Origin of the sequence: Pseudomonas kermanshahensis, from assembly GCF_014269205.2 — a bacterium.
Taxonomy (GTDB): domain Bacteria; phylum Pseudomonadota; class Gammaproteobacteria; order Pseudomonadales; family Pseudomonadaceae; genus Aquipseudomonas; species Aquipseudomonas kermanshahensis.
This window is the reverse complement of the sequence record NZ_JABWRY020000001.1, coordinates 4,450,001-4,506,048: the sequence shown is the minus strand read 5'-3', so window position 1 is coordinate 4,506,048 and position 56,048 is coordinate 4,450,001. Positions and strand designations below refer to the sequence as shown.

50 protein-coding genes and 1 rRNA gene (2 of these 51 running past the window's edge) are annotated in these 56,048 nt (G+C 63.0%); 24 read left to right on the top strand and 27 right to left on the bottom strand.

Annotated elements, in window-relative coordinates; genetic code table 11:
• Window positions 1-1,701 carry the 5' portion of a methionine--tRNA ligase gene (gene metG / locus HU764_RS20200; protein WP_186702567.1) on the bottom strand. The gene continues 339 nt to the left of window position 1, outside the view, so 1,701 of the gene's 2,040 nt are visible here — the first part of the coding sequence; its start codon is at window positions 1,699-1,701; the stop codon falls past the left edge of the window.
• A gap of 158 nt (window positions 1,702-1,859) precedes the next feature.
• On the opposite strand from metG, the gene apbC reads away from it, so the two are divergent.
• Window positions 1,860-2,954 carry an iron-sulfur cluster carrier protein ApbC gene (apbC, locus tag HU764_RS20195; protein WP_027594206.1) on the top strand — a complete coding sequence of 365 codons (1,095 nt, stop codon included), beginning with the start codon at window positions 1,860-1,862 and terminating at the stop codon, window positions 2,952-2,954.
• 142 nt (window positions 2,955-3,096) lie between these two features.
• Here apbC and HU764_RS20190 read toward each other — a convergent pair whose 3' ends face one another.
• Window positions 3,097-3,306 carry a cold-shock protein gene (locus HU764_RS20190; RefSeq protein WP_027594207.1) on the bottom strand — a complete coding sequence of 70 codons (210 nt, stop codon included), beginning with the start codon at window positions 3,304-3,306 and terminating at the stop codon, window positions 3,097-3,099.
• 340 nt (window positions 3,307-3,646) lie between these two features.
• Here HU764_RS20190 and dcd point away from each other — a divergent pair, with 340 nt between their 5' ends.
• Together dcd and HU764_RS20180 are read left to right on the top strand one after the other, a co-directional pair.
• The gene (gene dcd / locus HU764_RS20185) at window positions 3,647-4,213 is read left to right on the top strand and encodes a dCTP deaminase (protein ID WP_012313046.1); all 567 of its coding nucleotides are present in this window, start codon (window positions 3,647-3,649) and stop codon (window positions 4,211-4,213) included.
• Between the two features lie 95 nt (window positions 4,214-4,308).
• Window positions 4,309-4,536: a hypothetical protein gene (locus tag HU764_RS20180; RefSeq protein ID WP_099455137.1), complete on the top strand. Its 228-nt coding sequence runs from the start codon at window positions 4,309-4,311 to the stop codon at window positions 4,534-4,536.
• Between the two features lie 12 nt (window positions 4,537-4,548).
• Here the strand turns inward: HU764_RS20180 and pdeM are convergent, their stop codons facing one another.
• The 10 genes from pdeM to HU764_RS20130 form a co-directional block, all read right to left on the bottom strand.
• Window positions 4,549-5,202 (bottom strand): ligase-associated DNA damage response endonuclease PdeM, encoded by a 654-nt coding sequence (gene pdeM / locus HU764_RS20175; protein ID WP_186702568.1) that lies wholly within the window; start codon window positions 5,200-5,202, stop codon window positions 4,549-4,551.
• A complete protein-coding gene (locus tag HU764_RS20170; RefSeq protein ID WP_186682749.1) occupies window positions 5,199-7,652 on the bottom strand; it encodes a ligase-associated DNA damage response DEXH box helicase in 2,454 nt (817 codons plus the stop codon). Before HU764_RS20170 ends, pdeM begins: the two co-directional genes overlap by 4 nt.
• Before the next feature lie 67 nt (window positions 7,653-7,719).
• Window positions 7,720-8,835 carry a succinylglutamate desuccinylase/aspartoacylase family protein gene (locus HU764_RS20165; RefSeq protein ID WP_027594211.1) on the bottom strand — a complete coding sequence of 372 codons (1,116 nt, stop codon included), beginning with the start codon at window positions 8,833-8,835 and terminating at the stop codon, window positions 7,720-7,722.
• A gap of 98 nt (window positions 8,836-8,933) precedes the next feature.
• The gene (locus HU764_RS20160; RefSeq protein ID WP_186682747.1) at window positions 8,934-10,592 is read right to left on the bottom strand and encodes an ATP-dependent DNA ligase; all 1,659 of its coding nucleotides are present in this window, start codon (window positions 10,590-10,592) and stop codon (window positions 8,934-8,936) included.
• Window positions 10,589-11,605, bottom strand: a complete 1,017-nt coding sequence (locus tag HU764_RS20155; protein WP_027594213.1) for a ligase-associated DNA damage response exonuclease — start codon at window positions 11,603-11,605, stop codon at window positions 10,589-10,591. The genes HU764_RS20160 and HU764_RS20155 overlap by 4 nt, the downstream gene beginning before the upstream one ends.
• Window positions 11,606-11,779: 174 nt before the next feature.
• The gene (locus HU764_RS20150) at window positions 11,780-14,221 is read right to left on the bottom strand and encodes a penicillin acylase family protein (protein ID WP_186702569.1); all 2,442 of its coding nucleotides are present in this window, start codon (window positions 14,219-14,221) and stop codon (window positions 11,780-11,782) included.
• A 428-nt stretch (window positions 14,222-14,649) separates the two neighbouring features.
• A complete protein-coding gene (locus tag HU764_RS20145) occupies window positions 14,650-14,853 on the bottom strand; it encodes an SEC-C metal-binding domain-containing protein (protein ID WP_033694179.1) in 204 nt (67 codons plus the stop codon).
• 7 nt (window positions 14,854-14,860) lie between these two features.
• Window positions 14,861-15,337 carry an LEA/WHy family protein gene (locus HU764_RS20140; RefSeq protein ID WP_186682779.1) on the bottom strand — a complete coding sequence of 159 codons (477 nt, stop codon included), beginning with the start codon at window positions 15,335-15,337 and terminating at the stop codon, window positions 14,861-14,863.
• A gap of 2 nt (window positions 15,338-15,339) precedes the next feature.
• A complete protein-coding gene (locus HU764_RS20135) occupies window positions 15,340-15,816 on the bottom strand; it encodes a YchJ family protein (protein ID WP_099430254.1) in 477 nt (158 codons plus the stop codon).
• Between the two features lie 2 nt (window positions 15,817-15,818).
• The gene (locus HU764_RS20130; RefSeq protein WP_027594221.1) at window positions 15,819-16,313 is read right to left on the bottom strand and encodes a DUF6231 family protein; all 495 of its coding nucleotides are present in this window, start codon (window positions 16,311-16,313) and stop codon (window positions 15,819-15,821) included.
• Between the two features lie 159 nt (window positions 16,314-16,472).
• Here HU764_RS20130 and HU764_RS20125 point away from each other — a divergent pair, with 159 nt between their 5' ends.
• The 3 genes from HU764_RS20125 to HU764_RS20115 all read left to right on the top strand — a co-directional run bounded on the left by HU764_RS20125 (window position 16,473) and on the right by HU764_RS20115 (window position 18,373).
• Window positions 16,473-17,165 carry a PA1041 family peptidoglycan-binding anchor lipoprotein gene (locus tag HU764_RS20125; RefSeq protein ID WP_186702570.1) on the top strand — a complete coding sequence of 231 codons (693 nt, stop codon included), beginning with the start codon at window positions 16,473-16,475 and terminating at the stop codon, window positions 17,163-17,165.
• A 181-nt stretch (window positions 17,166-17,346) separates the two neighbouring features.
• Window positions 17,347-17,622: a DUF1145 domain-containing protein gene (locus HU764_RS20120; RefSeq protein ID WP_027594223.1), complete on the top strand. Its 276-nt coding sequence runs from the start codon at window positions 17,347-17,349 to the stop codon at window positions 17,620-17,622.
• The gene (locus HU764_RS20115) at window positions 17,615-18,373 is read left to right on the top strand and encodes a collagen-like protein (protein ID WP_186702571.1); all 759 of its coding nucleotides are present in this window, start codon (window positions 17,615-17,617) and stop codon (window positions 18,371-18,373) included. The genes HU764_RS20120 and HU764_RS20115 overlap by 8 nt, the downstream gene beginning before the upstream one ends.
• A gap of 34 nt (window positions 18,374-18,407) precedes the next feature.
• Here HU764_RS20115 and HU764_RS20110 read toward each other — a convergent pair whose 3' ends face one another.
• Window positions 18,408-18,872 (bottom strand): CopD family protein, encoded by a 465-nt coding sequence (locus HU764_RS20110; protein WP_186682740.1) that lies wholly within the window; start codon window positions 18,870-18,872, stop codon window positions 18,408-18,410.
• Between the two features lie 97 nt (window positions 18,873-18,969).
• On the opposite strand from HU764_RS20110, the gene dinG reads away from it, so the two are divergent.
• From dinG to pdxH, 5 genes are all read left to right on the top strand, one after another.
• Window positions 18,970-21,114 carry an ATP-dependent DNA helicase DinG gene (dinG, locus tag HU764_RS20105; protein ID WP_027594226.1) on the top strand — a complete coding sequence of 715 codons (2,145 nt, stop codon included), beginning with the start codon at window positions 18,970-18,972 and terminating at the stop codon, window positions 21,112-21,114.
• A gap of 81 nt (window positions 21,115-21,195) precedes the next feature.
• Entirely contained in the window at window positions 21,196-23,433 is a 2,238-nt protein-coding gene (locus tag HU764_RS20100; protein ID WP_186702572.1) for a beta-galactosidase, read from the top strand.
• Window positions 23,434-23,553: 120 nt separating this feature from the next.
• Window positions 23,554-24,699, top strand: coding sequence for a serine hydrolase domain-containing protein (locus HU764_RS20095; protein WP_099455127.1), 1,146 nt, complete (start codon window positions 23,554-23,556; stop codon window positions 24,697-24,699).
• A 99-nt stretch (window positions 24,700-24,798) separates the two neighbouring features.
• Window positions 24,799-25,785, top strand: a complete 987-nt coding sequence (locus HU764_RS20090; RefSeq protein WP_099455126.1) for an OmpA family protein — start codon at window positions 24,799-24,801, stop codon at window positions 25,783-25,785.
• A gap of 19 nt (window positions 25,786-25,804) precedes the next feature.
• Window positions 25,805-26,452, top strand: coding sequence for a pyridoxamine 5'-phosphate oxidase (gene pdxH / locus HU764_RS20085; protein WP_186702573.1), 648 nt, complete (start codon window positions 25,805-25,807; stop codon window positions 26,450-26,452).
• Window positions 26,453-26,483: 31 nt separating this feature from the next.
• Here pdxH and HU764_RS20080 read toward each other — a convergent pair whose 3' ends face one another.
• The gene (locus tag HU764_RS20080; protein ID WP_085273541.1) at window positions 26,484-26,726 is read right to left on the bottom strand and encodes a 30S ribosomal protein S3; all 243 of its coding nucleotides are present in this window, start codon (window positions 26,724-26,726) and stop codon (window positions 26,484-26,486) included.
• Window positions 26,727-26,877: 151 nt separating this feature from the next.
• Here HU764_RS20080 and HU764_RS20075 point away from each other — a divergent pair, with 151 nt between their 5' ends.
• On the top strand, window positions 26,878-27,342 hold the full coding sequence (locus tag HU764_RS20075; RefSeq protein ID WP_027594232.1) for an outer membrane lipoprotein: 465 nt from the start codon (window positions 26,878-26,880) through the stop codon (window positions 27,340-27,342).
• 78 nt (window positions 27,343-27,420) lie between these two features.
• Here HU764_RS20075 and nhaA read toward each other — a convergent pair whose 3' ends face one another.
• The 8 genes from nhaA to HU764_RS20035 form a co-directional block, all read right to left on the bottom strand.
• Window positions 27,421-28,596, bottom strand: a complete 1,176-nt coding sequence (nhaA, locus tag HU764_RS20070; protein ID WP_186702574.1) for a Na+/H+ antiporter NhaA — start codon at window positions 28,594-28,596, stop codon at window positions 27,421-27,423.
• Window positions 28,597-28,921: 325 nt separating this feature from the next.
• On the bottom strand, window positions 28,922-30,535 hold the full coding sequence (locus HU764_RS20065) for an NAD(P)/FAD-dependent oxidoreductase (RefSeq protein ID WP_186682734.1): 1,614 nt from the start codon (window positions 30,533-30,535) through the stop codon (window positions 28,922-28,924).
• Between the two features lie 103 nt (window positions 30,536-30,638).
• Window positions 30,639-31,313 (bottom strand): COG3650 family protein, encoded by a 675-nt coding sequence (locus HU764_RS20060; RefSeq protein WP_027594235.1) that lies wholly within the window; start codon window positions 31,311-31,313, stop codon window positions 30,639-30,641.
• 237 nt (window positions 31,314-31,550) lie between these two features.
• Window positions 31,551-32,252: an ABC transporter ATP-binding protein gene (locus HU764_RS20055; protein ID WP_085273538.1), complete on the bottom strand. Its 702-nt coding sequence runs from the start codon at window positions 32,250-32,252 to the stop codon at window positions 31,551-31,553.
• Window positions 32,253-33,020, bottom strand: a complete 768-nt coding sequence (livG, locus tag HU764_RS20050; protein ID WP_027594237.1) for a high-affinity branched-chain amino acid ABC transporter ATP-binding protein LivG — start codon at window positions 33,018-33,020, stop codon at window positions 32,253-32,255.
• Window positions 33,017-34,273: a high-affinity branched-chain amino acid ABC transporter permease LivM gene (locus HU764_RS20045; RefSeq protein ID WP_085273537.1), complete on the bottom strand. Its 1,257-nt coding sequence runs from the start codon at window positions 34,271-34,273 to the stop codon at window positions 33,017-33,019. Before HU764_RS20045 ends, livG begins: the two co-directional genes overlap by 4 nt.
• Window positions 34,270-35,193 carry a high-affinity branched-chain amino acid ABC transporter permease LivH gene (livH, locus tag HU764_RS20040; protein WP_008097482.1) on the bottom strand — a complete coding sequence of 308 codons (924 nt, stop codon included), beginning with the start codon at window positions 35,191-35,193 and terminating at the stop codon, window positions 34,270-34,272. Before livH ends, HU764_RS20045 begins: the two co-directional genes overlap by 4 nt.
• A gap of 187 nt (window positions 35,194-35,380) precedes the next feature.
• A complete protein-coding gene (locus tag HU764_RS20035) occupies window positions 35,381-36,496 on the bottom strand; it encodes a branched-chain amino acid ABC transporter substrate-binding protein (RefSeq protein ID WP_186682730.1) in 1,116 nt (371 codons plus the stop codon).
• A gap of 360 nt (window positions 36,497-36,856) precedes the next feature.
• Here HU764_RS20035 and HU764_RS20030 point away from each other — a divergent pair, with 360 nt between their 5' ends.
• Together HU764_RS20030 and HU764_RS20025 are read left to right on the top strand one after the other, a co-directional pair.
• On the top strand, window positions 36,857-37,168 hold the full coding sequence (locus tag HU764_RS20030) for a DUF2288 domain-containing protein (protein WP_027594241.1): 312 nt from the start codon (window positions 36,857-36,859) through the stop codon (window positions 37,166-37,168).
• 205 nt (window positions 37,169-37,373) lie between these two features.
• A complete protein-coding gene (locus HU764_RS20025) occupies window positions 37,374-38,261 on the top strand; it encodes an NAD(P)-dependent oxidoreductase (RefSeq protein WP_027594242.1) in 888 nt (295 codons plus the stop codon).
• Here HU764_RS20025 and HU764_RS20020 read toward each other — a convergent pair.
• Both HU764_RS20020 and rapA read right to left on the bottom strand, forming a co-directional pair.
• Complete coding sequence (locus tag HU764_RS20020; protein ID WP_186682728.1) at window positions 38,161-40,425, bottom strand: putative bifunctional diguanylate cyclase/phosphodiesterase; 2,265 nt, start codon at window positions 40,423-40,425, stop codon at window positions 38,161-38,163. The two genes, HU764_RS20025 and HU764_RS20020, sit on opposite strands and share 101 nt — an antisense overlap.
• Before the next feature lie 281 nt (window positions 40,426-40,706).
• Window positions 40,707-43,553, bottom strand: coding sequence for an RNA polymerase-associated protein RapA (rapA, locus tag HU764_RS20015; protein ID WP_186702575.1), 2,847 nt, complete (start codon window positions 43,551-43,553; stop codon window positions 40,707-40,709).
• 151 nt (window positions 43,554-43,704) lie between these two features.
• Here rapA and HU764_RS20010 point away from each other — a divergent pair, with 151 nt between their 5' ends.
• From HU764_RS20010 to HU764_RS19980, 8 genes are all read left to right on the top strand, one after another.
• Window positions 43,705-44,400, top strand: coding sequence for a M949_RS01915 family surface polysaccharide biosynthesis protein (locus HU764_RS20010; protein WP_186702576.1), 696 nt, complete (start codon window positions 43,705-43,707; stop codon window positions 44,398-44,400).
• Window positions 44,401-44,461: 61 nt separating this feature from the next.
• A complete protein-coding gene (locus HU764_RS20005; RefSeq protein WP_027594245.1) occupies window positions 44,462-44,791 on the top strand; it encodes a hypothetical protein in 330 nt (109 codons plus the stop codon).
• A 67-nt stretch (window positions 44,792-44,858) separates the two neighbouring features.
• Window positions 44,859-45,020, top strand: coding sequence for a hypothetical protein (locus HU764_RS20000; protein WP_077068735.1), 162 nt, complete (start codon window positions 44,859-44,861; stop codon window positions 45,018-45,020).
• A gap of 135 nt (window positions 45,021-45,155) precedes the next feature.
• Window positions 45,156-45,272: a cytochrome c oxidase subunit CcoM gene (gene ccoM / locus HU764_RS27905; protein ID WP_003254862.1), complete on the top strand. Its 117-nt coding sequence runs from the start codon at window positions 45,156-45,158 to the stop codon at window positions 45,270-45,272.
• 181 nt (window positions 45,273-45,453) lie between these two features.
• Window positions 45,454-47,442 (top strand): FUSC family protein, encoded by a 1,989-nt coding sequence (locus HU764_RS19995; RefSeq protein ID WP_186682726.1) that lies wholly within the window; start codon window positions 45,454-45,456, stop codon window positions 47,440-47,442.
• A complete protein-coding gene (locus tag HU764_RS19990) occupies window positions 47,429-47,635 on the top strand; it encodes a DUF1656 domain-containing protein (RefSeq protein ID WP_186682724.1) in 207 nt (68 codons plus the stop codon). The genes HU764_RS19995 and HU764_RS19990 overlap by 14 nt, the downstream gene beginning before the upstream one ends.
• Before the next feature lie 35 nt (window positions 47,636-47,670).
• On the top strand, window positions 47,671-48,540 hold the full coding sequence (locus tag HU764_RS19985) for an efflux RND transporter periplasmic adaptor subunit (RefSeq protein ID WP_027594248.1): 870 nt from the start codon (window positions 47,671-47,673) through the stop codon (window positions 48,538-48,540).
• A gap of 160 nt (window positions 48,541-48,700) precedes the next feature.
• Window positions 48,701-49,021: a DUF2025 family protein gene (locus HU764_RS19980; protein WP_186702577.1), complete on the top strand. Its 321-nt coding sequence runs from the start codon at window positions 48,701-48,703 to the stop codon at window positions 49,019-49,021.
• A 45-nt stretch (window positions 49,022-49,066) separates the two neighbouring features.
• Here the strand turns inward: HU764_RS19980 and HU764_RS19975 are convergent, their stop codons facing one another.
• Complete coding sequence (locus HU764_RS19975) at window positions 49,067-51,655, bottom strand: bifunctional diguanylate cyclase/phosphodiesterase (protein WP_186702578.1); 2,589 nt, start codon at window positions 51,653-51,655, stop codon at window positions 49,067-49,069.
• Between the two features lie 56 nt (window positions 51,656-51,711).
• Complete coding sequence (locus HU764_RS19970; RefSeq protein ID WP_186682777.1) at window positions 51,712-52,785, bottom strand: diguanylate cyclase; 1,074 nt, start codon at window positions 52,783-52,785, stop codon at window positions 51,712-51,714.
• Window positions 52,786-52,915: 130 nt separating this feature from the next.
• Here HU764_RS19970 and HU764_RS19965 point away from each other — a divergent pair, with 130 nt between their 5' ends.
• Window positions 52,916-54,010 (top strand): MBL fold metallo-hydrolase, encoded by a 1,095-nt coding sequence (locus HU764_RS19965; RefSeq protein WP_186682718.1) that lies wholly within the window; start codon window positions 52,916-52,918, stop codon window positions 54,008-54,010.
• Window positions 54,011-54,013: 3 nt separating this feature from the next.
• On the opposite strand, the gene HU764_RS19960 is transcribed toward HU764_RS19965, so the two are convergent.
• The gene (locus HU764_RS19960) at window positions 54,014-54,910 is read right to left on the bottom strand and encodes a formate/nitrite transporter family protein (RefSeq protein ID WP_186682716.1); all 897 of its coding nucleotides are present in this window, start codon (window positions 54,908-54,910) and stop codon (window positions 54,014-54,016) included.
• Between the two features lie 455 nt (window positions 54,911-55,365).
• Here HU764_RS19960 and HU764_RS19955 point away from each other — a divergent pair.
• Window positions 55,366-56,048: ribosomal RNA gene (locus HU764_RS19955) — 16S ribosomal RNA — on the top strand (it continues 854 nt past the right edge of the window).

Here is a 56,048-nt window from a genome sequence, read left to right as displayed (position 1 = left end):
GTCCTTGGCCAGTTCGCCATTGCCTGCCGGCGCCTGGGCTTCGGCGGCCAGCAGGTCTTCTTTGCTGGCAGCGACCATGGCTTCGACCTTGGCGGGTTCGATACGGCTCATCAGTGCCTTGAAGGCATTCAGGCTGTGGTTTTCCAGGCGCGACTGGTGGTCGTTCCAGGTCAGCGGCGCGACATTGAGGAAGGCCTCGGCGTCGGCAGCCAGCACCGGCAGTACCGGCTTGAGGAAGATCACCAACTGGCGGAACAGGTTGATGCCTTGGGCGCAAATGGCCTGGACTTCGTCCTGCTTGCCTTCCTGCTTGGCCAACGACCAGGGCGCTTTGTCGGCGATCCAGGCGTTGGCGCGGTCGGCCAGGGCCATGATTTCACGCATCGCGCGGGCGAAGTCACGGCTCTCATAGGCTTCGGCGATGGACGGCGCAGCTGCCAGGAAGGCTTCGGTCAGCTCGGGTGCGGCATCACCGGCTACCATCACGCCGTCGTTGCCTTTGTGAATGAAGCCTGCGCAACGGCTGGCGATGTTGACCACCTTGCCGACCAGGTCGGAGTTGACCTTCTGCACGAAGTCTTCCAGGTTCAGGTCCAGGTCATCGACGCCACGGCCCAGCTTGGCCGCGTAGTAGTAACGCAGGTATTCCGGCTGCAGGTGATCCAGGTAGGTACGGGCCTTGATGAAGGTGCCGCGCGACTTGGACATCTTGGCGCCGTTGACGGTCAGGTAGCCGTGCACGTTGACCGCAGTTGGCTTGCGGAAGCCCGCGCCTTCGAGCATGGCTGGCCAGAACAGGGCGTGGAAGTTGACGATGTCCTTGCCGATGAAGTGGTACAGCTCGGCGCTGGAGTCTTCCTTCCAGAAAGCATCGAAATCCAGCTCTGGGCGGCGCGCGCAGAGGTTCTTGAAGCTGGCCATGTAGCCGATTGGCGCGTCCAGCCAGACGTAGAAATATTTGCCCGGCTCGCCCGGGATCTCGAAGCCGAAATACGGCGCATCGCGGGAGATGTCCCACTCTTGCAGGCCCGAGTCCAGCCATTCGGCGAGCTTGTTGGCGACGGCATCCTGCAAGGTGCCGCTACGGGTCCACTGCTGCAGCATGGCCTGGAAATCAGGCAGCTTGAAGAAGAAGTGCTGGGAGTCACGCAGTACCGGGGTGGCGCCGGAGATGGCCGACTTGGGGTTCTTCAGCTCGGTCGGGGCGTAGGTTGCGCCGCACTTCTCGCAGTTGTCGCCGTACTGGTCTTCGGCCGCGCACTTGGGGCAGGTGCCCTTGATGAAGCGGTCGGCCAGGAACATGCCCTTTTCGGGGTCGAAGTACTGGGTCACCGAACGGGTGGCAATGTGGCCGGCGTCACGCAGGCGCGCGTAGATCAGGCTGGACAGCTCGCGGTTTTCTTCGCTGTGGGTCGAGTGGAAGTTGTCGAAATCCACCAGGAAGTCAGCAAAGTCGCCGCTGTGCTCGGCCTGGACATTGGCAATCAACTGCTCGGGGGTGATTCCTTCCTTCTCGGCGCGCAGCATGATGGCCGAACCGTGGGCGTCATCGGCGCAGACATAAATGCACTGGTTGCCGCGTAGTTTCTGGAAGCGGACCCACATGTCTGTCTGGATGTACTCGAGCATATGGCCAAGGTGGATCGATCCATTGGCATAGGGCAGGGCGCTGGTGACGAGAATCTGACGTGGCTCGGACATGGTGGCTCGGCTACTTATCTGGCTACGGGGTAAAAATGAGGGTGATCGGCCACTATAAAGGGCTGGCGAAGATATTTCACCCCACAGACGCACCTGCTGACGATTGACGGGTTAGGATAGGCGCCTGTTTTACATTCAGTTTGCCAATGGGAGTCTCCATGAGTGCCGTCACCCGTGCCGCCGTCGAAGGCGTGCTTCGCCAGTACACCGACCCCTACCTGAACCAGGATCCGGTCAGCGCCGGCTGCGTGCGCGCCGTGGATATACAGGGCGGGCAGGTCAGTGTGCAGTTGCAACTGGGGTATGCCGCTGGGTTGTTCAAGAACGGTTGGGCCCAGGTGCTGCAGACCGCGATCGGCAACCTTGACGGCGTCAGCAGCGCCCAGGTGTCGATCGACTGCGTGGTCGCAGCGCACAAGGCCCAGGCCCAGGTGCCGGCCATGGCCAACGTCAAGAACATCATCGCCGTGGCCTCGGGCAAGGGGGGCGTCGGCAAGTCGACCACTGCTGCCAACCTGGCTTTGGCCCTGGCCCGTGAAGGCGCCCGGGTCGGCATTCTCGACGCGGATATCTATGGCCCTAGCCAGGGCGTGATGTTCGGCATCGCAGAAGGCACCCGGCCACAGATTCGCGATCAGAAGTGGTTCGTGCCGATCAAGGCGCACGGTGTAGAAGTCATGTCCATGGCGTTTCTCACCGACGACAACACGCCAATGGTGTGGCGTGGCCCGATGGTGTCGGGTGCGCTGTTGCAGTTGGTGACCCAGACCGCCTGGGATGACCTTGATTACCTGGTCATCGACATGCCGCCAGGCACCGGCGACATTCAGCTGACCCTGGCGCAGAAAGTGCCGGTGGCGGGCTCGGTGATCGTCACCACCCCGCAGGACCTCGCCCTGCTGGACGCCAAGAAGGGCGTGGAGATGTTCCGCAAGGTCAATATCCCGGTGCTGGGCGTGGTCGAGAACATGGCCGTGCACATCTGCTCCAACTGCGGCCATGCCGAGCACCTGTTCGGCGAAGGCGGCGGTGAGAAGCTGGCAGCCCAGTACGGTGTCGACCTGCTGGCCTCGCTGCCGTTGTCGATGCTGATCCGCGAACAGGCCGACAGTGGCAAGCCGACGGCAATTGCCGAGCCGGAAAGCCAGATCGCCATGGTGTATCAGGAGCTGGCCCGCCAGGTCGGTGCGCGGATCGTGCTGCAGGAAGCCGCAGCGCCGGCGATGCCGAGCATCACCATCAGCGAGGATTGACCTGAGAAACCCCCTCCTACAGGTACACCTCAGGCCTGTAGGAGCGGGTTTCCCCGTGAAGAAGCCAGCACCGGTTTCAGCCAGGCATAAAAAAACCCGCCAGAAGGCGGGTTTTTTTGAAAGCTAGAAAGCTGAGATCGACTTAGGCGATCTGAACTTCTTCAGCCTGCATGCCTTTCTGGCCGCGGGTAGCGACGAAAGTAACAGCCTGGCCTTCTTTCAGGGTTTTGAAGCCGTCAGCTTGGATGGCTTTGAAGTGCACGAACAGGTCGTCACCCGACTGAGGGGTGATGAAGCCGTAGCCTTTCTCGTCGTTGAACCACTTAACAACACCGTTTTGGCGATTGGACATGTTTCTGTCTCCTTGGACAAAGTTGATTACGGTCAGGAAAAACCCTGCCCGGGACTGAGTGCAAAGAGAGCAGAAAATTCAGATATGGGCCGATCAGGATCGTGCGTCAAACTAGAGATTCTCGGTGTCACGTGCAGCACAGTGGCGTCACCTTAACCCACTTTCCGCAACCTGCCAATGGCCAGAGGCCGCTTTACTGAAATTCAGATCGGTGGCAGCTGTAGGCCCCGCCTGGCGGGGATTGTAGCAAGAATGCAGGATGGAACTTTGAAGAGGGCGCTGGGACCGGTAAGATGCGCCTCACGATTTTCACCTCGCAACTCTTCAGGACACCCCCGCCATGAGCATCAAATCGGACAAGTGGATTCGCCGCATGGCGCAGGAACACGGCATGATCGAACCGTTCGTCGAGCGCCAGGTGCGCGGCGAGCACGACAGCCGTGTCATCTCTTTCGGCGTCTCCAGCTACGGCTACGACGTACGTTGCGCCGACGAATTCAAGGTGTTCACCAACATCAACTCGGCCACCGTCGACCCGAAAAACTTCGACGCCGGCAGCTTCGTCGACGTCAAGAGCGACGTCTGCATCATCCCGCCAAACTCCTTCGCCCTGGCCCGCACCGTGGAGTATTTCCGCATTCCACGCAACGTGCTGACCATTTGCCTGGGCAAAAGCACCTATGCGCGCTGCGGCATCATCGTCAACGTCACCCCGCTTGAACCCGAGTGGGAAGGCCACGTGACCCTGGAATTCTCCAACACCACCACCTTGCCGGCAAAAATCTATGCCAACGAGGGTGTGGCGCAGATGCTTTTCCTCGAGTCCGACGAAGAGTGCGAAGTGTCCTACAAGGACCGAGGCGGCAAGTACCAGGGCCAGCGCGGCGTCACCCTGCCACGCACCTGAGCCGACGAGCGCGGGGAATTCCCCGCGCATTTGGTACTCCAACGAGTAACTTGCCGATGTGCACGATGCGTGTCGGCTCTCGTCAGGAGCTGCCAATGAAACTCCATCCCGCAATCAGTGCCAAGCTGGCTGGCCTGCAGCCTAACCAGGTCGGTATGTTGCCATGGTCACTGCTGGCGCATCCGCTGCCAATGCAGGCAGGCGGCGTGCCTCACCAGCCTGATCCCGATACCCCACAACCGCCGCAGCCGGGTGAAACGCAGCCCATGGAGCCCGGTGAGCCGACCTTGCCCGACGAACCACCTCCCGCGCCCGTCGCCTGAGTGGGCGCTGCTTTAGAGCGCCCATACCCGCCCGGCGCCGGCCAGAAACACGCGGTTTTCGGCGTCGGGTTGCACGCGCCAGCCACCGGTGAATTCACCGAAGGCCGGTAGCAAGCTGATCGCGTCACCCATCAGGAAGCAGGGCAGGCGCAGACGTTGTCTGGCCCGCCCTTGCAACACGAACACCGGGTGGACGTGGCCCGCCAGCACCGGGTGCTGAGGGTGAGCGACAGGCTCGTGCTGCAAGGCGAAAGGTGCCAATAGCCATGGTTCTTCGACCACCTCGATGCCCAGCGAATGCGGTGGGTCGCCCGCGTGGCGATCATGGTTGCCAAGCACCAGCACGATGCGCAGTCCGGCATGCCGTTCCCGCCATGTTTGCAGCTTGGCCAGCGTTGCCGGTGCGCGCGCGGTTTTGGCATGCAGGAAATCGCCCAAAATGATCAGCATCTGGCACTCATGGCTTGTCAGCAGTTGGTCTAGGCGCGCCAAGGTGGCCTCGGTTGTGCCCCGCGGCACGGGCTGATGCAGGGCGCGATAGCTGGCAGCTTTGCCAATATGCACATCCGCTACCAGCAGGGCCCGGCGGGCAGGCCAGTACAGCGCTTTGTCCGGCAGTAACCACAGGGTTTCGCCGCAGTGCTCGATGGCCAGGTGATCATTCATGCGTTGTTACCCGCCACTTTTTCCAGGTCTGCCACCATCCGCGCAATGCGGTCTGCGAGTTTTTCTGTGCTCAAGGTTTCGCGCATGCCTTCCACCAGCAGGGTAAAGGCCAGTGGCCCTGGGCGGCGTAATTCACGCAGGTCCAGCTGCAGTTGGCCCAGCTTCGCCAACTGCCGGTGCAACCGCTCGATTTCCAGTTCTTCGCGCAATACTTCGTCCCGTGCCTGGCCCAGCAGCAGGTTGTCGGCATCGTGCTTGCGAAACACCTCGTAGAACAGCCCGCTCGACGCCTGGATCTGCCGGGTGCTCTTTTGCGCCGCCGGGTAGCCGCCAAACACCAGGCCGGCGATCTGGGCGATCTCGCGAAAGCGCCTTAGCGCCATCTCGCCTGCATTCAGGCTGGCCAGTACATCCTCCAGCAGGTGCTCGGTCGAGAGCGCGCTGGGCAAATGCCTGGCCCAGTCCACGGCGCTTGGGCTGAGCAACTCAAAGCCATAGTCACTGACCGCAATTGAGACCGAAAGCGGTTGCACCTGGCTGACCCGCCAGGCAATCAGGTTGGCCAAGCCGAGGTTGGCCATGCGCCCGGCGAACGGGTACAGAAAAAGGTGCGAGCCTTGGCGAGATTTTAACGTTTCGGCCAGCAGCGTGCGGGTAGTCGGCAGTGCAGACCAGCTTGCCTGCAAGGCCAGCAATGGGCGCACGGCGCGCATTTCCGGGCCTTCGTAACGCTGGTGGGCGGCGGCATCGAGTTGTTCGACCAGGGCATCGGCCAGTTCGCTGGACAGCGGCATCCGCCCACCATTCCAGCGGGCCACGGCGGCCTTGCGCGAGGTGCTGCGGCGGACGTAGGCGGTCATGTTCTCGACGCGCACCAGTTCCAGCACGCGCCCTGCGAAGACCAGGCTATCACCGGGCCGCAGGCGGGCGATGAACGCTTCCTCGACACTGCCCAGCGACTTGCCACCGCCGCCTTTGCTCCAGTACTTGAGCTGCAGGCTGGCCTCGCTGACGATGGTGCCGATGCCCATGCGGTGGCGCCGTGCCAGGCGCTCGCTGGCAACCCGCCAGACCCCGTCGGCGTGGGGTTCGACACGTTGGTAGTCAGGGTAGGCGCTGAGCGAGTTGCCGCCGTGGCAGACGAAGTCCAGCGCCCACTGCCACTGGCTGTCGCGCAACGCGCGGAAGGCCCAGGTGCTGCGTACCTCGGCCAGCAACTGCTCGGGGCGAAAGCCACTGCCCAAGGCCATGCTGACCAGGTGTTGCACCAGCACATCCATACACAGCTGTGGTGAGCGCCGGGCCTCGATCTGCCCGGCGAGCAGGGCATGCCGGGCCGCAGCGGCCTCCACCAGTTCCAGGCTGTGGGTGGGCACCAAGGTAACCCGCGAGGGGCGCCCCGGTGCGTGCCCAGAGCGACCGGCGCGCTGCATCAGGCGGGCGATGCCTTTGGCCGAGCCGATCTGCAGCACCCGCTCCACGGGCAGGAAATCCACGCCCAGGTCCAGGCTGGAGGTGCAGATGACGGCTTTAAGCGTACCTTGCTTCAAGTTTCGTTCGACCCAGTCGCGGGTGTCGCGGGACAACGAAGCGTGGTGCAGGGCGATCAGGCCGGCCCAGTCGGGGCGTGCCTCGAGCAGCGCCTGGTACCACAGTTCGGCCTGGGCGCGGGTGTTGGTGAAGACCAGGCTGCTGGCGCTGCTGTCGAGCTCCCGGCTGACCTGATCGAGCATCTTCAAGCCCATGTGCCCTGCCCAGGGGAACCGCTCGATCGCGTCGGGCAGCAGGGTATCGACCTGCAGTTGCTTGTCTTGCCGGCCTTGCACCAGCAACCCATCGCCTGGCAACAGCACGTCGCGTGCGTGCTGCAGGTTGCCGAGGGTGGCCGAGAGGCCCCAGGTCAGCAGCGGCGGGTGCCAGTGGCGCAGGCGTGCCAGGGCCAGTTGCAATTGCACGCCACGCTTGTTGCCCAGCAGCTCATGCCATTCATCCACCACCACCAGGCGCAGGTTGGCGAAGTCGTCACGGGCCTGTGCCCGGGTCAGCAGCAGTGTCAGGCTCTCGGGGGTAGTAATCAACACGCTGGGCAGGCGCCGGGCCTGTCGCGCGCGTTCGGCGCTGCCAGTGTCGCCACTGCGCACGCCCACGCTCCAGTTCAGGCCCAGCTCATCGAGCGGCGCTTGCAAGGCACGCGCGGTGTCGGCGGCCAAGGCGCGCATGGGCGTCACCCACAGCACCTGCAAGGGGGCCGGCTGGCGGGCTGAGCTGGCAACGGCGAACGCGCGCAGGGCCGCCAGCCAGACGGCGTAGGTTTTGCCGGCGCCGGTACTGGCGTGCAACAGCCCGGACTCGCCGCGTTCGACGGCCGCCCAGACACGGCGCTGAAAGGCGAAGGGTTTCCAGCCGCGCAGGGCGAACCAGGCGTTGGCGAGGTCGGTGGAGGCTGCCATGGGGCGGGTGATCCTTCGAAGGCTGTGCTTCTACTGACCGCCCGCCAGGGGCATTGGTTTTACCGGATCAGTTCCCCAGCAGGTAGCCGCTGCGGCACACCTGCTCGCCCGCCACATGGGCGATGACCATGCCTGCCGTCGCCATGCGGCGCACGCTACGGGCGTACAGCAGGCCGGGTTGGCTGTTGCGCACCGCAGTCACCCGGTCGTTGAGCGGGTCGATGACTTCGGCGATCAACTGGTCGGCTTGCAGGTGCTGGCCTGGGCGCGCGTGGTACACCAGCAACCCGCCAAGCGGCGTCGACACGGGCTCTACGGCCGCCAGGGGCGTGGCCGCGCGGGGCAGTGGAGGAAGGGGGGCGCAGGTGCCTTCGATGACGCCGTTGTGGGTCAGGAAGTCGAGGATCGCCTGGCAGTCTTTGCCGGCCAGGTCATGGCTCACATCCGCCTGGCCGCGCAATTCGACAGTGACCGAGCAACAGCCCAGCGGAATCGGGAAGCGCTTGCCAAAGCGTTGCTGCAACTGCCACCAGACCAGGCTGAAGCATTCATCGAACGATTGGCCGCCTGAGTCAGTGGCCAGCAGGCTCGCCTGGGCGCCCAGGTAGCGGGCCAGTGGCTCGATCTGTGGCCAGGCATCGGGCGTCGTGTACAGGTGCTCGACGGCTTCGAAGTCGCAGTGCAGGTCGAGTATCAGGTCGGCGTCGCAAGCCAGGCGTTGCAAGATCAGGCGTTGGGCCTGGAGTGGGGTGCGTGCGGGGTGGGCGTCCAGCCCGCGGCGCAGGTATTCGCGGATCAAGGCGACGTTGTGTGCGGCGTCCTGGGTCAGGTGCTCTTCGATCTGATCGCCGATGGAATCGGACAGGTCGACGAAGTTGCGATTGAAATTCTCGCCACTCTGCAGTTCGAAGCGCCCCAACGGGGCGTCCAGCAGCACCTGTTCGAGACCGACCGGGTTAGCCACCGGCACCAGGATGATTTCCCGCTGCAGACGGCCCTGTTGTTCCAGCTCGGCCAGCCTGCGCTTGAGGTGCCAGGCCACCAGCATACCGGGCAGTTCGTCGGCATGCAGCGAGGCCTGGATGTACACCTTGCCGCCACCGCGTGGGCCAAAGTGAAAGCTGTGCAGTTGGCGTGAAATGCCCGGTACGGGAGAAAGCAGGTCGTGGGTCGAATGGTGCATGGTAGTCCTGGCTACGTGGCGAATACGGTCTGCGACACGGGTCGGCACAAAGATAGAAGCATAATTTTTGCGTCTGCGCCTGTGCGAATTAGGCACTGTCAGATCAGCAGCGCCTGCAGTGTCGCGAGGTCGTCGGCTTCTTCGACCGGTTTGTCCAGGCGCCAGCGCAGCATGCGTGGAAAGCGCACGGCGATGCCGCTTTTATGGCGTTTGGACAGGGCAATGCCTTCGAAACCCAGTTCGAACACCAAGGTCGGGGTCACGCTGCGCACCGGGCCGAACGTTTCCACTGTGGTTTTGCGGATGATCGCGTCAACCTTGCGCATCTCTTCGTCGCTCAGCCCTGAGTACGCCTTGGCGAAGGGCACCAATGCTCGCCCGGCCGTGCCGGGGGGCGCGTCCCAGACGGCGAAGGTGTAGTCGCTGTAGAGGCTGGCGCGGCGGCCGTGGCCACGCTGGGCGTAGATCAACACGGCATCGACGCTGAACGGGTCGATTTTCCACTTCCACCAGGTGCCCATGTCTTTGGTGCGACCCACGCCATACAAGGCCTCGCGCTGCTTGAGCATCAGGCCTTCCACGCCCAGGCTGCGCGACTGCTCGCGCTGTTCGGCCAGCTCGGCCCAGGTTTGCCCTTCGAGCAAGGGCGACAGCAGCACAGGCGCTAGCGGGTAATCTGCCACCAGGTGTTGCAACTGTTGACGACGTACGTGCTGCGCCTGGTTGCGCCAATCCTCGCCCTGCCATTCCAACAGGTCATAGGCCTGCAGCACCACGGGCGCGTCGGCCAGCAGCTTCTTGCCCAGGGTCTTGCGGCCCAGGCGTTGCTGCAACAGTGCGAAGGGTTGCACGGCCAGGGCATCGTCCGTTGCCCCTGGTTTCCACACCAGGATCTCGCCATCGAGCACGACGCCGTCCGGCAGTGTTTGCGCCAGGCTGTGCAGCTCGGGGAAGCGATCGGTGACGAGCTCTTCGCCACGCGACCAGACCCACAGCTGGCCGTCGCGCTTGACCACCTGTGCGCGGATGCCATCCCACTTCCATTCGATCTGCCAGTCGCTCGGCGGGCCGAGTTGCGCGTCAAACTGCTCGACGGGCGCCTGCAGCGGGTGGGCCAGAAAAAAAGGATAGGGCTGACCGCCACGCTGGCGGTGTTCATCCGCCGACTCGGCAGCGATCAACTGCTGGTAGCCGGCGGCGGTAGGGCGGTGGCTGATGTCGGTGTAGCCGACCAGGCGCTGGGCCACGCGCTTGGCGTCCAGGCCGGCCAGTTGCGCCAGGGCGCGGGTGACCAATAGCTTGGACACGCCGACGCGAAAGCTGCCGGTGATCAGCTTCAGGCACAGCATCAGGCTTGGCCGGTCGAGCTGCGCCCAGAGTGGGGGCAGGCGCTGGCGGATCACGTCGGGCGGCAGGCCTCGAAGGGGCAGCAGGTGTGTCTCGACCCAGTGGGCCAACCCCTCGTCGCTGCCATGGCTGTTCTCGGGCAGCAGCAACGAGATCGTTTCGGCCAGGTCGCCCACGGCTTGATAGCTCTCTTCGAACAGCCATTCAGGCAGTTCTGCCAGCTCAGTCGCCAGTTCGCGCAGCACACGGGTTGGCACCAGTTGCCGCGGGCGGCCGCCGGCGAGGAAGTACACGGCCCAGGCCGCATCCTCGGCAGGCGCCTGGGCAAAGTAGTCGCGCAAGGCGTCGAGCTTGGCGTTGCTGGAGGTGGTCGCGTCCAGGCGCAGGTACAGTGCGGCGAAGGCTTTCATGCCTCGGGCTCCGAGGTCGCGGGCTCGTCTTCGTCGCCGTATTCGGTGGCGAAGGCGCGAGCATCCAGGCCCTGTTCGTTCAAGTAGCGCACCAGCACGTTAACCGAGCCATGGGTGACCATCACGCGCTCAGCGCCGGTCTGGCCAATGGCCCACAGCAGGCCCGGCCAGTCGGCGTGGTCCGACAGCACGAAGCCGCGGTCGACGCCACGCCGCCGGCGTGTGCCGCGCAACAGCATCCAGCCGCTGGCGAAGGCATCGCTGTAATCGCCGAAACGCCGCATCCAGCTACTGCCCCCGGCAGAGGGCGGGGCCAGGACCAAGGCTTGGCGCATCAACGGGTCGTTGCGCGGGATGTCGCCGGCATAGCGGGTTTCCGGCAGGTGCACGCCAGCTTCGCGGTACACCCGGTTCAATGGCTCGACCGCGCCGTGTACCAGAATCGGCCCGATGCTCGCGTCCAGCCCGTGGAGAATGCGCTGCGCTTTGCCGAAGGCGTAGCAGAACAACACGCTGGCCTTGCCCTGTGCGCAATTGGCGCGCCACCAGGCGTTGATACCGGCGAACACCTGAGGCTGGCGGGGCCAGCGGTAGATAGGCAGGCCGAAGGTCGACTCGGTGATGAAGGTGTGGCAACGCACTGGCTCGAACGGGGCGCAGGTGCCATCGGGTTCGACTTTGTAGTCGCCCGAAGCGACCCAAACCTGGCCTTGGTATTCCAGGCGTACTTGCGCCGAGCCCAGCACATGGCCGGCGGGGTGCAAGCTTAGGGTGACACCGTGGTGGAGGATGCGCTCGCCGTAGGCCAAGGTTTGCAGGTTGATGTCCTGGCCCAGTCGGCTGCGCAGGATGCCCGCGCCGGGCGCGGCGGTCAGGTAGTGATTATTGCCGGTGCGGGCGTGGTCGCCGTGGCCGTGGGTGATGATGGCACGGTCCACCGGCCGCCAGGGGTCGATGTAGAAATCACCGGGCGGGCAGTACAGGCCTTCGGGGCGGGCGATAACGAGGTCCATGGCACGGGCGCCGGTGGTGGGTTACCAGTTAGGAGCGCGGTGGGCGATGGGAAGTTCGAGTGAGTTCGTCGTGGGGGTTGTGGCGCCTGTGAAATCGAGCGCCGCGCGTGCGGCGCTCGATCTCACAGGCGCTATAGGGAGGCGTCATGCACTCACGGCATCACACCATTCCCTTTACCGACCCGGCACCAAGGTCAGCCGCTGGCTCCCATAGGCCCGCCCAAAGTTCTGCGGTTGCAGCGGCAGGCTCATGAAACGCCCCTTGAACCAGGCATCCAACCCGTCGCTGTAGTGCGGGCTTGCCGCGTTGCCGGACTGGCCGCTGCTGGTCAGCACCTGCAACGGTTCGGCCTGGCCGAAATCGACGACCATGCGTGCCGACGCTGGCAGGCGGGTGTCGAAGTCCCTGCCCCAGGCGTAGGGGGTGAGGGCCAGGGTACTAAAGTCGCCGCCGGCAGCCAGCGGTGAACGGCTGAGGGCATCACCCAGGCCATGGTAGGCCGGTGCCGGCCAGCGGTACTGGTGCAGCTTGCCCCACTGCCAAGCGCGGCGGTCGGCGCCGAGTTGCGCAGTGCCGGCATCCACCGCAGCGGCCAGGCTGCGGGCGAGAATCACCGGTTTGTCTTCTTTCTGCGGGGTGCTGCGGTCATCCCAGAACGGGCTGTCCTCGCGGCCCAGCAGGTGATCGGCCTGTGCCGAGTAGGAGAGCCGCGCATTGCTGACGAAGGCCTGCCAGGCAGGGCTGGATTCTGGCCCGAGGTCGTCGAGGAAGGTTTCGCGGGCGAAGGCCTGAAGGAACAGCTCGTACAGCGCGGCATCTGCCGACACCGGGCTCAGCCGGCCATCGAATGCCTTGAGCCGGGCCAAGGCGTCGCGAGCCTTATCACGCTGTGCAGGTGGCAGGGCATCGATGGCTTGCTTGAGCGGTTGAGCCATACCCGGTGCGTCGAACATCTGCTTGAGCTTGTCGGCCAGCAGGGTGACTTGATCGTTTTGCAGGGCCATCAGGCTGCGGCTGTCGTGACGGCCGTTGCCTGCCAACTGAGCCAGGCGCTCGGCGCGCTCGGGGTAGTACCAGGTGTTGGATAACTGCATGCCGTAGCCGCGCGGCAGGCTGCGCTGGTTGGCGTGGCCGATCCAGCCAGCCGGCGGGTCCTGATCGTAAGGGTGCAGCATCGGGTCAGCGTAACCGTCCCAGTCGTAACGGCCGTCCCAGCCGGGCGAAGGCAGCAGGCCCTGGCCTTCGCGGCGGTTTGGGTAGCGCCCGCTGACTTGCCAGCCGATGTGCTCTGGCTCGGCGAAGACGAAGTTGAGCGCCGCGGCGGCGACTTCGCGGGTGCTGTCGAATGCCCGTTCGACGGTCTTGGCGCGGGTCAGGTCGAACAGCGCGTCGAGGCTGCGGTCGCCCTTGAAATGAGGCAGGTTCAGGGCCAGGCCCAGGCTGGCGCTTGCCGGCTGGGCAAGGAGGGTGCCGTGGCGCGTGTCGTACATGACCTCGCGCAGCGGGCGTTGGCCACGCACGAAGAAGGTTTCGCTGCGTGCCCGTGCTGGCAGCCATTTGCCGTCGGCCAGGTAGCTCAGCTGGTTGCCTTGGCGGCGCAGTTGCTCCAGGTACAGGTCCTGGTTGTCGGCCATCACGGCGCTGCTGCTCCAGGCGATCTTGCCGTTGTAGCCGGCCAGCACAATCGGCAGGCCCGGCAGCGACAGGCCGGCGACCTGGTACTTGCCAGTGTGGATCTGCACCGGGCTTAGCGCCCAGGCGGCCTGGCTGTCGCTGGCCAGCAGGCTCTTGCCGCTGCGGCTGCGTTGGCCTGCCAAGGCCAGGTTGGCCGAGCCTGGGCTGCCGAGCAGGTCGAGGTCGGCGAGCTTTTGGCTGGCTGCCGCCAGGGCGGGCAAGCCGGGTAGCTGGCTGGCGAGGTTGAGGCCCTTGAGCTTTTCCACTTCGCTGTCGGCCAACGGTTCGTCCGGTGCGCCGGGCAGCAGCCAGGCCAGCTTGTCGCTGCCGACCTTCTGCGCCAGGGTCAGGGCGCTGAGTTCTTCTTGCAGGTTCACCGATTGGCTGAAGGCGTACAGGCTGAAGATCAGCGCCGAGTCTTCTGGCTTCCAGTACTCAGGGCGATGGCCGCTGCTGGCCAGGCTGGCGGGCAGCTTGTCGCGGTAGCGGAACAGGTAGGCGTTGACGCCGCGGGCGTAGACCTCGAAGAAGCGCTTGAGCCGTGGCGAGGCGTCGGCGTATTGCTGGGCGGCGCTTTGCTTGAGGTTGGCGGCGCGCATCAGGCGGTCGATGTCGAGGGCATCGCTGCCGGCAAGTTCGGCGAGGCGGCCTTGGGCGAGCAGGCGCATGGCGACCATCTGCTCGATGCGATCCCCGGCGTGTACGTAACCGAGGCTGAACAGCGCGTCATGGAAGTTGCCGCTCTCGATCAACGGTGCGCCCATGGCATTGCGCCGGACCGAGACGTTTTGTGCCAGGCCTTTGAGCGGCTGTACGCCGGTGGTCGGTGGCACGCTGTCCTGGTAGCCGCCCATCTGGCAACCGGCGAGTCCGAGCATGCCGAGCAGCGTGGCAGCGGTCTTGAACCGCGGGCGGAAGGGAGGAAAGGCGGGGGCGGCCATGACAAGGCTCCTGCAAGGCGTGGCGGGGGTTTGGAAGGCGCTAAGGTAGTGAGCACGCAGGCGCGGTGCAAGGTGCTGAGGCGGTTTATTTACGAATGGTATGTGGGAGGGGCGTGCAGGTGTAGGGCTTTAGTGAAGTGGTGTTCTCGAGATCGAGCGCCGCCCGCGCGGCGCATCGCGAGCAACGCTCGCTCCTACGTTTGTTTCGGGCCAATTTTTCCTGTGGCATTGGCGCGCGGCCCCTTGGCGCCTGACACGATATCGAGTCGAACAAACAAGGCGGTCGCGCGCCTCTATCACAGGCTTTACTGGCCCGAAACAAACGTAGGAGCGAGCGTTGCTCGCGATGCGCCGCGCGGGCGGCGCTCGATCTTGAGAGCATCACATCACTCAAGCCCTACACCCAGGCCCTCAGCACAACGTGCCGATCAAGCGCCGTGGCACTTCTTGAACTTCTTCTCGCTGCCGCAAGGGCAAGGATCGTTGCGGCCAACGTCCTTCAGGGCGTTACGAACAGGTTCCTGATGGCCGTGGTTGCAGTGCGGGCCGTGCACATGGCCATGGTCGTGATCGTGGTGGTGATCATGATCGTGGTTGCAGTCAGGGCCATGAACATGAGGTTGCTGGGTCATTGCAAAGTTACTCCGGTATGAAATCACCGGGGATTATCTCACCACTGCGCGACAAGTGCAGGTCCCGGTGGAACAGCAACCCGGTGGCCAGCTCGCCCTGCAAGGTGTAATGCAGTGGTTGCTCGCTTTTAAGCAGCTTGGCCAGCGGCTTCAGGTGCTGCCACAGGTTGGTCCGCGCGGTGATCTTGAAGGTGCGCCGGGCATGGCCGCCGACGCTGCGCCACACACTGGTCTCATCCTGCACCAGCAACAGGTCGTTGAGCCGTATCGAATACGCCAGGCTGCGGATGAACAAGCGGCTGTCATTCGGGTTGTCGACGCGCAGGTGCAGCACGAACTCCTGCTCAAGTAGCCTGGCCTTGACCGTTTCGACCCTGACCAGGTGCACCTCAGGTTCGCGCCAGTCGTCGCCGCCCCAGCTGACGCAGCCCGCGAGCAGTGCCAGCAGGGCGCCGAGCAGCAGTACGCGGGCCTGGGCGATCATGCTCAGCTGGCCACGTAACTGGCACAGCATTTCTTGAACTTCTGACCGCTGGCGCAAGGGCAAGGGTCGTTGCGCCCGGCCTTCAGCCCGACCGTGGGGTCGATGAAGTACCAGCGCCCCTCATGCTGGACGAACGCCGAGCGCTCGCGGTGCTGGTGATCGCCGTCCTCATCGTGCCAGCGCGCGGTGAAGGTGACAAAACCGTGCTCGGGTTGGCCACCCAGCACCTCGGCGCTTTCCACCTCCAGCCCCAACCAGGTGCTTTGGGCGCTCCAACTGGCCATGGCGGCGCGGTCCAGCGCCGCTTGCTGGGCCGGCAGGGTGGTGCTCACCAGGTAGTCGATCAGGCCCAGCACGTAAGCGCTGTAGCGCGAGCGCATCAGCGTCTGGGCATCCGGTGCCGGGGTTCCGGCATGGTAGTGCCCGCAGCAGGCGTCGAGCAGGTTGCCACTGCCGCAAGGGCAGACCGAGACACTCATCATCACCACCAGTACTTTCCAAAATTTTCAGGGTTGGCCCAGAATCGCGCATTGAGCCAGTCCGGGACTTGCTTGTAGTCATGTAGATCATAGGTGAAGAGGCTCAACACCTGCCCTTCACGACGGAATTTTTCGCTGGCAGACAAGGCCAGGGCGAAAAAGTCGGTGTCTTGCCAACCGCAGGCCGAGAGGTCGGCCAGCACCGCAACCCGGCTGGCATTAAGGTTACGAATGCCGCCCAGCAGTTCCAGGCCGGTACGCTTGGGCAGGTGCTCCAGGCAGTCCACCAGCACCGCCAAGTCGAAGCGTTGACCGGCAAGGTCTGCCGGCAACGGGCCGGGTGCAGTCGTTGCGATGGCCACCTGCGGGTGTGCCTCGGCAAAGGCGTCCAGTGCGGGGAAGCGCGTGCCTACCAGCAACAGGCGTTGAGGGGTAAAACGCTCGAGCAGGGCCGCCAAGGCCTGCTGGGGCGTGCGCTGGGAAAAACCGTCGGTCATTGCCAATCCTCGTTCAAGTCATCCAAGACTAACGGGCCGCAGCGCCTGGGCAAAGCGGCATGTGACCGCGTCGTGGCTTATTGCTGGCAGGGATGGATTGCGCGGTCTTTACTCCCAGAGATCGGCCTTATGCCGATTCCCCTAGGAGAAGCAACGAAAATGAGCATAGTACGCACAGCGATACCCCTGGTACTGCTCACCAGTGTGTTGACTGGTTGTGCAGGTTTGCAAAAAACCGACTGGCCGAAGTGTGCTGCCGTCGGGGGCGTAGGCGGCGCCGCCTTGGGTGCCATCGAGAGTTCCAGCTGGGCTGGCTGGGGCGCGTTGTTGGGCGGTGGCCTGGCGGCGGGCTATTGCTGGGCCCATGGCGATGGCGACGAGGATGGTGACGGCGTGCCGGACAGCCGTGACAAGTGCCCCGGCACCCCACGCGGTGTGCAGGTCGATGCCAATGGCTGCCCGCCCGAACCGGTCGCGGTGGTCGAGGAAGTCGTGGTGCAGAAGGAAGAAGTCATCGTCATCCGCGATGTGCACTTCGAGTTCGACTCTGCGCGTCTGACCGCCAATGATAAAGAGCGGCTGAACACCATCGCCACCCGCCTCAAACAGGAAGCACCGAGTGCCCGCCTGAGTGTCAGCGGCCATACCGACAGCGTGGGCTCTGACACCTACAACCAGAAACTGTCCGAGCGCCGTGCCCATTCGGTGACCGATTACCTGGTCGAGAGCGGTGTGCCGCGCAGCAGCTTCGTCTCGATAGTGGGTGCCGGGGAAACCCAGCCAGTGGCTGACAACGCCACGGCCGATGGGCGCGCCATGAACCGTCGCACCGAGATCAAGATCCAGCGGTGACGGCCAGCACCAGCGTCCGCGCCTGGAGCAGTGGCGCGGACGCAGGCTGCTGGGCAGTTCGATCCGACAAGCGTCACTGCAGGGCCTCTGGCGCACGCCTTGGCATTACAGGTACTGTTGGTCGCACGGCTCGCTCGAACGGGCCGCTTCGACATAACAATAAATGTAGAGGGGCTGGGCTATGAAGTTCATCCTGGGCCTGGGCAAGGTCCTGACCGTTATCTTCTGGGGCGTGGCGCTGTTCAATCTGTTGATGCCGCAACCCTTGCCATTCAATCTTCTGATCAACGCGGCAGGCATTGTCTTGCTGAGCCTGCATGTGCTCGAGGTGTTGTTCTTCAACGCCAGCCTGCGTGGGCGCAGCCACCGTTGGTTCGACCGCTTGCAGATCCTGCTGACGGGGATCTTCCATGTCATGTCCATTCCTCGTGCGCAGGAGGCGCCGCGCAATGCGTAATCTGATGTTGCTGGCGGTGTTGGCCGCGCCCTTGGCCCAGGCCGAAAGCCTTGAGGTGGCTTCCAATTCCATGCTGCGCTTGCCCGACAAGTCGGCCAGCGTGCACCTTGAGTCCCTGCGCGTGGCCGACTCGGCGACGCTGCTTTTGCCTGCCACGCTCACCGAGTTGAAGGTCGATCACCTGCAACTGGGGCGTGAGGCGCGTATCGCCATTGCCCCCGCTGACCACCCGCTGCGCATTGAAGCACGCAGTGCCCGGCTGGGTGAGGGCAGCCAGATCAGTGCCCCGGGTGCGCCAGGCACCTACCAGCGTGCGGCCCGTTCCGGGCGAAGCCTGGACTTGAAGCTGGATGAGTTAGAGGCCGAGCAACTGTCGATCGATGCCCGAGGCGGTGCCGGCGCGCCGGGTTATGCAGGCCTCGATGGTGCCAACGGCCAAGCCGGGGGCTGCACCTGGGGCCAAGCCAGCCGCGGCGCCAATGGCGATAATGGCGGCAACGGGCATGACGGTGCGGCGGGTGGGCGAATTCGCCTGAGTGTGCCGCAGGGCTTTGCTCAATCGCGCATTGTAGTGCGCCTGGATGGCGGTGCCCCGGGCCAGGCCGGCATAGCGGGCAAGGCAGGCAAAGGCGGGGCGAGTAAAGGGTGTTTGGTCTATCGCACCGATGCCGGTGCCAGCGGGCGGCCGGGGCAGCCGGGCCAGCCAGGCCTGGCCGGTGCCTCGGGTGAGTTGATCCTGCAGCGCCTTTGACCCGTGCGGGCGGCGCGGCCCAGGGTTGCGTCGCCTACAGCACCCACCGCGAGCTGGCCACGGCCACCACCGCGATGCCCAGCAGCAGGTTGATGCCGACCATCCGTCGAATCCTGCCCAGTACTGCGGCCCCCGTCGCCCAGTCCTCGGCCTGCACAGCTGTTTTCAGCTCGGGCAGCAGCAAGGCCTGGATGCGCATGAACAGGGCGAACATGGCAATGCCGCCACCGATCATCACATGCACGTACTTGGGCGCGGTCTCGAAGCCTGTGAAGCGCATGTGCAACATGCCGATACCGCTGATCGCCAAAATCGCGACAGCCAACCAGACCCATCTGAAGAAGCGTCGGAAAACTTCCACCCACAACCGCAGGCGCGCAGGCCCGTCGAGGGCTGCAACCGTTGCCGGGCGCAGCACTAGCCAGGCGAAGAACATGCCGCCGACCCAGACCAGCGCGGCCAGGACATGCAGTGTGTAGGGGAGGGCAAAGGCAAGCATCCGGATCTCCATGCGGCATAAAGGGCAATAGCGGGGTATGATAGCCGCCCATGCGAAACACTGAAAATATATCCAGCCCTCCGGGCGCCTGCAGACCATGATCAGCAACGAACTCAAAGCCACCATCCAGGGCGCCTACTCGCGTTTTCTCGAAGCCAAGAGCCTCAAGCCGCGGTACGGCCAGCGCCTGATGATCGCCGAAGTGGCCAAGGTGCTCGGCGACATCGCCTGCGACGATGAAGGCCGCCGTGCCGGCGAGCCTGCCGTTGTCGCCGTCGAGGCGGGTACCGGTACCGGCAAGACGGTCGCCTATGCGCTGGCCGCGATCCCGGCCGCCAAGGCTGCCGGCAAGCGCCTGGTCATCGCCACCGCGACCGTCGCCCTGCAAGAGCAGATCGTCTTCAAGGACCTGCCCGACCTGATGCGCAGCAGCGGGCTGAATTTCAGCTTCGCCCTGGCCAAGGGGCGCGGCCGCTACCTGTGCCTGTCCAAGCTCGATGTGCTGCTGCAAGAAGGCCACGCACAATCGGCCACCGCGCAGTTGTTTGAGGAAGAAGGCTTCCACATCGAAGTCGACGAGCGCAGCCAGAAACTGTTCAACAGCATGATCGAGAAACTGGCGGGTAACCGCTGGGACGGCGACCGCGACAGCTGGTCCGAAGCCCTGGAAGACCAGGACTGGGCGCGCCTGACGACCGATCACAGCCAATGCACCGGCCGCCACTGCCCGAACTTCCAGCAGTGCGTGTTCTATAAAGCGCGCGAGGGCATGGGCAAGGTCGACGTGATCGTCACCAACCATGACATGGTCCTGGCTGACCTGGCCCTGGGGGGCGGCGCGGTGTTGCCCGACCCACGCGACACCATGTACGTGTTCGACGAAGGCCACCACCTGCCAGACAAAGCCATTGGCCACTTCGCCCATTACTCGCGCCTGCGCTCCACCGCCGACTGGCTGGAGCAGACCGCCAAGAACCTCACCAAGCTGCTGGCCCAGCACCCGTTGCCGGGTGACTTGGGCAAACTGATCGAACAGGTGCCGGAGCTGGCACGGGAGATCCGCACCCAGCAGCAGTTCATGTTCACCCTGTGCGAACAGGTCGCGGACTTCCGCCCCAGCGAAGATACCGAGGGCCGTGAACGCCCGCGCTATCGCTTCGAAGGGGGCGTGGTGCCGGAGCAGATCCGCGAGGTGGGCATCGAATTGAAAAAGGGCTTCGCCCGTCTCAACGACCTGTTCACCCGCCTGGCTGACCTGCTGAAGGAAGGCATGGACGGTGAAGTGAATATCGGTATCGCCAGCCACCAGGCCGAAGAATGGTACCCGCTGTTCGGCAGCCTGGTGACCCGCGCCCAGGGCAACTGGGAGCTGTGGACGGCCTTCACCGCCGAAGACCCCGAAGACAGCCCGCCCATGGCGCGCTGGCTGACCCTGGCCGAAAGTGGGGCGTTGTTCGACATCGAAGTCAACGCCAGCCCCATCCTCGCCGCCGAAATGCTCCGTCGCAGCCTGTGGAGTGTCGCCCACGGCGCGCTGGTGACCTCGGCCACGCTCACCGCCCTGGGCAAGTTCGACCGCTACCGCATGCGTTCGGGCCTGCCGCGTGATGCTGTTACCTGCGTGGTCCCCAGCCCATTCGTGCATGGCGATGCCGGCCTGCTGCGGGTGCCCGACCTGGGCGCCGACCCACGTGATGCGGCGGCGCACACCGCCGCCATCATCCGCGAATTACCCAACATGCTCGACGATGCCCGCGGTGCGCTGGTGCTGTTCTCGTCGCGCAAGCAGATGCAGGATGTGTTCGACGGCCTGGACCGGGACTGGCGCAAGCTGGTGCTGATCCAGGGCAACCTGTCCAAGCAGGAGACCCTGAACAAGCACAAGGCGCGGGTCGATGATGGCCAGCACAGCGTGTTGTTCGGCCTGGCCAGCTTTGCCGAAGGTGTCGATTTGCCCGGTGCCTATTGCGAGCATGTGGTGATCGCCAAGATCCCCTTCGCCGTGCCCGACGACCCGGTCGAGGCGGCCCTGGCCGAGTGGATCGAAGCCCGCGGCGGCAACCCGTTCATGGAAATTGCCGTGCCGGATGCCTCGTTGCGGTTGATCCAGGCCTGTGGCCGGTTGCTGCGGACCGAGCAGGATCGCGGCGTCATCACCTTGCTCGATCGGCGCTTGGTCACCCAGCGCTACGGCAAGGCTATTCTCAATGCGCTGCCGCCCTTCCGGCGGGAGATTTCCTGACGGCCGGAGCACACTGCTCCGGCTTGTTGTCCATCACTCAGTCTTGGGCTCACGAGGGCCCTGAAGGAGAGCCCTAGCCCTATGGTCCGCCGTACCCTGCCTGTCGTATTCGCCCTGTTGTTCAGCTCGCCCTTGCTGGCCGGGCAGCAGACGCTGTTCAGCTTCGTGCGCCCGGCCTCGGTGGTCAACGTGGTGACCGAAGATGCCGGCATGCCGCAGTACAACGCAGAGCAAACGGCCGGGGGGGAGGTGCTGCGGCGTGTGGTGTTCAACCCGGTCGAGCGGCCGACCCTGCGCCTGAGCCCGCAGAGCGGTGCCTGGGACTGGTCGGCCGGGCAGATCCTGACCTTGCGCTTGCAAAGCGCCATGGATTGGGCGCTGACTGTGGATGTCACCGTGCTGGGCACTGATGGCCGCACGCTGACCAGCCGCATCGACCTGCCAGCCGGGCCGGCCCAGACAGTGATGGTGCCGCTCACGGCCACCTCGCCGTTGAGCCAGGGTATGCGCGCTGGCCCGCCAATGCCGTGGACGTATGCCGGCCAGCGCCTGCTGCTGACCAGTAGCGCGGGCGCGGTAGACCTCAAGCAAGTGGCCTCTGTCAGCCTGACGATCCCCAACCCCAAGGTGGCGCAGAGCCTGCTGATCGAGAAAGTGGGTATTCAGGATGACGACCAGGCCTACAAAGCGGCCTACCACGAGCTGATTGACGCTTATGGCCAGTCCACGCGTGGCCAATGGCCTGAGAAAATTGCCAACGACGAGCAGCTCAAGGCTGCCGATGTGCGCGAACAGCAGCAACTCAAGGGCTGGCTGGCTGAGCTTGGCAAGCAGCCCCTGGACACCTATGGCGGGCTGCTGGACGGGGCGGCGTTCGAGGCCAAGGGCTTTTTCCGAACCGAGAAGCGTGACGGGCGCTGGTACCTGGTAACGCCGGATGGCCACCCGTTCTACTCGCTGGGTGTCAACGCCGTGGCCGCGGATGGCGGGCGCACCTACGTCGAAGGCCGTGACGGCATGTTCAAGGCGCTGCCCGGCGATAATGATCCGCTGGCGGCGTTCTATGGCAAGGGTAACAACGACGACGGCAATGCCTCGTCGCAAGGGCGCAACTTCAAGCAGGGGCGATGGTTCGACTTCTATGCCGCCAATATCCAGCGCACCTATGGCAAACCTTGCCCGCCCAGCGTTGAGGGGCAGCCTGCAGTAGAGTGCCCGCCATTGGTGTTGGATGCCTCGCGCTGGCAGACGCACGCGCTCGATCGCCTGCAAGCCTGGGGTTTCAACACCCTGGGTAACTGGAGCGATTCGGCGTTGGGCCAGGCCAAGCGCATGCCCTACACCTTGCCGCTGTCGATTGTCGGTGACTATGCCAGCATCAGCACGGGCATGGACTGGTGGGGCAGCATGCCCGACCCCTTCGACCCCCGGTTCGCCATGGCCACTGAGCGCGCGGTCGCCATCGCCGCCCGGGACCACCGTGATGACCCGTGGCTGATCGGCTACTTCGCTGACAACGAGCTGGCCTGGGCCGCACCAGGCAATGACCCCAAGGCCCGCTACGGGCTGGCCTACGGCACACTGCGCCTGACCACCGACGTGCCCGCCAAGCGCGCCTTCCTCAAGCAACTGCGGGACAAATACCGCAACCAGGAGGGCCTGTCCAAGGCGTGGGGGATTGAACTGTCCGCCTGGGAGCTGATGGAAGACCCCGGTTTCGAGGCCCCCTTGCCCAACCCGGAGCACCCGGAAATCGAGCGGGATTACCAGTACTTCCAGCAGGTGTTCGCCGAGACCTATTTCAAGACCATCGCCGATTCGTTGAAGTGGCACGCGCCCAATCACCTGCTGCTCGGCGGCCGCTATGCGGTGAGCACGCCAGAAGCGGTGAAGGCCTGCGCGGAGTTCTGCGACGTGCTGAGTTTCAACTTCTATACCCTCAAGCCTGAGGACGGTTACGACTTCGCCCGCCTTGCCGAGCTGGACAAGCCGGTGCTGGTGTCCGAGTTCCAGTTCGGCTCCCGCGACCGTGGGCCGTTCTGGCCGGGGCCGTTGGAGGTGGCGCGTGAAGAAGACCGTGGGCCGGCCTATGGCAACTTCCTCAAGGCCGCGTTGGCGCAGCCGATGATCGTCGGAGCGCATTGGTTCCAGTACCTGGACCAACCGGCCAGTGGGCGGCTGCTCGATGGTGAGAATGGGCACCTGGGGCTGGTGGCCATCACCGATGTGCCCTACTCAGGGTTCGTCGAGGCGGTGCGTAAAAACAACCAGCAGGCCATTGGTCAGTTGCGTGCGCAGTTGGTCAAGCCGCAGCCGTGAGCCATCGGGGCCGTCAAACGGCCCCTTTACCTGCGACCACCCAGCCTAAGCCAGTTTGCAAAACCGCCAACTACTGAAACAATGCACGCCATTTTCAGAAGGTCGTACGGAGAACAGTGGGTGCAGATCCAGGGTCACTATGAGCTGAAGTTCGAGGCGGTGCGTGAAGCCTTCGCCGAGTTGTTCGATGATCCCCAGGAGCGTGGCGCGGCGCTGTGCATCCAGGTGGGCGGCGAGACCGTGATCGACCTGTGGGCGGGCACCAGCGACAAGGACGGGCAGCAGGCCTGGCACAGCGACACCATCGCCAACCTGTTCTCCTGCACCAAGACTTTCACCGCCGTCACCGCCTTGCAACTGGTAGGCGAGGGCAAATTGGCGCTGGATGTTCCGGTCGCGCGTTACTGGCCCGAATTCGCTCAGGCCGGCAAGCAGTCCATCACCCTGCGCCAGTTGCTCAGCCATCGCGCTGGCCTGCCGGCCATCCGTGAGTTGCTGCCTGCCGAGGCGTTGTATGACTGGCAGGCGATGGTCGATGCCTTGGCCGCCGAAACCCCGTGGTGGGCGCCCGGCACCGAACACGGCTACGCCGCCATCACTTATGGCTGGCTGATCGGGGAGCTGATCCGCCGTGCAGACGGCCGTGGCCCCGGCGATTCGATCGTGGCCCGTACGGCCCGGCCGTTGGGGCTGGACTTCCATGTCGGCCTGGCGGATGAAGCGTTCTACCGTGTGGCGCATATCGCACGCGGCAAGGGTAACCCCGGCGATGCCGCGGCCCAGCGCTTGCTGCAGGTGACCATGCGTGAGCCCGAGGCGCTGTCGACCCGTGCGTTCACCAACCCGCCAGCGATTCTCACCAGTACCAACAAGCCCGAGTGGCGGCGCATGCAGCAACCGGCGGCCAATGGCCACGGCAATGCCCGCAGCCTGGCAGGCTTCTATGCCGGGCTGCTCGATGGCAGCCTGCTCGAGTCCGAACTGCTCGACGAACTCACCCGCGAGCACAGTATCGGGCAGGATCGCACCTTGTTGACCCAGACCCGTTTCGGCCTGGGCTGCATGCTTGACCAGCCCGAGGTGGCCAATGCCACCTTTGGCCTCGGTGCCCGTGCGTTCGGGCATCCCGGCGCAGGCGGCTCGGTAGGTTTCGCCGACCCGGAGCACGATGTGGCATTCGGTTTTGTGGTCAATACCCTTGGCCCGTATGTGCTCATGGACCCAAGAGCCCAGAAGTTGGTCCGCGTCCTTGCCCGTTGCCTTTGATCGGGTAATGCGGGTATTGGCTGACCCCTTTGACTATCCTCAATGTCTACGCTTTAAGTGCGTTGGCAAAATTTTCTTCTATTTCATGGTGTATCGCTGATGTCTTCACATAAAACCTTAGCACTCGCCCTGTGCCTGACCGCCGTCACCGGCTGCGCCAGTCACTCCCCGGACGCCGCGAAGGGCAGTGGTTTCAACTGGTGGCCTTTTGGGTCGGACCAGGTTGCCGAGCAGGAAGTGAAGCAAGCCGTCACCGAAAAGGTCGCCAAGGCCGATGCCAAGTCCGAAAGCGCCAGCCGCTGGTGGTGGCCGTTTGGCGGCGACGACACGGCCAAAGGGCCTGTTGTACCCAAGATCGACCAGAAAGCCACCCAGGCCTGGTTGGACGAATACGAGCCCAAGCTGCGTGAAGCGATCAAGGACAGCAAGCTGGAACTGGAGCGCCGTGACAACGTGCTGGCTGTGACCATTCCGGTGGACAGTTCGTACAACCCTGACCGCCCGAACATGCTGCTGCCGATGACCCTGGGCCCGATCACCCGTGTAGCCAAGACCGTCGAGGGCGATTCCAAGACCGCCGTGTTGGTGCTGGGCCATGCCGACAGCAGCGGTGTTGCTGCGGCTAACCAGAAGCTCAGCCTGGAGCGCGCCGCCTCGGTGTCGGCGATTTTCCGCCTCAGCGGCCTGCAACGTGATCGCCTGAGCCTTAAGGGGATGGGGTCGGTGATGCCGCGCGCCGCCAATGATAGCGCCGAAGGCCGTGCACTGAACCGCCGTGTGGAATTGCTGCTGACGCCTCAGAACACCATGGTCGCGCTGCTGGCCAAATACCAACAGGCCGCGCCAGCACCGACCCCAGCGTCGATGGTCGCGGTTCAGGATGCCAAGGCACCTGCCGCCAAGGCTGTCAGCACCAAACCGGCTGCCAAGGCCGCTGCCAAACCGGCCGCGAAAAAGCCTGTCGCCAAGGCCAAGGCACCCGCTAAGACGGCTGCAAAAAGCAAAGCCGCGCCGGCCAAGCCCGCTGCCAAGAAGGCGACCACCGACAAGAAAGTAGCCGCCAACAGCCCTGCGAAGACCAACTGATCGTCAAGGAAACGCAGCCATGACTCAAACCCTGGCCGATATGCGCCGCGACTACACCCGTGATGGCCTGGCAGAAGCCCAGGCCCCGGGGGAGCCGTTCGCTTTGTTCCACCAGTGGTTCGCCGATGCGGTGAAGACTGAACAGCCCCCGGTCGAGGCCAACGCCTTGACCCTCGCCACGGTCGATGGCGAGGGCCGGCCCCATTGCCGCGTCTTGCTGCTCAAGGGGGTCGATGACCGTGGTTTTACCTTCTTCACCAACTACGAAAGTGCCAAGGGCCAGCAACTGCAGGCCAACCCTTTCGCCGCCATGACGTTCTTCTGGCCGGCGCTGGAGCGCCAGGTACGTATCGAAGGGCGTGTGGAAAAGGTCACGGCCAAGGAGTCGGACGACTACTACCAGGTGCGACCGCTGGGCAGCCGCCTGGGGGCTTGGGCCTCGCCGCAAAGCCAGGTAATAACCGGCCGCGAAGCGTTGGAAGCGCTGGTAGAGGCGACCGAGGCGCGGTTTTGTGACACTCAGCCGCATTGCCCCGAGCACTGGGGAGGGTACCGTCTGTTGCCTGAGCGTATCGAGTTCTGGCAGGGGCGGGCGAGCCGCCTGCATGACCGGTTGAATTACCGCCTGGTGGATGGGCAATGGCTGCGAGAGCGGCTGGCGCCTTGAAAACCCTGGGGCCGCTTGCGGCCCCAGGTGTTTATTCCGCTACGCCGGGATAAGCCTCGGCCTCACGTGCCAACCAACTCGCCAGCGCCTTGCGCTTGACCTTCTCTCTGCGTGCCTGCTCCAGCCGCTGCAACATGTAGTCACGCTTCTGCGCATCCTTCCCGGCCATCGATAGCGCCAGGTCGCGGTCCATCCAGCGGCGCATGCGCACATACAGCCACCCATGGAAGTACAGCCCTGCGACAGTTGTCACCACGACGATGAAGTAATCCATGGCTATCCTTGGTCTCACTTGAAAGGCCCCACGATACAGTCCATGCAGGCTGTACCCAGGCTGAATGAAAACAATTTTATTGCGTCTGCGTCGTGACAGCCGTCAACGCGCAGCGTCTAATGGACACCGATGACTTTTGGAGATTTTACCTATGCGTAAATCCGCTTTGCTGGTGGCGACCTTTACCACCATGTCGCTGTTGCTGGGGGGCTGTGCCTCGAGCCTGACCGGCGATAGCTACTCCCGTGATGAGGCCCGTCGCGTGCAGACAGTGCGTATGGGTACCATCGAATCCCTCCGTCCGGTCAAGATCGAAGGCACCAAGACCCCAATCGGCGGTGGCGCTGGCGCCATTGTCGGTGGCGTTGCCGGCAGTGCAGTCGGTGGTGGCCGCGGCAGCATCGTTGCGGCCGTAATTGGTGCAGTGGCCGGTGGCCTGGCAGGTTCTGCCGCCGAGGAAGGCATCACTCGCACCCAGGGTGTTGAAATCACCGTGCGTGAAGATGACGGCAGCATGCGTGCCTATGTGCAGGCCGTTCAGGAAAACGAGATTTTCCGGGTTGGCGACCGTGTTCGCATCATGACCGTCGACGGTACCAGCCGCGTCTCGCACTGAGCCTTGACCCGGTTGTAGCGCTAAAATAAAAAACCCCGACATGGCCACGCCAGTCGGGGTTTTTTAATGCCACTGTTTTTAGCTTGCGAGGGTTTTGCGGCTGGCCATCGCAGTGACGGCATAGCCGATGACCGCGGCGAAGAACGAGCCCGTAAGGATGCCCATGCGGTCCATGCCCGCATAATCGCTACTGCCGGGCACGAATGCCAGCGAGCCCACGAACAAGCTCATGGTGAAGCCGATGCCACAGAGGATCGCCACCCCCAGCAATTGCCCCCAGTTTGCGCCTGCCGGCAACGCGGCCAGGCCAAGTTTGATCGCCACCCAGGTCAGGCCGAAGACCCCTACCGTCTTACCCAGCAGCAAGCCGACAGCGATACCCATCGGTACTGGATGAGTGAAGCTTTCCAGGTTCATGCCTGCCAGCGAAACACCGGCGTTGGCGAAGGCGAACAGCGGCAGAATGGCGTAGGCAACCCAAGGATGCAGGGCATGCTCCAGGGACAGCAGCGGCGACGTTTCGGCGTTGCGGGTGCGCAGTGGGATGCACAGCGCCAGGGCGACACCCGCCAGCGTGGCGTGAACACCGCTCTTGAGCACGCACACCCAAAGCACCAGGCCGATGATCAGGTAGGGCCCGAGTTTGACCACGCCAAGCCGGTTCATGGCCAGCAGCGCTACCAGGCAGGCGCCGGCCAGCAACAGCGAGACGCTCGACAAGGTGCCCGAATAGAACAGGGCAATGACAATGATCGCACCCAGGTCATCGATGATCGCCAGGGTCATCAGGAACAGCTTCAGCGAAACCGGTACGCGCTTGCCCAGCAGTGCTAGCACGCCGAGGGCGAAGGCAATGTCGGTGGCGGTGGGGATGGCCCAGCCGGCGACCGCAGCGGGGTCGTCGCGGTTGATGAACCAGTAGATCAGGGCTGGTATCACCATTCCGCCCACCGCAGCGGTAGCGGGCAGGACTATCTGCGAGGGCTTGGAGAGGTGGCCGTCGACCACCTCGCGCTTGACCTCCAGGCCGATGAGCAGGAAGAACAGCGCCATCAGGCCGTCGTTGATCCACAGCAGCAAGGGCTTGGCGATTTCCAGCGCGCCAACTTTGACCGCCACCGGGACCTCGAGCAGGCCGTTGTACAGGTAGGACAAAGGTGAGTTGTTGATGACCAGCGCAAGAACGGCCGCGGCGATCAACAGCAGACCGCTGGCAGCTTCGAGCTGAAAGAATCGGGTGAAGAGGCTACGCACGGGCTATGGGCTCTCCCTGAGAGATTAAGGATGGAACGGGCGTACACCCTAGCCTGTGGCGATATGCTTTAAAACAAAAACTATATTCGTTTTTGTTATATGTTATTGCTGCCTGGGCTGTGGCAAGCCTAGACGGTGTTGCGGAAAGCGTGGGTAGGGGGAATCCGATTATCTCTGCAGGCTTTTCTGGCACTGCAGAGACCCGCAGACTCGATGCCGTGTAGGAGCAGCCTTGCGCTGCGAAGAGGCCAGTGGCAGCACATAGCGCTTCGCTGCTTTCACCGCCCTCTTCGCAGCACAAGGCTGCTCCTACCAGAAGCGGGCCTTATGCGTTCAGCCCGAGCATGTCCCGCGCCACCGCCTCGGCAATGCGAATGCCATCGACGCCAGCGGACAGAATACCGCCCGCATAACCCGCACCTTCGCCCGCTGGGAACAGCCCCTTCAGGTTCAGGCTCTGGAAGTCCTCACCCCGGGTAATCCGCAGCGGTGAAGACGTGCGCGTCTCGATACCGGTCAGCACCGCATCGTGCAGGTTGTAGCCTTTGATCTGCCGATCGAATGCCGGCAGTGCTTCGCGGATCGCCTCGATGGCGAAGTCCGGCAGGCTCGGCGCCAGGTCGCCCAGGGTCACGCCCGGTTTATACGACGGTTCGACACTGCCCAGGGCAGTGGACGGCCTGCCGGCCACGAAGTCGCCAACCAACTGCGCCGGTGCCTGATAGTTGCTGCCACCCATCACGTAGGCGTGGGCTTCCAGGCGCTCCTGCAGCTCGATACCGGCCAACGGGCCACCCGGGTAGTCGCGTTCCGGGTCGATGCCGACGACGATGCCGGAGTTGGCATTGCGTTCGTTACGCGAGTACTGGCTCATGCCGTTGGTAACGACGCGGCCGGGCTCGCTGGTGGCTGCGACCACGGTGCCGCCTGGGCACATGCAGAAGCTGTAGACCGAACGGCCGTTCTTGGCGTGATACACCAGTTTGTAGTCGGCGGCGCCGAGTTTCGGGTGGCCGGCGTACTTGCCCAGGCGCGCCTTGTCGATCAGCGTTTGAGGGTGCTCGATACGGAAGCCGACCGAGAAGGGCTTGGCCTCCATGAACACGCCCTTGGCGTGCAGCATGCGGAACGTGTCGCGGGCACTGTGGCCCAGGGCCAGGACCACATGGCGCGAATGCAGCTGCTCGCCGCTTTCCAATACCACGCCGGTCAGTTGCCCATCATCGGTCAGCAGGTCGGTGACTTTCTCCTGGAAGCGCACTTCGCCGCCCAGGGCGATGATGTCCTGACGCATCTGCTCGACCATACCGGTCAGGCGGAAGGTACCGATGTGCGGCTTGTTGATGTAGAGGATCTCATCGGGCGCACCGGCCTTGACGAACTCTTCCAGCACCTTGCGGCCGTGGTGCAGCGGGTCCTTGATCTGGCTGTACAGCTTGCCGTCGGAGAACGTCCCGGCGCCGCCTTCGCCGAACTGCACGTTGGACTCCGGGTTGAGCACGCTTTTGCGCCACAGGCCCCAGGTGTCCTTGGTGCGCTGGCGCACTTCTTTGCCGCGCTCGAGGATGATCGGCTTGAAGCCCATCTGCGCCAGCAACAGGCCGGCAAAGATGCCGCAGGGGCCGAAGCCGACCACGATCGGGCGTTGCTCGACCTCGGCAGGGGCGTGGCCGACGTACTTGTAGGTAACGTCAGGCGCGACGCCGATGTTGCGATCGTCTGCGAATGTGCGAAGCAGCTCGGCTTCGTTGCTGGCTTCGAGGTCGATGGTGTAGATGAACAGCAGTTCGCTGTTTTTCTTGCGTGCGTCGTAGCTGCGCTTGAACAGGTTGAAGCTGAGCAATTGCTCATCGCGGATGCCCAGGCGCTGGACGATGGCTTCGCGCAGGGCTTCGTCAGGGTGGTCCAGGGGCAGCTTCAGTTCGGTGATTCGTAGCATGGCAGGGTCCAGTATCCCGGCCATGGGCGGCCGGCGGCTTTACACAAACCGCCAAGTATAAGCTGTTCGCCGCCCTGACTGGCAGGATAAAAGCGCCCGGCGATCAGTTGTCGCGTGCACCACCGTAGTAACCGCAGCCTTGTAGGGTCTTGCCATCGATGCGCAGCTCGGCGCGCAAGTGACGGACTGCCCCGGTCGCGCTGTCCACGCAGCGTTGCGGTGCGACCCAAAGCTCCACGTGCTGGCCGTTGGCTTCGCTGGTCAGGGTCAGGCCGCCACCGGGTACTTCTTCTTCCAGGAACGGCAGGGGCAGCGGCGCCTGGCCTACGCGGTTGACGACCATGCCTTTGCCGCTGGCTTTGATGTCCCAGTCGGGTTCGTGGCCGTTGGCACGCAGGGTCAGTTGTTTGAAGTTGGGGTCTTCACAGGCCCGGGTCGAGGGCTCCAGGCGGTACAGGCGGCGGACGTCGAGCTGGCCGTCGGTGTTGGCCTGCTTGCTGCCGGTCAGGCGGCCGCGCACGTCGGCGAACAGCTTGTCGCCAGCATCCTTGGCGAGGTTGGCGGCTTCCTGCAGGATGCCGGTGCTGGCGGCGTCGTTGATCACGAAACGGCGGCTTTCATTACAGGGTTTGAACAGCAACTGGCCCCCGGCGGCGCTCAGTTCGCCCTGCATGCGCGTGGTGCCGATGTTCGGGTCGGTCGGCGTGGCAGCCATGAGCTGGCAGCCGGCGAACAGGGGCAGCATGGCGGCGAGCAGCAGGGAGGGGGTGAGGCGCATGGGGCGGGCTCCGGCGATCGTTGCAAAAGAGCTGGCCACGTTACTCAGGGTGCGCGGCGATCACAAGCTTTGTTGATAGCCTGTGCCGGCCTCTTCGCGGGTAAACCCGCTCCCACAGACCCGCAGAGACTTTCAAAGCTGTGCAGTACCTGTGGGAGCGGGTTTACCCGCGAAGAGGCCGGCACAGGCCATAAAAATGCAGCAGGTAGAACAAAGGGCCCGAAGGCCCTTTGCTCATCAACCACCCAGATACGCGTCACGCACCTTCGGGTCACTCAGCAGCGCTTCACCCGTGCCCTGCATCACCACCCGTCCGTTTTCCAGTACATAGGCACGGTCAGCGATCTTCAGCGCCTGGTTGGCGTTCTGCTCCACCAGGAACACGGTCACGCCGTCACGGCGCAGCTGTTCGATGATGTCGAAGATCTGCTGGATGATGATCGGGGCCAGGCCCAGCGAGGGCTCGTCGAGCAACAGCAACTTGGGTTTGCTCATCAGCGCCCGGCCAATGGCGAGCATCTGCTGCTCGCCACCGGACATGGTGCCGCCGCGCTGGATATAGCGCTCCTTCAGGCGCGGGAACAGCTGCAGGACCTTGTCCAACTGCTCCTGGTAATCGCCCTTGTCGGTGAAGAAACCGCCCATGGCGAGGTTCTCTTCGACCGTCAGGCGGGCGAACACGCGGCGCCCTTCGGGGACTACGGCGATGCTCTTGCGCATGATGTGCGAGGAGGTCTGGCCGACCAGTTCTTCACCCAGGTACTTGATGCTGCCACTGTGCGCCTGCGGCGAGCCGCACAAGGTCATCAGCAGGGTCGACTTGCCTGCGCCGTTGGCGCCGATCAAGGTGACGATCTCGCCCTGGTTGATTTCCACGTTGACGCTGTGCAGTGCCTGGATCTTGCCGTAGAAGGTGGAAACGTTCTCGAACTTCAGCATTTACGCTTCCCCCAGGTAAGCCTTGATCACATCAGGATTGTCGCGAATCTGCTCCGGCGTGCCGTCGGCCAGGGGGGTACCCTGGTTGATCACCACGATATGGTCGGAGATGCTCATCACCAGCTTCATGTCGTGCTCGATCAGCAGCACGGTAACGTTGTGTGATTCGCGCAGGTAGGCGATCAGTGCCTTGAGGTCTTCGGTCTCTTTCGGGTTCAGGCCTGCTGCCGGTTCGTCGAGCATGATGATCCGTGGCTGGGTCATCATGCAGCGGGCGATTTCCAGGCGGCGTTGCTGGCCGTAGGCGAGGGTGCCGGCGGTGCGGTTGGCGAATTCGGTCAGGTTGACCTTTTCCAGCCAGTACTGCGCGCGCTCCATGGCCTCCTTCTCGCTGCGGCGGAAGCTCGGGGTCTTGAACAAGCCTGCGAAGAAGTTGGTGTTCAAGTGCCGGTGCTGGGCGATCAGCAGGTTCTCCAGCGCGGTCATTTCCTTGAACAGGCGTACGTTCTGGAAGGTCCGTACCACGCCCTTGCGGGCGATCTGGTGGCCGGCCAGGCCCTGGATCGGCTGGCCATCGAGCAAGATGGTGCCGCCGCTGGGCTTGTAGAAGCCGGTCAGGCAGTTGAACACGGTGGTCTTGCCGGCGCCGTTCGGGCCGATCAGCGCCACCACTTGTTTTTCCTTGACGGTCAGGGCCACGCCGTTGACCGCCAACAAGCCGCCGAAGCGCATGCTCAGGCCGCTGACTTGCAGAATTTCGCGGCTCATCGACGCAGCTCCATGTGTGGACGTTGCATAGGCAGCAGGCCTTGCGGACGCCAAATCATCATCAACACCATCAGCGCACCGAACATCAGCATCCGGTATTCGCTGAACTCACGCATCAGCTCAGGCAACAGGATCATCACGATGGCCGCGAGGATCACGCCCAGTTGTGAGCCCATGCCGCCGAGCACGACGATGGCGAGGATGATCGCCGATTCAATGAAGGTGAACGACTCGGGGGTCACCAGGCCTTGGCGAGCCGCGAAGAAGCTGCCGGCGAAACCAGCGAAGCAGGCACCCAGGGTGAACGCCGAGAGCTTGATCACGGTAGGGTTCAGGCCCAGTGCGCGGCAGGCGATCTCGTCTTCACGCAAGGCTTCCCAGGCACGACCGATCGGCATGCGCAGCAGGCGGTTGATGACGAACAGTGCCAGCAAGGCCAGCAGCAGCGCTACCAGGTAGAGGAAGATGACCTTGTTGATCGAGTTGTATTCCAGCCCGAAGAACTCGTGGAAGGTCTGCATGCCCTCGGCGGCACGGCGTTCGAAGGTCAGGCCGAAGAACTCTGGCTTGGGGATGTTGCTGATGCCGTTAGGGCCACCGGTCCAGTCGGTGAGGTTACGCAGGAACAGGCGGATGATCTCGCCGAAGCCCAGGGTCACGATCGCCAGGTAGTCACCGCGCAAGCGCAGCACCGGGAAGCCGAGCAGGAAGCCAAAGGTGGCGGCCATCAGGCCGGCGATCGGCAGGCAGACCCAGAAGCTCCAGCCCAGGTAATGCGACAGCATGGCATAGCTGTAGGCACCCACGGCATAGAAGCCCACATAACCCAGGTCGAGCAGGCCCGCGAGGCCGACCACGATGTTCAGGCCCAGGCCCAGCAACACGTAGATCAGAATCAGCGTGGCGATGTCGACCGCACCGCGCGAGCCGAAGAACGGCCAGACCAGCGCAGCCACGATCAGCCCCATGATGATCCAGCGCTGGGTCTTGGGCAGGGTCAGGTAGTTGCTCACCGCAGGCGGGACCAGCTTGCGATCCGAGCGGCGGCCCATCACCGAACTCCACTGCTTGTCGAACAGCACGCGCAGGAACATCAGCACCGAGCAGACGGCGATGATGCTGATGGTGAACGACCCTTGGCTGTGCACGGCCAGGCTGATGCCGTCGATGCTCAGTTTCAGGCCGAGCACCGGGAAGGCCACGGCCCAGACCAGCAAGGCGCTGAAGAACGCCTGTTTAAGATTTTTGTTCATACTTTTTCAACCTCCGGGCGGCCCAGGATGCCGGTCGGCCGGAACAGCAGGACAAGTACCAAGAGACCGAATGCCACCACATCCTTGTACTGGTCGCCGAAAATGTCGGCGCCGAAGGCTTCGGCCACACCCAGCACCAGCCCACCGAGCATGGCGCCCGGAATGCTGCCGATGCCACCCAGCACAGCGGCGGTGAAGGCTTTGAGGCCCACCAGGAAGCCGGCGTTGGGGTTGATCACCCCGTACTGCATGCTCAGCAGCACGGCCGCCACCGCCGCCAGTGCGGCACCGATGACGAAGGTGAGGGCGATGATGTTGTTGGTGTTGATGCCCAGCAGGTTGGCCATCTTGATGTCCTCGGCGCAGGCACGGCAGGCGCGGCCCAGGCGGGAACGGGAGATGAACAGGGTGAGCAGGGTCATGGCCACCAGGGTGACGACGAACACCAGGATCTGCATGTAGCTGATCAGTACTTCTTCAGCACCGCCTGGCCCGAAAGAGAAGCTCCCAGGGATCAGGTTGGGGATGGATTTGTCCTTGGAGTCCTGCGAAAGCAAGACGGTGTTCTGCAGGAAAATCGACATGCCGATGGCGGAAATCAGCGGGATCAGACGGTTGCTGTTGCGCAAGGGGCGGTAGGCAACCCGTTCGATGCTGTAACCATAGGCACTGGTGACGAAGATCGTCGCGACGAAGGCGACGGTCATCAGGATCGGCAGCGAATGGATACCCATCATGGCCAGGCCCGCCAGGGCGATGAAGGCCACGTAGGAACCGATCATGTACACCTCGCCGTGGGCGAAGTTGATCATGCCAATGATGCCGTACACCATCGTGTAACCGATGGCGATCAAGGCATAGGTGCTGCCGATGGTCAATCCATTAACCAGTTGTTGGAAGAAATGGTAGATCTCAGGCATTACAGCGCTCCTAAAAACCTGATTTGCATTTCACTGGCAGGGGTACGGCCAGGAAACCGCGGGTGACGGTTTTAAGATTTTCAGGTGGACCGGCCCCCGGATCGCGGGGATCAGGCCCATGAACCTCGTAAAACAAAGCCCACTGCTCGCACAGTGGGCTTCTACGGTCAGCTATTTAGTCACGCAGTTACTGAGGGGAAACTTCAGTCTTCGGCTTGCCGAAGTGCCATTCGTAGACCACGAATTTGAAGTCTTTCAGGTCGCCCTTCTCGTCATACGACAGGGTGCCGGTAGGGGTCTTGAAGGAACCGGCGTGGATGGCGGCTGCCACCTTGTCGGTGTCTTCCGACTTGGCGGCCTTGATGCCTTGAGCGATCAGCTCGACAGCCGAGTAGGCCGGGAACACGAACGGGCCGCTTGGGTCTTTGCCGTCAGCCTTGATGGCGTCGACGATGGCCTTGTTCGCAGGGTCTGCGTCAAACGACTTCGGCAGGGTAACCAGCAGGCCTTCGGAAGCGCCCTGGGCGATCTGCGAAATGGAGTCGTTGCCGACACCTTCCGGCCCCATGAACTTGGCTTTCAGGCCTTTTTCCTGAGCTTGGCGCAGGATCAGGCCCAGCTCTGGGTGGTAGCCGCCGTAGTAGACGAAGTCGACGTTGTTCTGCTTGAGCTTCTGGATGATCGAGGAGAAGTCTTTGTCACCGGCGTTCAGGCCTTCGAAGACGGCTACCTTGGTGCCTTTGCCTTCCAGGGTCTGCTTGACCGCGGTGGCGATGCCTTCACCGTACTGCTGCTTGTCGTGCAGGACCGCAACGACCTTGGGCTTGACGTGGTCGGCGATGTAGTTGCCGGCTGCCGGGCCCTGGGCGCTGTCCAGGCCGATGGTGCGGAAGATCAGCTTGTAACCACGGGCGGTGATTTCTGGGCTGGTGGCGGCGGGGGTGATCATGATCACGCCTTCGTCTTCGTAGATGTCGGACGCAGGCTGGGTGGAGCTGGAGCACAGGTGGCCGATGACGAACTTGACGCCGTCGTTGACCACTTTGTTGGCGACTGCCACGGCCTGTTTAGGGTCGCAGGCGTCGTCGTATTCCTTGGCTTCGAGCATCTTGCCATCGACGCCGCCCTTGGCGTTGATGTCTTTGATGGCTTGCTTGGCGCCGATGAACTGCATGTCGCCGTACTGGGTGACAGGGCCGGTCTTAGGCCCTGCGATCCCGATCTTGATGGTATCGGCGGCAAACGAATGGCTGGCTACCCCGGCCAGAACCATTGCGGCGAACAGCTTGGAAATCTTGATCATAGTGCTCCACTCATTCTGTTGTAATTCTTATAGTCCTGGCGGCCAGGGCTACAGACCGGGCGGGATGTGCGGTATGGCCACGCCATACTGCATGCCCACCTTCCCCCGGAACATGTCCCGGAACTGTACCGGTACAGTGTAGAGCGCTGTCCGAGCGCTTGAAAAGCGGTCAAAAAGAGCCTGTTTCCTGGGTTGTCGCTTGATCGACACAAAGATACAGAAAGGCGCCATCAATTTGCCTGTATCTGCGGCCCCACCCCACAAGTTCGGGGCCGATCGACCAAATTACGTATTTGAAACCGGGTTTTTCTGCAAAAATACCGGCCTTTTTTATTGGCCGATTTTTGCGGGTACAAACCCATGACTGATCAAACAAGCACCCTCTATGCCAAATTGCTTGGCGAGACGGCAATCATCGAGTGGAAAGCACTGGAGCGCTTCTGGGCGAAGGGTGACCTGATTTGGGTCGACCCTAGCCTGGACCTGATCGCCGTTGCCGAAGCAATGGCCGAGAATCGCAGCGAGATCTTCGCCAAGTGGCGCAGTGATGGCACTGTGGGGCCGGTGACTGCTGAGCAGGCATTGGACCTGCAAAACCGCGACCCAGAGATCTGGGCGGTGGTGGTTTCACCGTTTATCGTGATTCAAGCGAAGCGTTCGGAATCGGCGTGATCGTTTTTGGTGCGTGAAAATGCGCAGCCCGCCTTAATTTGGTGCTTGAAGGCGATCAGCCGGGTAGAGGTAAGTAACAATTCGGCGTGGCGGTAACAGTTTACGGGATGCGTAATGTGGCCGCTGCGCGCCCCCTCGCGGGTACACGCGCGCCTTAGGCCCTGATTGCGGCCTCAAAAAATAACAAATGTGCAAGGAGTCGTTCATGAGTTCACAACTACCTTCGCTAGGATTCGCCGGCATTGGCCTGATGGGCCTGCCGATGTGTCGGCGCCTGCTGGCTGCCGGCTACCCCTTGACGGTGTGGAACCGCAGCCCGGACAAATGCGCCGAACTGGTGGCGGCAGGCGCGCGCCTGGCAGCAAGCCCGGCCGCATTGTGCCGCGACAGCGATATGGTGCTGCTGTGCCTGGCTGACACGCCGGTGGTGCGCGAGGTGGTGTTTGGTGAACAGGGCATTGCCCAGGGCGGGCGCAGTGGCCAACTGCTGATCGACTTCTCCAGCCTCGAACCGACCGCCACCCGTGAGATGGCTGCCGAGCTCGCGGCGCTGTGTGGCATGGCCTGGCTGGATGCGCCGGTGTCCGGTGGCACGCCGGGGGCCGAGGCCGGCACCCTGGCAATCATGGTGGGTGGCGAAGCGGCTGACTTGCAACGCGCGCAGCCGGTGCTGCTGACCCTGGGCCAACGTGTAACGCACATGGGCGCCGTGGGTGCAGGCCAGGTGACCAAGGCTTGCAACCAGATGATTGTGGCCTGCAATGCGTTGGTGATCGCCGAAGTGGTGGCGTTGGCCGAGCAATCGGGGGTTGATGCGACACTGATCGCTGAGGCGTTGGCGGGAGGTTTTGCCGATTCGAAACCCTTGCAGATCCTCGCCCCGCAAATGGCCGAAAGCCGCTTCGAGCCGATCAAGTGGCATGTGCGTACGCTGCTCAAAGACCTCGACAGCGCGGTCAAATTTGCCCGCGAGCAGGGTTCGGCGACACCGCTCAGTGGCCTCGCCGCGCAATTGATGCGCTTGCACGGTAGCCAGGGCTACTTGCAAAAAGATCCGGCGACCCTGGTATCGCTGTATCGCAGCAAGGGCTGAGCACGCCTTTGTCGCGCTCCAGTCGCTCCAGGATGGGCCGCAATTCGCCCAACGCCACCGGGCGGCCGAGCAGGTAGCCTTGCAGGTAGTCGCAGCCGTGGGTTTCGAGGAATTCAAGTTGCTCGACGGTTTCCACCCCCTCACTGACTACCTGCAAGTGCAGGGTGTGGGCCATGACGATGATGGCCTGGACGATCTCGCGGTCTTTCTGGCTGCCGGGTACCTCCTGCAGGAAGGTCCGGTCGATTTTCAGCACGTCCAGCGGCAGGCGCTTGAGGTAGGCCAGTGACGAATAACCGGTACCAAAGTCATCAATCGACAAGGCCACGCCGAGGGCGCGCACGCGCTTGAGCAGGTTGACCGTGCGCTGAATATCGCCCATCAAGGCATTCTCGGTGACTTCAAGCTCCAGGTGGCGGGGCGCCAGCGCCGAGTGATACAGCGCTTTCTCCACTTCGCTGGGTAGCTCATCGTGGCTGAGGGTTACCGCCGAGCAGTTGACGGTGACCTTAAGGTCGGCAAAGCCGTGACGGTGCAGTTGCGCCAGGTCGGCGCAGGCGTGGCGCAGCACCCACAGGTCGAGGTCGATGATCAAACCATTCGCTTCGGCGATACCGATGAACCGGTCGGGCCCGAGCAAGCCGTGTTGCGGGTGCTGCCAGCGGACCAAGGCTTCGAGCTTGGCCACCTGGCCATTGCGCAGGTCGAAGATGGGCTGGTAGTGCACGCACAGCCCGCGTTCCTCCAGCAGCGCGATGCGCAGTTCTTCTTCCAGCTGCAGGGCGAGGGTGGCGCGGGTTTTCAGGCTGTCGTTGAAGAAGTTGAGGCTGTTGCGGCCGTTGCCCTTGGACTGGTACAGGGCAAGGTCGGCGTGCTTGAGCAGCTCTTCAGCGGTGTGGCCATCGTCGGGGAAAATGCTGATACCGATACTGGTGGTCATGACCATGCGCCGGCCACCCAGGTCGATGGGTTCCTTCATCCGTTGCATGATGCGCTGCGCCAGGTGACGTGCCTCGTCACGGTTGTTGAGGCTGGTGACCACGCAAAACTCGTCGCCCCCGAAACGCGCCACCAGGTCGTGGCTGCGGGTGGCTGCCTTGATGTGGTTGGCAATCACCTTGAGTAGTTCGTCGCCGGCGGCATGGCCAAGGCTGTCGTTGATCCGCTTGAAATGGTCGATGTCGAGGAACATCACCGCCAGGCGGTTTTGACTGGTGGTCTGTTCGGCGAGGCGTTCGGCGAATACCTGATTGAAACCGCGGCGGTTGATCAGGTTGGTCAGGGCGTCGTAATGCGCGGCCTGTTGCAGCGAGGCCCGTGCCTGGTCCAATTGGCTGAGCAGGATGCTGACCCGGCGCAGGTCATGCTCCTTACTTTGCAGCTTCTTGTCGGCCAGTGCGGCACTGATGCTGGCGCCACTGATCAGCAAGGTAATGAAGGCAATGGTCAACCCCAGTTGCAGGCTGTTGTCGGCCGAGGGCAGGCGCAGGGCGGTATCGGCGGGGATGACCAGGGTCATGGCTGACATCGCGGTGAAGTGGGTGGCTACGATGCCACCGGCCATCACCAGGCTGGCGCCGTACTTCAGGGCTTGGTGCAACGTGCCGCTGCCATTGCGGAAATACCGCGCCAACAGCAACGCTGCGAGGCTGGTGAGTATGGCGATGACCACGCAGGCCAGTAACAGCCCGGTCTGGTAGTACTGCCGGGCGCCGGTCTCGAGGGCGGCCATGCCGACAAAGTGCATCAGGATAATACCGGCACCAATCAGCACGGCACTTTGCAGGTAATGCTGCACTCGCATTTGGCTGCGGTTGAGGCTGTTCATGCCCAGCCAGGCAACGATCAATGCAATGAGCAACGAGAGGACGGTCAGCGAGACGTCGTAGTGGACTTCCACCGGCGCCTGGAAGGCCAGCATGCTGATGAAATGCATGGCCCAGACACCGCCGGCCAGGCAACAGGCGCCAAGCACGCGCCACTGGCGTTGTGCGGTGGGGTGTTCGTTGTGGGATTGGCGCTCGGCCATGTCCAGGGTCGCGAAGCAAGCCGCGCAGGCCACGCTAAAGGCGAGCAGAACAAGGAAAGGCTCGTGGCGACAATCGATGACGATGCGTCCGGTTGCCGGCAGATCGGCGAACAGTTGCAGTCCCAACCAGTCCATTGCGTGCCTCTTGGCCGAGTTTTCACGCGTCTCCGGTACAACGCCTTGGGAGACTGTCCAGAGGCAGTATAGGAAGAGGTGGTTAGGCCTTCCTGACTAATGGCACTTTGATTGCTACGATTTGGTTATGCGTTCAATAGCAGCCAGGAATATGACTGCTTGTGCCGCGCCACGTGTAGGAGCAGCCTTGCGCTGCGAAGAGGCCGGTAGAGCCACAGCATTGGCTGTGTCTGAACTGGCCTCTTCGCAGCGCAAGGCTGCTCCTACAGGGGCGGGGTGTATCAGCCGGCTACCAGCACGCGAATGGCTTCGAGGCGCAGGGCAGCTTTTTCAAGCATCGCCAGGCCTTCTTCACGCTGCTTGCGCAGGGCGTCGATTTCGCTGTCGCGCACGCTTGGGTTGACGGCTTGCAGGGCAACCATGCGCGCCAACTCTTCGTCGGCCTCGGCCTGCAAGCGACGCTGCGCTTCGGCCACCCGCTCGACGTGGGTCGGCATGATCTTGGCTTCACCACCACTGATGCGCTGGGCCAGCACATCACGTTGCGCCTGGACGAACTTGTTGGCGCTGGCGCGCGGCACGCTTTCGAGCTGGTCGTTGAGCGTTTCGAATGTCACGCGCGACGCCAGGTCGTTGCCGTTGGTGTCGAGCAGGCAGCGCAGGGCTGCCGGCGGCAGGTAACGTCCCAACTGCAGGGCGCGCGGTGCTACCACCTCGCTGACGAACAGCAGTTCGAGCAACACGGTACCTGGCTTCAGCGCCTTGTTCTTGATCAGCGCAACAGCGGTGTTGCCCATCGAGCCGGACAAGACCAGATCCATGCCACCCTGAACCATCGGGTGCTCCCAGGTCAGGAACTGCATGTCCTCGCGGGACAACGCCTGGGCGCGGTCGTAGGTGATGGTCACGCCTTCGTCGTCACCCAGCGGGAAGCTGGCGTCGAGCATTTTCTCGCTCGGCTTGAGGATCAGGGCGTTTTCCGAATGGTCTTCGCTGTCGATGCCGAACGCGTCGAACAGGGTTTCCATGTAGATCGGCAGGGCGAACTGGTCATCCTGTTCGAGAATCGCCTCGACCAGTGCCTGGCCCTCACCGGCCCCGCCAGAATTGAGCTCCAGCAGGCGGTCGCGGCCGCTGTGCAGCTCGGCTTCCAGGCGCTCGCGTTCGCCGCGGGCATCGGCCACCAGTGCATCCCAGGCTTTGCTGTCACCGCTTTCGAGCAGCGGCAGCAGGCGAGGGCCGAACTGATGCTGCAGGGCATTGCCGGTCGGGCAGGTGTTGAGGAAGGCGTTGAGCGCTTCGTGGTACCACTGGAACAGGCGCTCTTGCGGGCTGTCCTGCAGGTAGGGCACGTGCAACTGGATGGTGTGCTTCTGGCCGATCCGGTCGAGACGGCCGATACGCTGCTCGAGCAGGTCCGGGTGGGCCGGCAGGTCGAACATCACCAGGTGATGAGAGAACTGGAAGTTGCGGCCTTCGCTACCGATCTCGGAGCAGATCAGCACCTGGGCGCCGAACTCTTCGTCTGCGAAATAGGCGGCGGCGCGGTCACGCTCGAGAATGCTCATGCCTTCGTGGAAGACCGAGGCAGGAATGCCGGAGCGCACGCGCAGGGCGTCTTCCAGGTCCATGGCGGTTTCGGCATGGGCGCAGATCACCAGTACTTTGGTGCGCTTGAGCATCTTCAGGGTATCAATCAGCCAGTCGACCCGAGGGTCGAAACGCCACCAGCGCTCGTCGTCAGTGATGTCGCCCTGCGCCTGGAAGGCGACTTCCGGGTACAGCTCGGCTTTTTCGCCAGGCGGCAGGTCGCGGTATTGCTCCGGCATCGCTACCGGGTAAGCATGCAGCTCGCGCTCGGGGAAGCCCTGAACGGCTGCGCGGGTGTTGCGGAACAGCACGCGGCCAGTGCCGTGGCGGTCGAGCAGCTCGCGGATCAGGCGCGCGCTGGCTTGGGTGTCGCCATCGCTGACGGCAGCCAGCAAAGCTTCGCCTTCGGCCCCGAGGAAACCATGGATGGTGGCGTGGGCCTCCGGCGACAGGCGACCTTCGTCAAGCAGCTCCTGTACCGCCTCGGCGACCGGGCGATAGTTTTCGCTCTCGGCACGGAACGCCACAAGGTCGTGGAAACGGTTGGGGTCGAGCAGGCGCAGCCGGGCGAAGTGGCTGTCCTGGCCGAGCTGTTCGGGGGTGGCGGTGAGCAGCAGCACGCCAGGGATCACCTGGGCCAGTTGCTCGACCAGGCCGTACTCGGCGCTGACCTGGTCTTCATGCCAGACCAGGTGGTGGGCTTCGTCGACCACCATCAGGTCCCAGCCTGCGGCAAACAGCGCGTCCTGGGCTTTTTCGTCGTCAACCAGCCATTCCAGGGCCACCAGCGCGAGCTGGGCGTCTTCGAACGGGTTGCTGGCATCGCTCTCGATGAAGCGCTCGGCGTCGAACAACGCCACTTGCAGGTTGAAGCGCCGGCGCATTTCCACCAGCCATTGATGCTGGAGGTTTTCCGGGACCAGGATCAGTACGCGGCTGGCACGCCCTGAAAGCAGCTGGCGATGGATGATCAGGCCTGCCTCGATGGTTTTGCCCAGGCCGACTTCGTCCGCCAGCAGCACCCGCGGTGCACTGCGGTCAGCGACTTCACGGGCGATGTGCAACTGGTGGGCGATCGGTTGTGCGCGGCAGCCACCCAGGCCCCAGAGCGACGACTGCATCTGCTTGCTGGTGTGCTGCAAGGTGTTGTAACGCAGGCTGAACCACGACAGCGGGTCGATCTGGCCGGCGAACAGGCGGTCGCTGGCCAGGCGGAACTGAATGAAGTTCGACAGTTGGGTTTCCGGCAGGGTACGCGGCTGGTTTTGCCCGTCCAGGCCGTGGTACACCAACAGGCCATCGACATCGTCGACCTCGCGCACGGTCAGCTTCCAACCGTCGAAGTGGGTGATCTGGTCACCTGGCGAGAAGCGCACGCGGGTCAGCGGCGCATTGCGCAGGGAATACTGGCGGGTGTCGCCAGTGGCCGGGTAGAGCACGGTCAACAGGCGGCCATCCTGCGCCAGGATGGTACCCAGGCCGAGCTCTGCTTCGCTGTCGCTGATCCAGCGTTGCCCCGGTTGATACTGCTGCGCCATACTGCCTGAACTCCCGCGATGAAAAGCCGGCTATGTTAACGGATCGGCCGGTCAGACCAAAGTGTTGAAGTGCACCGAAGGGTGCCGAAGACCAACAGTCTAGCCGTTTCATCGACCAACACCGTCTTGTAGACGAGGGCCGCGCACCAACATGTCCGCCAAGCACCGCTGGTTGAACGTTTCCCTGGCCGTGAGCAGCCTTGTGCTGCTGGCCGGCTGCGAGCAAAAAAGCTTCGAGACCTTGCCGGCGATTACGCCTGGGCAGCTTGAGGCACTGGGCGTGCAGACGCCGATCAAGAGCGTGCACTTTCGTGACCGCGACGGCGAAGGCCTGCTGGTGCTGAGCCGCACCGACGGCCAGGCCACCGACGCGGAAAACCAGCAGGAAGTGGACAAGGTAGTGCTCAAGGCCACGCTGTATGGGCGCACGGCCGAAAGCGATGCGTTCAAGGCACGTTGGCAGATCGAGCAGGAAACCACCTGCCCGGGGCTGGACCTGGATGTCGACTTCTATTCCGATGTCAGCGATGTCAGTGACCTGAACAAGGACGGTATCGCTGAACTGACGGTTGCCAGCCATGCCTTCTGCGGCGGCGGCATCGACCCTCACGATATCGCCATCGAAATGCGCGAAGGCCAGGCCATCTACACCATTACTGGCCAATCACTGATCACCCCGGCGGGCGAGGAGCCGATCGGCGGCGAGCGCGAAGACAGCGCCTCGCTCAAAAGCGCGCCGCAGGTACTGCGCGAGCACATGGACGCGGTCTGGCAGCAGGTCAACAAGCGGCCCTGGAGCGAGGCGAGCCCGCCGAGCGATGACGACCCCGATGACGAAGTCGAATAAGCGTTGTCTCTATTCAAGGTAGGACAACGCCCGCCGATACAGGGGTAATAGGAGACTTTCCATGTTGCCGCCGATTATTCCGCTCAGTGCAGCCCCGGTAACCTCGCAACAGGACCCGGTCAAACCCACTCCCGACATCAAGCCGGTGGTCCCCGCGCAGCCGACCTCCGGTGAAAGCGCCATCAACCTCAAGCAGCAGCGCGACCCGCAGGAGCAAGCTTTGATCCTGCGTGATGAACAGCGTCGTCAACAGCAACGTCGGCAAAAAAGCGACGGCGAGCTTTACAGCGCGTTACCAGGTGATGAAGTCAACGCCGACAACACCGTACCGGTCGCCCCCTTGATGGGTGAGAGCCCACGTCAGGGGCTGTTGGTCGACATCGAAGTCTGACGCGGGGCTGGTCAGCGTCACTGGCTGGCTTCATCATGCAAGTCTCTGTTGATCGTCGAGCCCACCCATGAGCCAAGACAACCTCATCGATTTTGATGCCGAACGTGCCAAGCGCGTCCACGACCTCAAGGAAAAGCGCCTGAACGAAGTGCGCCAGGCCTTCGAGCAAGCCATGCCCCTGAGCGCGGCAAAGAAAAAGAAGCCCAAGGGCAAGCCCAAGAAGCGCTGAAACTTGACGCAGGTCAACCCTGCGCCCGCCCCGCGTGCCCGGTCCCGGGCACCATTGACCCCGGTCAATTTTCCCCGCCCCCACATTCGTTACCTTGCATCCATCGGACAACGGCAAACGAAGAGGGAGGCCGACATGTTCTTCGACAACGTGGTTATCGCAGGTGTGGTAACGGTTGGGTTGATGGTCGCATTCTTTGCCGGTCTGGGCATTTTCATCTGGAAGGACTCGAACAAGCGCAAGCCGCGCTGACCTTCCGGGTTCACGAGCACGCAAGGCATTTAGGGCGACTTCGGTCGCCCATTTTTTTTGCCTGCGAAATGTCGGGCAGCGCATCTCAATAAAGATGATTAGCTAGCTAATTAATCGTTTCCGCATTATCCTTCGCTTCATTGTCTATCGTTTACCTGATCATCCCCGCAAGGTCCGCCTCGTGCCCATCACTTTCCAGGCCCTGTTCGCTCCCAGCAGCCTCGCCCTCAAGTTCGCCATCAAGACCGTGCTCGGTGGCGGCCTGGCGCTTTGGCTGGCGATGCGCTGGGGGTTGGAACAGCCGTCATGGGCATTGATGACGGCGTTCATCGTGGCTCAGCCGTTGTCCGGCATGGTGGTGCAGAAGGGCCTTGCGCGCCTGGCCGGCACCCTGGTCGGCACGTTCATGTCGGTAGTATTTATCGGCTTGTTCGCCCAGACGCCAGGCCTGTTCCTGATCACCCTCGCGCTGTGGCTGGCACTGTGCACGGCCGCGTCGACCCAACTGCGCAGTGCCTGGGCCTACGCTTTTGTGCTAGCCGGCTACACCGCCGCGATCATCGCCCTGCCGGCGATCGACCACCCGTTGCAGGTGTTCGACCAGGCCGTGGCGCGCTGCACCGAGATCTGTCTGGGGATTTTCTGCGCTACCGCCACCAGCGCCCTGATCTGGCCGCTGCGCGTGGAACAGCAACTGGGCGGACAAGCCCGGCAGGCTTGGCAAAATGGCCTGCAGGCGGCCAGTGCCATGCTGGGGGGAGAGGATGAGGCGCGCAAAGGGCTGCTGGAAAGCCTTGGGCGCATCGTCGCCATCGACAGCCAGCGCGAACATGCCTGGTTCGAAGGCAATCGCGGGCGTCAGCGGGCGCGCGCCATTCGCGGCCTGAGCCAGAAGCTGATGGTGCTGCTGCGTATCTCCCGCTCGGTGCGCCGGCAGTGGCGCCAGCTCGATGAAGGTGAAGCTCGGCACCTGGCGCCCTGGCTGGAGGCGGTGCGCGCGCAGTTGGGCGCACCCGACCAACCCGGCCTGTTGCTGTTGCGCCAACGCATCTGGGATGCCGCCCATGATGAGCAGATAAGCGCTGCCGAACATTACTGCCTGGCGCGCATGACGCTGTTGCTGGACTACGCGATGGCTGCGACCCAGGCGTTGGACGACGTCGAAGCGGGCAGGGCGCCCAAGGATGTGTCCCAGGGCCTGGCCGCACACCGCGACTGGTCGCTGGCACTGTTGTTCGGTTCACGCAGCGCGCTGGCGTTTCTGGTGATGAGTGGCTTCTGGCTGGCGACCGCCTGGCCCTCTGCGCCGGGCGGCCTGGTGCTGACCTGTGTGGTCTGCAGCCTGTTTGCCAGCCGCGAAAACGGCGCTCAGATCGGCCTTAGTTTCTTGCGCGGCATCTTTCTGGCGATCCCCGCGGCGTTTCTGGTCGGGCAGATTCTTTTGCCGCAGTGGAGCAGCTTCGCCATGCTCTGCCTGGGCATGGGTGTGCCGCTGTTTCTGGGTGCGTTGGGCATGGCCCACCCGCGTACCGGCGCGACCGCGACTTCGTATTGCCTGCACTTCATCGTGTTGGTATCACCGCTCAATGCCATGCAGTTTGGCGTGGCCAGCATGCTCAACAGCGCGCTGGCGATGCTGGTGGGCGTGTCTGCTGCGGTGATGGCCTTTCGTTTGTTGGTGTTCCGTCACCCGGCCTGGCTGGGCAAGCGCCTGCGGGCGGCGACCCAAAGCGACCTGGTGCGCCTGACCCGGCGCGACCTGCGTGGCGCCGACAGCTGGTTTGGCGGGCGAATGGCCGATCGCCTCTTGCAACTGGCGCGGCATGCCGGCGAATTGCCCGAAAGCGAGCGCAAGCGTTGGGATGACGGCCTGCACGGCCTGGACATCGGCGACGAACTGGTGCACCTGCGCATGTGCCTGGCGGTCGCCCAGGCGCCGTTGGGCCGCGCTGAACGCGAGTACCTGCAGCAGGTGGAGGCGGTACTGGCCAAGGGGCCGGCGCCGGGCCGTGGGCAACGCCTGGACAGCGCCAGTGAGCAATTCATCGCCGCCTTGCGTCGGCTGCCGGCAAGCGACCCGTTGCGCCTGGCTGAAGGTGCAGTGCTGCAGTTGCAGAAGAGCTGGGGCAAATGGTGCCGCTGGCAGGAGGACGTGCATGGGGTTGCGTGAGTGGGCGCTGGGCGGCGTGCTGCTGAGCCCGTTTCTGATTTATGTGCTGCTGGCGCTGGTGCTCACCGGGGTGTTGCGCTTGTTGGTGCACGCCACGCCGTTGGGTCGCTGGATCTGGCATGAAGCGCTGTTCGACGCGGCGTTGTTCGTGTGTGTGTTGTTCCTGGTGGTGCGAGTACTGGGGGCTGCCTAAAGGCTCTTGTAACGATTTTTGTAAGGAGTGATTCAATGCGTGCTGCCGTACGTACCCTGGTAACCCTGTGTGTGGTGGCCCTTGCCCTGTTGGCAGGCTACCAGCTGTGGCAGTACTACATGCTGACACCCTGGACCCGCGATGCCCGGGTGCGCGCCGACGTGGTGGTGATCGCCCCAGACGTATCCGGTTGGGTGCGCGAGCTCAAGGTGCATGACAACCAGCAGGTCAAGGCGGGCGATTTGCTCATGAGCATCGACCGTGAACGCTTCCAGGCAGCCTTCGACCAGGCCAGCGCCGTGACCGAGACCCGTGCCCAGCAACTGCGCTTGCGCGAGCGCGAAGCGGCGCGGCGTACTGCCCTGGGGCCGGAGGCAATCAGTGCCGAGCTGCGTGAAAATGCCCAGATCAACGCCGCCATCGCCCGCGGTGAACTGCATGAGGCCGAGGCGCAACTGCAAGTGGCCAAGATCAACCTGGCGCGCAGCGAAGTGCGGGCGCCGCGCAGTGGCCATATCACCAACCTGCGCCTGGCCCAGGGCAACTACGTGAACACCGGGGAGTCGGTGATGGCCCTGGTGGACGATTCGACCTTCTATATCCAGGCCTACTTCGAAGAAACCAAACTGCCGCGCATCCGCGTCGGTGACACGGTCAAGGTCTGGCTGATGGGGGCGGGCGAGGCAATGCAGGGGCATGTGGAGAGCATCAGCCGGGGCATCACCGACCGCAACAGTAATCCGGATAGCCAACTGTTGCCGGAGGTGGAGCCGACCTTCAACTGGGTGCGCCTGGCGCAGCGGATACCTGTGCGGATCCGCCTGGACGAGATCCCGCAGGGCATGAACCTGAGTGCCGGCATGACTGCCAGCGTGCAGGTGCACGAGGACCGGGTTACGCAATGAAGGGAATGCCGAACCCTTTTCCGGGGCTGTCGGCGGCTGGCGGAAAACCTTGGCGAATGCGCGGTGACTTGCGTTAGGCTGGCCGCTGCGAGTTGCCCGGCAGAGGCGACCGTTTGCAGCCCGGCGTGCGTCACTTTCGACTTGATTGCGAGGTTACGGCATGGCCATCACTTCCCAGGACATCTGCAACGCGGCGGAGCAGCTCAACGGTTTCGTTGGCTTTCATGGCAAGCGCGGCGTTCATATCGTGCGTTTTTCCGAGGACTCGTTCGGCATGGACGTGGCCGACGACAGTATCACCCCCTGCAGCGAATTCGTCTGGCGGCCCGAGCAAGGCCCGCGCATGGCGTTGTGCCGACAACGCCTGGCACTGCTGCTGGACCAGCATGTGGATGACCGCTTGAACATTGGCGAGCCCTTGCGCACTTACCTGCGGCGCAGTGATTTGCCCGAGATCGTGGCCGAGCGCAACAAGCGCTGACGCCCTGCTGTTCACGGGGGCAGCCTTGTTCTGCGAAGGCTGCCTTTACAGCAGGCGCCTGGCCGAGCCTGTGGGCGCCTGTTGCAGCAAGGCTTCGAGCGCCTCTTTAGGTAAAGGCCGGCTCAGGAAATAACCCTGCACCTCATGGCAGCCGTCCTTCTCCAGTGTTTTGAGCTGCTGTTCACTTTCTACGCCCTCGGCCGTCACCGTCAGCCCCATGGCTTCACCCAGGTTGATGATGGCTTGCACCACGGCGCGATCATTGCCACTGGTGTTGTTCAGCCCGGCTATGAAGCGTTTGTCGATCTTGATGCTGTCGAACGGGTACGTGCGCAGATAGCCCAGTGATGAGTAACCGGTGCCAAAGTCATCCATGTTCAGGCGAACACCCAGCTCCTTTAGCGAAAGCATGGTGCTTAGCGCGCCTTCGATGTCGTTGAGCATCACGTTTTCGGTGATTTCCAGTTCAAGGCGCTGGGCGGGGAACGCGGTTTCCAGCAGGATCTCGCGAACGTCGGCCACCACGTCGCTGCGCAAGAACTGCGCAGGTGACAGGTTTACCGATATCAGCAGGCCCACCGGCCAGTCGTGGGCCGTGCGGCAGGCTTCGCGCAGCACCCAGCGGCCCAGCGCGACAATGATGTCGCTCTGCTCGGCCAGCGGGATGAAGGTGTCTGGCCCGAGCAACCCCTCCTGCGGGTGCTGCCAGCGCAGCAGGGCTTCGACGGCGACGATGCGCAGGTCGCCCAGGCGATAGCGTGGCTGGTAATGCAACGCGAATTCCTGGTTTTGCAGGGCCCGGCGCAGATCATTCTCCAGTTGTCGGCGGTACTGGATCTGTTTGTTCATTTCGGCGGCGAAGTAGCGCCAGGTGTTCTTGCCCTCCGCTTTGGCCTGGTACAGCGCGATATCGGCGCAGCGGATCAGTTCGCCGGCATCGAAGCCCTGGGTGCGGCTCTGGGCGACGCCGATGCTGGCGCCGATGTGCAGGGGCTGGTTGTCGAAGACGATGGGTTGCTGCAGCAGGCTAATCAGGCGAGCGCAGAAACGGTCGACTTCAGTGCGGTTATCCATGCCATTGAGCACCAGAATGAACTCATCGCCACCCAGGCGCGCCACCAGGTCGACATCGCGGGTGGTGTCGCGCAGGCGTGTCGCCACCTCTTGCAGCACAGCGTCACCGGCGGCATGGCCGAGGGAATCGTTGATCGGCTTGAAGTTGTCCAGGTCCAGCAGCAGCAACGTGAGTGGGGGCGCGTCGCTGCCGCGCAATAACAACTGCTCAAGGTGCCGGGCGAGTTTGTTGCGGTTGGCAAGACCGGTCAGCGGGTCATGCAGTGACAGGTGCTGGATGCGTGCATGGGCGTCGACCTCGTCAGTGATGTCGCTGGCGGTGCCACGAAAACCCGTCGGCTTGCCGTCGTACCAGATCGCCCGTGCCGAGATGCGGCAATAGCGGTTTTGCCCGTTATGGTCACGGTAGGTACAGCGCAGGTTTGCCAACTGCTGTGGGTCGGCGGCGGCCAACGCGTCCAGCCAGGGTGAGAGTGGCGTGGTGTCGCAGGCCAGCAGCTGGTTCACCGGCTGGCCCAGCCAGTCGTCCACCGGGTAGCCGGTGACGCTGACGAAACGCTGTGAAAGATAGGTCAGGCGTTGTTGTCGGTCGGTTTCCCAGATCCAGTCGGATGCGGCTTCGGCGACGGCGCGAAAACGCTGCTCGCTGGCCTCCAGGGCCTGGTTGCTCTGCTGCAGGCGCGCCAGGCTAAGGTCGATGGCGCGGGAGCTGCGCAAGGCGTGGCAGAACAGGTAAAGCATCACCAGGCCGAGTATCAGCAGCGCGCACAGCAGCGGCGGCAGCATCGCCCACAGCAATTGCTGGCCCGGCAGCGGGCTGGTCCAGGCCAGGTGGAAGCCGGTATCGCCCAGCGCGATACGCTGCTGGCCATGCTCGCCGGTAGCGTCTTTCTCGAGGTGCATGCCCGCCAGGCCGGCGCCGGTACCCAACCGTGTGAGTTTGTCGTCGGTCAGCTGGTCGACGAACAGCATGACGGGTGCCTGGCGTACTTCGTTGTCCGACACGTCCTTGTCTGGCCGTACGGCCGCGGCGCTAAGCACGGCGGGCCATCCGTTGAACAGCACGAACCGGGTGATTTGTTCGCGGGCGCTGGCAGCCCCCCGTGCTTCATTGATGATGGGTTGTAGCGGCGCTTCTATATAAGTGCTGGCGCTCGCTTCACTGGGCTTGCCTTTGAACAGGGCGTAGGTGGTGCGCTGGTCGTCCACCACGAACACACCTTCGTAGCCACTGGCGCTGTACAGCGATTCACCGACGTTCTTCTCTTCATAGGCCCACTGCCAGTCCGCCTTGCCGGCCAGGTGTTCAAAGGCGGCATCCCACACGGCATAGCTGGACAGGAACTGGCGTGAGGCAAGCAGCCGTTGCTCGAGCGCTTGCGAGGCATGGAAAGCGCTGCGCTGTTGCTCTTGGTGATCGAGGGTGGCGGCGATGTTGAGCAATGCGCCCAAGGTGACCAGGCAGGCCAGGCCAAAGACCACGCAAAAGCCTGCAATCAAGCGGCGTACTTGAAATCGGGGTGTGGGTAGGGCGGGTGGAAGGTTGGCGGTCCTGGCCATGTGCGGGTGACTCCTTCAAGAACAGCAGCCTCCTGCAAGGCAATCAGGAAGGAGGTTCAGTCAGGATAGGCCAGCCTGAGGCCGGTGGCCTCGCGTTGCGCGAAATTGACCTGGTCGCGGCCAGCGTGCTTGGCGGTGTAGAGCGCCTTGTCGGCCTGTTCGAGCCAGTGCTCGGGGGATTCAAGGTCGGCGTCGAAGGCAGACAGGCCGATGCTGAGGCTGATCCGCAAGTGTGGTAATTGCGGGTTACGGTAGCTCGCCACCCGCTCGCGCAAGCGCTCCATGGCCAGGCAGGCCTGGGCCTCGTTGGTGTCCGGCAGGATCACGCAGAACTCGTCGCCACCGTAGCGCCCGGCCTGGTCGACCTCACGCAGGTTGCGTTTGAGCTCTTCGCTCATCTGACGCAGCACGCAATCGCCGACTACGTGGCCAAACGTGTCGTTGATGGTCTTGAAGTGGTCGATGTCGATCAGGGCGATGACCGCCTGTTGCTGCTGTTGCTGGCAAGTCTGGAACTTGACCAGCAGCAGGTCTTTCCAGGCACCGTGGTTGAGCAACCCGGTCAGGCTGTCGGTAAGGCTGAGCGCACTGAGGCGGCGCTTATGCTCTGCCAGTTTGATTGCCAGGCGGTAGCAGACCCAGCCCAGGGCCAGCGGGTAGAGCGTCAGCATTGGCAAGCACGCGTAAACCTGCAAGGGCGTGGCAGTGAGTTGCAAGCCAGGGCCGAGCACGAGCGTGGCCACGAGCATGCCGGCAAGCTGGGCCAGCACGCCACGAACGACCAGGCGCTTGCCGCCCGCGGCCACGTTGTTCATGGTCATCATCGACAGCACGGTCACGCTGGGCAGTGGGTTGAAGTGCATGGCGGCGGTCCAGAAACCGCCCATCAGCGAGTCCAGCAGCAGGTTGCGCTGTTCTGCCTGATAAGGCGCTGCCGAGCGCATCGCCCACAGGTAGGCTAAATGCGGCCAGACAATCCCGTTGAACAGCACCAGCAGCCAGACCCAGGTAGGCGGCGATAGCGGCGCCATGGCAGCCATTACACTGAACAGGCCGATGCCCATGCCGATGATGCGCGGCAGGTAGATGCGCTTGACGAAAGAAAGGCCCTTGCCGCTGCGGTTGTCCATCATGGTCATCGTTCTTCTGCTAAGGCGCCGTTTATCGCATAACGCGTGTGAATATTGTTGAACAGTGTTTCATCTATGAAAAATGACCTTACAAGCCAATTCACGGTTGATCTGATCACTGTGGGGTAATATGAAGGCTTTCCTGTTGCTTGGAGTGCTCATGCTCATGGTTCCCATGGCTAACGCTGCCGGCGAGTCGGCGCCTCAACGGGACGGTCGTTTCCATAACCAGGCCCGCCTGCCTCAAGACGGCGTGATGAAAAAGCTGCGCATCGGCCTCAAGTACCTGTTTTTGCGCAAGCCGCCCGACACTCGGCCCTCCACCCCCCTCCATGTGCAGCCCATGACCCGGCAGCAGGTGCTTGATGCACCTGATCACAGCCTGTGGCGCCTTGGCCATTCGACGATATTGCTGAAGTTGCGCGGGCGCTTCTTTATTACCGACCCGGTATTCGCCGAGCGCGCCTCACCGGTGCAGTGGGCAGGGCCGCAACGTTTCCATGCGCCACCGCTTGGCCTGGACGAACTGCCGCCATTGGCCGCGGTGATCCTGTCCCATGATCACTTCGATCATCTGGATGAGCAGGCGATTCGACGGCTTGCCCCGCGTACGGGGGTGTTTCTGGCACCGCTTGGGGTGGGTGACCTCTTGATCGAATGGGGGGTTGCAGCAGACAAGGTGCGCCAACTGGATTGGTGGCAGGACACTGAAGTTGAAGGGGTACGCTTTGTCGCGACCCCAGCCCAGCACTTTTCAGGGCGTGGCCTGTTCGACAGTAACCGGACCTTGTGGGCGTCCTGGGTGGTGATCGATGAACAGCTGCGGGTGTTTTTCAGCGGCGATACAGGCTACTTCGAGGGCTTCAAGCAGATCGGTGAGCGTTTCGGGCCTTTCGACCTGACCCTGATCGAGACCGGGGCCTATAACGTCGCCTGGCCGAGCGTGCACATGCAGCCGGAGCAGAGCCTGCAGGCACACCTCGACCTGCAGGGGCGCTGGATGCTGCCGATTCATAACGGCACCTTCGACTTGTCCACCCATGCCTGGCAAGAGCCATTCGAGCGCATCCTGGCCCTCACTGAGCAAGCGCAGGTGCGGCTATGCACCCCGCAGATGGGCGAGCGGGTCAGCCTGGACTCGCCGCATGCCGGGCAGAACTGGTGGCAGCCCAAACCTGCGCATCAGCGAGAGCGGTCGACAGAGCGCGCTGTGGCGGTGCGCTGAGGGTCATTTTTCAGCGTCTCGCTGGCGAGGTGAGGGCGGCTTCTGGTCGTCCAGTAAACGCGAAGGTGGCTTACCGCTGTCACTACGCACCTGCGCATGGCTGATCAGCGCGAAGATGAAGCTGCCACCAATGATGTTACCGGCGAGGGTCGGCAGGGCGAATGCCAGCAAGAAGCTGCGCCAGGTCTCTTCACCGGCCCAGACCAGGTAGGACACTTCCACCGAACCGACGACAATATGGGTGAAGTCACCCAGCGCCATGAAGTAAGTGATCATCAGGATGATCCAGATCTTGGCGTGCTCCATCGACGGGATCATCCAGACCATGGTGGCGATCATCCAGCCCGACACGATGCCTTTGGCGAACATCTGGCCGATATCGTTCTTCATTACCTTGCGCCCGACCTCCAGAAAGGCCACGTCGGTCTTGCCGTCGAAGATCGGCAGTTCCAGCATGACCCAGGCGACCAGCAGGGTACCGGCCAGGTTGCCGAGCAATACCACGCTCCATAGGCGCAGCAGGCGACCCAGGTTGGCCAGGGTAGGCGAGGTCATCACCGGCAGCACGGCGGTGAGTGTGTTCTCTGTAAACAGTTGCTGGCGGGCGAGGATCACCGCCAGGAAACCTGCACTGTAGCCAATGCTTGCAATCACCTGGGCGCTGTCGCCCTCGGGGAGGCGGGCATAGAACAACCCCATGGCCATGAGCGAGAGCCCCATCGACAACCCGGCGGCCAGCGCTGACCACCACAGGGCTGCGATCGTGCGCTCAAGCTCTTGGTCGCCCTGGTAGCGAATGATCTCGTGCAGCACCGCTGCCCTTGGCGGCTGGTTATGGCTGACCTCCTGCTCTTCGTCCGCCGACAGGCCTGGCGTTTTCTCGCTTTGCGTCTCGCTCATGGTTGCCGCGCTCCGTGGGGTGTTTATCTACAGATCGGTTGCGTGTTCATTAGTTGCGAAGGCCGGCCAAGTACTGCTGGAAAGTTTTTCAGATCAGGGTGTTGACTCTGATTTCAAAGCGCGTATTATTCGCCTCCTCGCAGCGATGAACGCTTCGGGGCAAGCGGCAAGTTGTTGAAGTTAAAAGCTTTCGAAAGAAAGCGAAGTTAAAAAACTTCAAAATAAACGCTTGACAGCAAATGAGGAAAGCGTAGAATGCGCGCCTCGGTTGAGACGAAAAGCTCTTAACCAAACGCTCTTTAACAAATTGAATCAAGCAATTCGTGTGGGTGCTTGTGAGTATGGACTGATAGTCACAAAGATTATCAGCATCACAAGTGACCATGCGAGAAATCACATAGTCATTTGAGATTGCTGAGCCAAGTTTAGGGTTTCTTAAAAACCCAAGCAGTATTGAACTGAAGAGTTTGATCATGGCTCAGATTGAACGCTGGCGGCAGGCCTAACACATGCAAGTCGAGCGGATGAGAAGAGCTTGCTCTTCGATTCAGCGGCGGACGGGTGAGTAATGCCTAGGAATCTGCCTGGTAGTGGGGGACAACGTTTCGAAAGGAACGCTAATACCGCATACGTCCTACGGGAGAAAGCAGGGGACCTTCGGGCCTTGCGCTATCAGATGAGCCTAGGTCGGATTAGCTAGTTGGTGAGGTAATGGCTCACCAAGGCGACGATCCGTAACTGGTCTGAGAGGATGATCAGTCACACTGGAACTGAGACACGGTCCAGACTCCTACGGGAGGCAGCAGTGGGGAATATTGGACAATGGGCGAAAGCCTGATCCAGCCATGCCGCGTGTGTGAAGAAGGTCTTCGGATTGTAAAGCACTTTAAGTTGGGAGGAAGGGCAGTAAGCGAATACCTTGCTGTTTTGACGTTACCGACAGAATAAGCACCGGCTAACTCTGTGCCAGCAGCCGCGGTAATACAGAGGGTGCAAGCGTTAATCGGAATTACTGGGCGTAAAGCGCGCGTAGGTGGTTTGTTAAGTTGGATGTGAAAGCCCCGGGCTCAACCTGGGAACTGCATCCAAAACTGGCAAGCTAGAGTACGGTAGAGGGTGGTGGAATTTCCTGTGTAGC

Bases quoted from the DNA above. Each gene is read 5' to 3' on its own strand.
- HU764_RS19975 (WP_186702578.1), bottom strand. From the start codon at position 51,655: ATGGCCAGGACCGCCAACCTTCCACCCGCCCTACCCACACCCCGATTT.
- HU764_RS20120 (WP_027594223.1), top strand. From the start codon at position 17,347: ATGAAGTTCATCCTGGGCCTGGGCAAGGTCCTGACCGTTATCTTCTGG.
- HU764_RS20065 (WP_186682734.1), bottom strand. From the start codon at position 30,535: ATGCTACGAATCACCGAACTGAAGCTGCCCCTGGACCACCCTGACGAA.
- HU764_RS20060 (WP_027594235.1), bottom strand. From the start codon at position 31,313: ATGCGCCTCACCCCCTCCCTGCTGCTCGCCGCCATGCTGCCCCTGTTC.
- HU764_RS20180 (WP_099455137.1), top strand. From the start codon at position 4,309: ATGAAACTCCATCCCGCAATCAGTGCCAAGCTGGCTGGCCTGCAGCCT.
- HU764_RS20135 (WP_099430254.1), bottom strand. From the start codon at position 15,816: ATGAGTGTCTCGGTCTGCCCTTGCGGCAGTGGCAACCTGCTCGACGCC.
- HU764_RS20190 (WP_027594207.1), bottom strand. From the start codon at position 3,306: ATGTCCAATCGCCAAAACGGTGTTGTTAAGTGGTTCAACGACGAGAAA.
- HU764_RS20155 (WP_027594213.1), bottom strand. From the start codon at position 11,605: ATGGACCTCGTTATCGCCCGCCCCGAAGGCCTGTACTGCCCGCCCGGT.
- HU764_RS20075 (WP_027594232.1), top strand. From the start codon at position 26,878: ATGCGTAAATCCGCTTTGCTGGTGGCGACCTTTACCACCATGTCGCTG.
- livG (WP_027594237.1), bottom strand. From the start codon at position 33,020: ATGAGCCGCGAAATTCTGCAAGTCAGCGGCCTGAGCATGCGCTTCGGC.
- HU764_RS19985 (WP_027594248.1), top strand. From the start codon at position 47,671: ATGCGTGCTGCCGTACGTACCCTGGTAACCCTGTGTGTGGTGGCCCTT.
- HU764_RS20000 (WP_077068735.1), top strand. From the start codon at position 44,859: ATGAGCCAAGACAACCTCATCGATTTTGATGCCGAACGTGCCAAGCGC.
- HU764_RS20110 (WP_186682740.1), bottom strand. From the start codon at position 18,872: ATGCTTGCCTTTGCCCTCCCCTACACACTGCATGTCCTGGCCGCGCTG.
- HU764_RS20100 (WP_186702572.1), top strand. From the start codon at position 21,196: ATGGTCCGCCGTACCCTGCCTGTCGTATTCGCCCTGTTGTTCAGCTCG.
- HU764_RS20145 (WP_033694179.1), bottom strand. From the start codon at position 14,853: ATGACCCAGCAACCTCATGTTCATGGCCCTGACTGCAACCACGATCAT.
- HU764_RS20025 (WP_027594242.1), top strand. From the start codon at position 37,374: ATGAGTTCACAACTACCTTCGCTAGGATTCGCCGGCATTGGCCTGATG.
- HU764_RS20035 (WP_186682730.1), bottom strand. From the start codon at position 36,496: ATGATCAAGATTTCCAAGCTGTTCGCCGCAATGGTTCTGGCCGGGGTA.
- dinG (WP_027594226.1), top strand. From the start codon at position 18,970: ATGATCAGCAACGAACTCAAAGCCACCATCCAGGGCGCCTACTCGCGT.
- HU764_RS20045 (WP_085273537.1), bottom strand. From the start codon at position 34,273: ATGAACAAAAATCTTAAACAGGCGTTCTTCAGCGCCTTGCTGGTCTGG.
- HU764_RS20010 (WP_186702576.1), top strand. From the start codon at position 43,705: ATGTCCGCCAAGCACCGCTGGTTGAACGTTTCCCTGGCCGTGAGCAGC.
- pdeM (WP_186702568.1), bottom strand. From the start codon at position 5,202: ATGAATGATCACCTGGCCATCGAGCACTGCGGCGAAACCCTGTGGTTA.
- pdxH (WP_186702573.1), top strand. From the start codon at position 25,805: ATGACTCAAACCCTGGCCGATATGCGCCGCGACTACACCCGTGATGGC.
- HU764_RS20150 (WP_186702569.1), bottom strand. From the start codon at position 14,221: ATGGCCGCCCCCGCCTTTCCTCCCTTCCGCCCGCGGTTCAAGACCGCT.
- rapA (WP_186702575.1), bottom strand. From the start codon at position 43,553: ATGGCGCAGCAGTATCAACCGGGGCAACGCTGGATCAGCGACAGCGAA.
- HU764_RS19990 (WP_186682724.1), top strand. From the start codon at position 47,429: ATGGGGTTGCGTGAGTGGGCGCTGGGCGGCGTGCTGCTGAGCCCGTTT.
- HU764_RS20005 (WP_027594245.1), top strand. From the start codon at position 44,462: ATGTTGCCGCCGATTATTCCGCTCAGTGCAGCCCCGGTAACCTCGCAA.
- ccoM (WP_003254862.1), top strand. From the start codon at position 45,156: ATGTTCTTCGACAACGTGGTTATCGCAGGTGTGGTAACGGTTGGGTTG.
- HU764_RS20165 (WP_027594211.1), bottom strand. From the start codon at position 8,835: ATGCACCATTCGACCCACGACCTGCTTTCTCCCGTACCGGGCATTTCA.
- HU764_RS20080 (WP_085273541.1), bottom strand. From the start codon at position 26,726: ATGGATTACTTCATCGTCGTGGTGACAACTGTCGCAGGGCTGTACTTC.
- dcd (WP_012313046.1), top strand. From the start codon at position 3,647: ATGAGCATCAAATCGGACAAGTGGATTCGCCGCATGGCGCAGGAACAC.
- HU764_RS19980 (WP_186702577.1), top strand. From the start codon at position 48,701: ATGGCCATCACTTCCCAGGACATCTGCAACGCGGCGGAGCAGCTCAAC.
- HU764_RS20030 (WP_027594241.1), top strand. From the start codon at position 36,857: ATGACTGATCAAACAAGCACCCTCTATGCCAAATTGCTTGGCGAGACG.
- HU764_RS19970 (WP_186682777.1), bottom strand. From the start codon at position 52,785: ATGGACAACCGCAGCGGCAAGGGCCTTTCTTTCGTCAAGCGCATCTAC.
- HU764_RS20115 (WP_186702571.1), top strand. From the start codon at position 17,615: ATGCGTAATCTGATGTTGCTGGCGGTGTTGGCCGCGCCCTTGGCCCAG.
- HU764_RS20140 (WP_186682779.1), bottom strand. From the start codon at position 15,337: ATGATCGCCCAGGCCCGCGTACTGCTGCTCGGCGCCCTGCTGGCACTG.
- HU764_RS19965 (WP_186682718.1), top strand. From the start codon at position 52,916: ATGAAGGCTTTCCTGTTGCTTGGAGTGCTCATGCTCATGGTTCCCATG.
- HU764_RS20055 (WP_085273538.1), bottom strand. From the start codon at position 32,252: ATGCTGAAGTTCGAGAACGTTTCCACCTTCTACGGCAAGATCCAGGCA.
- HU764_RS20090 (WP_099455126.1), top strand. From the start codon at position 24,799: ATGTCTTCACATAAAACCTTAGCACTCGCCCTGTGCCTGACCGCCGTC.
- livH (WP_008097482.1), bottom strand. From the start codon at position 35,193: ATGCCTGAGATCTACCATTTCTTCCAACAACTGGTTAATGGATTGACC.
- HU764_RS20160 (WP_186682747.1), bottom strand. From the start codon at position 10,592: ATGAAAGCCTTCGCCGCACTGTACCTGCGCCTGGACGCGACCACCTCC.
- HU764_RS19960 (WP_186682716.1), bottom strand. From the start codon at position 54,910: ATGAGCGAGACGCAAAGCGAGAAAACGCCAGGCCTGTCGGCGGACGAA.
- HU764_RS20020 (WP_186682728.1), bottom strand. From the start codon at position 40,425: ATGGACTGGTTGGGACTGCAACTGTTCGCCGATCTGCCGGCAACCGGA.
- HU764_RS20130 (WP_027594221.1), bottom strand. From the start codon at position 16,313: ATGACCGACGGTTTTTCCCAGCGCACGCCCCAGCAGGCCTTGGCGGCC.
- HU764_RS20170 (WP_186682749.1), bottom strand. From the start codon at position 7,652: ATGGCAGCCTCCACCGACCTCGCCAACGCCTGGTTCGCCCTGCGCGGC.
- apbC (WP_027594206.1), top strand. From the start codon at position 1,860: ATGAGTGCCGTCACCCGTGCCGCCGTCGAAGGCGTGCTTCGCCAGTAC.
- HU764_RS20125 (WP_186702570.1), top strand. From the start codon at position 16,473: ATGAGCATAGTACGCACAGCGATACCCCTGGTACTGCTCACCAGTGTG.